This is a genomic window from Bacteroides sp. 51 (assembly GCF_010500965.1).
Classification (GTDB): Bacteria; Bacteroidota; Bacteroidia; order Bacteroidales; family Bacteroidaceae; genus Bacteroides.
This window is the reverse complement of sequence record NZ_QVMI01000016.1, coordinates 115,343-159,604: the sequence shown is the minus strand read 5'-3', so window position 1 is coordinate 159,604 and position 44,262 is coordinate 115,343. Positions and strand designations below refer to the sequence as shown.

The 44,262-nt window shown below is 42.1% G+C and carries 37 protein-coding genes; 18 read left to right on the top strand and 19 right to left on the bottom strand.

Features of this window, described 5'->3' with window-relative positions; genetic code table 11:
- The first annotated feature begins 212 nt into the window (after positions 1-212).
- Positions 213-878, top strand: coding sequence for a hypothetical protein (locus D0T87_RS13410; RefSeq protein WP_163175648.1), 666 nt, complete (start codon positions 213-215; stop codon positions 876-878).
- A 92-nt stretch (positions 879-970) separates the two neighbouring features.
- On the opposite strand, the gene D0T87_RS13405 is transcribed toward D0T87_RS13410, so the two are convergent.
- The 4 genes from D0T87_RS13405 to D0T87_RS13390 all read right to left on the bottom strand — a co-directional run bounded on the left by D0T87_RS13405 (position 971) and on the right by D0T87_RS13390 (position 4,579).
- A complete protein-coding gene (locus tag D0T87_RS13405; protein WP_163175647.1) occupies positions 971-1,501 on the bottom strand; it encodes a threonine/serine exporter family protein in 531 nt (176 codons plus the stop codon).
- Between the two features lies 1 nt (position 1,502).
- Positions 1,503-2,276 (bottom strand): threonine/serine exporter ThrE family protein, encoded by a 774-nt coding sequence (locus D0T87_RS13400; RefSeq protein WP_163175646.1) that lies wholly within the window; start codon positions 2,274-2,276, stop codon positions 1,503-1,505.
- Positions 2,277-2,375: 99 nt separating this feature from the next.
- A complete protein-coding gene (locus D0T87_RS13395; RefSeq protein WP_163175645.1) occupies positions 2,376-3,152 on the bottom strand; it encodes a nucleotidyltransferase family protein in 777 nt (258 codons plus the stop codon).
- On the bottom strand, positions 3,149-4,579 hold the full coding sequence (locus tag D0T87_RS13390) for an RNase adapter RapZ (protein ID WP_163175644.1): 1,431 nt from the start codon (positions 4,577-4,579) through the stop codon (positions 3,149-3,151). The genes D0T87_RS13395 and D0T87_RS13390 overlap by 4 nt, the downstream gene beginning before the upstream one ends.
- 211 nt (positions 4,580-4,790) lie before the next feature.
- On the opposite strand from D0T87_RS13390, the gene D0T87_RS13385 reads away from it, so the two are divergent.
- Both D0T87_RS13385 and D0T87_RS13380 read left to right on the top strand, forming a co-directional pair.
- Positions 4,791-5,507: a M64 family metallopeptidase gene (locus D0T87_RS13385; RefSeq protein ID WP_163175643.1), complete on the top strand. Its 717-nt coding sequence runs from the start codon at positions 4,791-4,793 to the stop codon at positions 5,505-5,507.
- A gap of 898 nt (positions 5,508-6,405) precedes the next feature.
- Entirely contained in the window at positions 6,406-6,891 is a 486-nt protein-coding gene (locus D0T87_RS13380; RefSeq protein ID WP_163175642.1) for an HU family DNA-binding protein, read from the top strand.
- Between the two features lie 152 nt (positions 6,892-7,043).
- Here the strand turns inward: D0T87_RS13380 and D0T87_RS13375 are convergent, their stop codons facing one another.
- The 7 genes from D0T87_RS13375 to D0T87_RS13345 form a co-directional block, all read right to left on the bottom strand.
- Positions 7,044-7,367, bottom strand: coding sequence for a DUF2149 domain-containing protein (locus tag D0T87_RS13375; protein WP_163175641.1), 324 nt, complete (start codon positions 7,365-7,367; stop codon positions 7,044-7,046).
- Positions 7,364-7,966 (bottom strand): MotA/TolQ/ExbB proton channel family protein, encoded by a 603-nt coding sequence (locus tag D0T87_RS13370; RefSeq protein WP_163175640.1) that lies wholly within the window; start codon positions 7,964-7,966, stop codon positions 7,364-7,366. The genes D0T87_RS13375 and D0T87_RS13370 overlap by 4 nt, the downstream gene beginning before the upstream one ends.
- An 84-nt stretch (positions 7,967-8,050) precedes the next feature.
- Complete coding sequence (locus D0T87_RS13365; protein WP_163175639.1) at positions 8,051-8,770, bottom strand: hypothetical protein; 720 nt, start codon at positions 8,768-8,770, stop codon at positions 8,051-8,053.
- Between the two features lie 5 nt (positions 8,771-8,775).
- Positions 8,776-13,086, bottom strand: coding sequence for a cobaltochelatase subunit CobN (locus D0T87_RS13360; RefSeq protein ID WP_163175638.1), 4,311 nt, complete (start codon positions 13,084-13,086; stop codon positions 8,776-8,778).
- A gap of 15 nt (positions 13,087-13,101) precedes the next feature.
- Complete coding sequence (locus tag D0T87_RS13355; protein WP_163175637.1) at positions 13,102-15,303, bottom strand: TonB-dependent receptor; 2,202 nt, start codon at positions 15,301-15,303, stop codon at positions 13,102-13,104.
- A 2-nt stretch (positions 15,304-15,305) separates the two neighbouring features.
- Positions 15,306-16,016 carry an HmuY family protein gene (locus tag D0T87_RS13350; RefSeq protein ID WP_163175636.1) on the bottom strand — a complete coding sequence of 237 codons (711 nt, stop codon included), beginning with the start codon at positions 16,014-16,016 and terminating at the stop codon, positions 15,306-15,308.
- Positions 16,016-17,218 (bottom strand): calycin-like domain-containing protein, encoded by a 1,203-nt coding sequence (locus D0T87_RS13345; protein ID WP_163175635.1) that lies wholly within the window; start codon positions 17,216-17,218, stop codon positions 16,016-16,018. Before D0T87_RS13345 ends, D0T87_RS13350 begins: the two co-directional genes overlap by 1 nt.
- 335 nt (positions 17,219-17,553) lie before the next feature.
- Between D0T87_RS13345 and zupT the strand changes: the two genes are divergently transcribed.
- The 7 genes from zupT to D0T87_RS13310 all read left to right on the top strand — a co-directional run bounded on the left by zupT (position 17,554) and on the right by D0T87_RS13310 (position 24,848).
- Entirely contained in the window at positions 17,554-18,357 is an 804-nt protein-coding gene (gene zupT, locus D0T87_RS13340; protein WP_163175634.1) for a zinc transporter ZupT, read from the top strand.
- 1,219 nt (positions 18,358-19,576) lie between these two features.
- Entirely contained in the window at positions 19,577-19,792 is a 216-nt protein-coding gene (locus D0T87_RS13335; protein WP_163175633.1) for a ferredoxin family protein, read from the top strand.
- Positions 19,793-19,804: 12 nt separating this feature from the next.
- Entirely contained in the window at positions 19,805-20,191 is a 387-nt protein-coding gene (locus tag D0T87_RS13330; RefSeq protein ID WP_163175632.1) for a hypothetical protein, read from the top strand.
- Positions 20,184-20,729 (top strand): RNA polymerase sigma factor, encoded by a 546-nt coding sequence (locus D0T87_RS13325; RefSeq protein ID WP_163175631.1) that lies wholly within the window; start codon positions 20,184-20,186, stop codon positions 20,727-20,729. Before D0T87_RS13330 ends, D0T87_RS13325 begins: the two co-directional genes overlap by 8 nt.
- A gap of 97 nt (positions 20,730-20,826) precedes the next feature.
- Positions 20,827-21,171, top strand: a complete 345-nt coding sequence (locus tag D0T87_RS13320) for a hypothetical protein (RefSeq protein ID WP_163175630.1) — start codon at positions 20,827-20,829, stop codon at positions 21,169-21,171.
- Between the two features lie 182 nt (positions 21,172-21,353).
- Complete coding sequence (locus D0T87_RS13315) at positions 21,354-23,660, top strand: TonB-dependent receptor (RefSeq protein WP_163175629.1); 2,307 nt, start codon at positions 21,354-21,356, stop codon at positions 23,658-23,660.
- Between the two features lie 195 nt (positions 23,661-23,855).
- The gene (locus D0T87_RS13310) at positions 23,856-24,848 is read left to right on the top strand and encodes a methionine synthase (RefSeq protein ID WP_163175628.1); all 993 of its coding nucleotides are present in this window, start codon (positions 23,856-23,858) and stop codon (positions 24,846-24,848) included.
- A gap of 5 nt (positions 24,849-24,853) precedes the next feature.
- Here the strand turns inward: D0T87_RS13310 and ccsA are convergent, their stop codons facing one another.
- The 6 genes from ccsA to fldA form a co-directional block, all read right to left on the bottom strand.
- Complete coding sequence (gene ccsA / locus D0T87_RS13305) at positions 24,854-27,109, bottom strand: cytochrome c biogenesis protein CcsA (protein WP_163175627.1); 2,256 nt, start codon at positions 27,107-27,109, stop codon at positions 24,854-24,856.
- Positions 27,110-27,224: 115 nt separating this feature from the next.
- Positions 27,225-28,805, bottom strand: a complete 1,581-nt coding sequence (locus D0T87_RS13300; protein WP_163175626.1) for a di-heme oxidoredictase family protein — start codon at positions 28,803-28,805, stop codon at positions 27,225-27,227.
- Between the two features lie 18 nt (positions 28,806-28,823).
- Positions 28,824-29,951, bottom strand: a complete 1,128-nt coding sequence (locus D0T87_RS13295) for an imelysin family protein (protein ID WP_163175625.1) — start codon at positions 29,949-29,951, stop codon at positions 28,824-28,826.
- Positions 29,952-29,983: 32 nt separating this feature from the next.
- Entirely contained in the window at positions 29,984-31,288 is a 1,305-nt protein-coding gene (locus D0T87_RS13290; protein ID WP_163175624.1) for a hypothetical protein, read from the bottom strand.
- Positions 31,289-31,489: 201 nt separating this feature from the next.
- Positions 31,490-31,903: a DUF2023 family protein gene (locus D0T87_RS13285; protein WP_163175623.1), complete on the bottom strand. Its 414-nt coding sequence runs from the start codon at positions 31,901-31,903 to the stop codon at positions 31,490-31,492.
- A 7-nt stretch (positions 31,904-31,910) separates the two neighbouring features.
- Entirely contained in the window at positions 31,911-32,417 is a 507-nt protein-coding gene (gene fldA / locus D0T87_RS13280) for a flavodoxin FldA (protein WP_163175622.1), read from the bottom strand.
- 203 nt (positions 32,418-32,620) lie between these two features.
- Between fldA and D0T87_RS13275 the strand changes: the two genes are divergently transcribed.
- The 4 genes from D0T87_RS13275 to D0T87_RS13260 all read left to right on the top strand — a co-directional run bounded on the left by D0T87_RS13275 (position 32,621) and on the right by D0T87_RS13260 (position 38,790).
- Entirely contained in the window at positions 32,621-33,325 is a 705-nt protein-coding gene (locus D0T87_RS13275; protein ID WP_163175621.1) for a hemerythrin domain-containing protein, read from the top strand.
- The gene (locus D0T87_RS13270; RefSeq protein WP_163175620.1) at positions 33,315-33,923 is read left to right on the top strand and encodes a LuxR C-terminal-related transcriptional regulator; all 609 of its coding nucleotides are present in this window, start codon (positions 33,315-33,317) and stop codon (positions 33,921-33,923) included. Before D0T87_RS13275 ends, D0T87_RS13270 begins: the two co-directional genes overlap by 11 nt.
- Positions 33,924-34,100: 177 nt before the next feature.
- The gene (locus tag D0T87_RS13265; protein ID WP_163175619.1) at positions 34,101-36,896 is read left to right on the top strand and encodes a TonB-dependent receptor; all 2,796 of its coding nucleotides are present in this window, start codon (positions 34,101-34,103) and stop codon (positions 36,894-36,896) included.
- 19 nt (positions 36,897-36,915) lie between these two features.
- Complete coding sequence (locus D0T87_RS13260; protein WP_163175618.1) at positions 36,916-38,790, top strand: choice-of-anchor J domain-containing protein; 1,875 nt, start codon at positions 36,916-36,918, stop codon at positions 38,788-38,790.
- An 819-nt stretch (positions 38,791-39,609) separates the two neighbouring features.
- Here the strand turns inward: D0T87_RS13260 and D0T87_RS13255 are convergent.
- Positions 39,610-39,876, bottom strand: coding sequence for a hypothetical protein (locus tag D0T87_RS13255; protein WP_163175617.1), 267 nt, complete (start codon positions 39,874-39,876; stop codon positions 39,610-39,612).
- Between the two features lie 27 nt (positions 39,877-39,903).
- Positions 39,904-40,146, bottom strand: a complete 243-nt coding sequence (locus D0T87_RS13250; RefSeq protein WP_163175616.1) for a GlsB/YeaQ/YmgE family stress response membrane protein — start codon at positions 40,144-40,146, stop codon at positions 39,904-39,906.
- A gap of 599 nt (positions 40,147-40,745) precedes the next feature.
- Between D0T87_RS13250 and D0T87_RS13245 the strand changes: the two genes are divergently transcribed.
- The 4 genes from D0T87_RS13245 (at position 40,746) to D0T87_RS13230 (ending at position 44,209) form a co-directional block, all read left to right on the top strand.
- Positions 40,746-41,285: a Pvc16 family protein gene (locus D0T87_RS13245; protein WP_163175615.1), complete on the top strand. Its 540-nt coding sequence runs from the start codon at positions 40,746-40,748 to the stop codon at positions 41,283-41,285.
- A gap of 31 nt (positions 41,286-41,316) precedes the next feature.
- Positions 41,317-42,063: a hypothetical protein gene (locus D0T87_RS13240; RefSeq protein ID WP_163175614.1), complete on the top strand. Its 747-nt coding sequence runs from the start codon at positions 41,317-41,319 to the stop codon at positions 42,061-42,063.
- Between the two features lie 46 nt (positions 42,064-42,109).
- Entirely contained in the window at positions 42,110-43,600 is a 1,491-nt protein-coding gene (locus tag D0T87_RS13235; protein ID WP_163175613.1) for a phage tail sheath C-terminal domain-containing protein, read from the top strand.
- Positions 43,601-43,756: 156 nt separating this feature from the next.
- Positions 43,757-44,209 (top strand): phage tail protein, encoded by a 453-nt coding sequence (locus D0T87_RS13230; protein ID WP_163175612.1) that lies wholly within the window; start codon positions 43,757-43,759, stop codon positions 44,207-44,209.
- Positions 44,210-44,262 lie beyond the last annotated feature (53 nt).

Below are 44,262 nucleotides of genomic sequence, written 5' to 3'. Positions count from 1 at the left end.
AAGTTAAGGAACCGCCACGTGCCGAACGGCATGCGTGGTGGTGTGAGAGGTCGGAAAATGAAATAGGAGGAAACTATTTCATTTTCCTCCTACTCGATTATAGTAATTAGTGCTTGGTGAAATTTTGCATAATTTATATATTTACCGCCTGAATAGGCTAACGATGACAAGAAAGTCCTGAATAATAATAACCGAAGAATAATATTTTTACTATGAAACTAACTTTTGTATTATTGGCGTCTTTTCTTTTATGTTCTTGTTTGAATAAAGACAGTAAAGCAACTATGGAGAATAGTCAACTGATTCATGCCGTTGGAGGAGGTACGACTAAACTGATATCAAAGACTGATTCGATAAGTGATTTGCCGGAGATGAATAATGTGTCTGGTGATTTTATTGACATCTTTCAGATTAAAGAGAATTACAGGGGCTTTTCTACCTCTAGTATTCTTAATAGAGAAAGGAGTTGGTTGTACGATAAGCCCATTGATGATGGATATTATGGTGCTTATTGTTTGATTAAGAGGTTTGATGATGGTAAGGTATCTCCTTTGATTGATCGTTTGGTTGTATTTAATTATGAAACGCCATGGATGTATGATAATCTATCTGATCGTTTTATAGAAATAACGGTGCATCATCCCGGGATTAAAATATTTAAGGAGATTGGAGTAGGGGCTGATGTGAGTATTCTCAATAAATACTTAAGTAACTTCTATCAGAAGAATGATGAATTGGTTATTTATGTAAAGGAAGATGTGAATTTAGTTGGATTATTTAAAGTAAAGAATAATAAAATCAGTTGGTATAGAATAGGTTACTATAGTACAGATATCGTTTCAAATATTGAAAGTTATATACCGTTACTCCTTGAATAGTGAGTATATAACTCCACCCCCTGCCCCAATGTCATTAAGTTAATGCTTAACTTAATGACATTGGGGGCAAGGGGATGTTCTAAAAAGTTTTCTTAACTCTTATGTGATTTACCTACCAATTTCCGCAACAACCGTGTTGCGCTGAACGACTGTTTCGGGAAGAGGAATACCGGAATTGCTGCACCTACCACCAGTGCAAACAATACAAAGATTGTTGTGCTTCCGTTGTGCCAGAATTGTACGATATAATCCAGTGAAGCTGCTTCGTCTGTGGTTTGCATGAACTTGGTTAGTGCCAGGATGCTTCTGTATGCAAACATTCCGGGAATCATTGGCAGCAATGATGGGAAGGAGAATACTTCAGCAGGGCAATGAATAATTCTGGCAAAAGGAATGGCCAGTAGGCCGATGGACAAAGCAGCGAAGAAAGAAGCCGTGGCAATATCCATATGGATCAGTGTGCTGTTCATCAGGAAGTAGCGAAGTCCGTGACCGACTGCTGCGAATAGAGGGCAGATAATCAAGGCTTTGCGTGGGGGATTGGAGATAATAGCAAATCCAATGGCTGCTATTGCTGCAAAAAGTCCGTCGAGGAATATGGCGCTTAGAAATTCTGTATTCATTTTATAGGGTGCTGATTCCGGTTAGTAATAAAGTCATAGATATCCCGATAACAATACAGATAATCAATAAACATGCATTGATGAAGCGAGAAGTTCCGGCCAATACGTGTCCATCGATAATGTCCATGATGGAGTTGATTAAAGGTACGCCTGGTATCAGGTAGAGCACGCTTGTACCGAGGGCTACGCTGGGTGTTGTTCCCCAATGAAATAGATATCCGGTACTTGCAATCATGGATGCAACAAAAGAGGATACGATAAATACGGCCAGATGATTCCAATGACGTTCCATGAGTTCCTGACGAACGAAAAATCCGATTAATGTAGCTACAAATACAATGCCCATTGAGGTTAGATCACCCTGGAATAACCGGCAGAAAGCAGCATTAGCGAAAGCTACGAGGATGAGGACCAGCCAACGGCTTTCCCGGGGGCGGCTGGTGATTTCGTTGTAACGTTTTTTGAGCTCGTCCAATGAGAGGCATTCATCGTGTGCTTCCCAGCTTAGGGTACTGAGGCTGGAGTTCATGGCGAAGTTCAATCCCATGGACTTGATTTTGTTTACGGTACTGTAGGAATGGGTGTTACTACTATCCCTCAGTGTCATGATGATTGTTTTCTGGAAGATGGTCATGTCGCAATCAAAGCCAAATGTGCGGGCAATACGTGAGGTGTTTTTGACAATGCGCGAGGTTTGCACGCCTACTGCCATTAGGGTGGTAGAGTAGTCGGAAAGGAATTTGGAGACTTCCTTTAACTCCTGATGAATATCCATTGTTATTTGTGGTTTTTAAAAGCGAGTGCAAAGTTATGGGTTCTGCGGATAATAACAAAAGGAATGGGAAAGAGTTTTCGGGCGGTTCGCGAACCGCCCCTACGGTGTATTTTGTTTTAACCATTCTTCCGCCTTCACCAGTGCTTCGGGTTTGCCGATATCCAGCAGTTGAAGGTTATCCATGGGGTAGGCTTGGATATTCGCTTTCGCACAAATGGCGAGATAGAAATTGATGATGGAGAATTTTCCTTCCCATTTATCCATCCATTCGAATATTTCCGGAGAGATGACGTGGATACCGCTAAAAGCATATCCATTGTACATGGAAGGGCGAAAGTTGGGGCTGGGAGATTTGACCTCACCCGTTTCGCGATTCTGCCAGCCATGCAACCGGTTTTCTTTATCAAAGAGCAAATAGCGCGAGGTTTCCCGCTGGCTGACTAATAAAGTGGCTACAGATCCACATAGGTAGCGAGGCGCTGCACCCAGGTTTCCATGCGGGCGAAGGTGATATTCATAGAGTTGCTTCAAGTCGACATTCGACAGGATATCGGCATTATGCACCAGAAACGGTTCGTCTCCGTCGAGGAACTGCCGGGCATGTTTGATTCCTCCTCCGGTATCCAGCAATTGATCCCGTTCGTCGGATATATGGATGTTCAGACCGAAATTGTTATTGCTTTGCAGATAGTCGATGATTTGTTGCCCGTGGTGATGGATGTTAATGACAAGTTCGTTAAAGCCCGAAGCTTTCAGTTTCAGGATGACATGTTCCAGCATGGGCTTTCCGCCGATGGGAATCAGGGCTTTGGGGGTCGTGTCTGTCAACGGTCGGAGGCGCGACCCCAGTCCGGCGGCAAATATCAGGGCTTTCATAGGGTTGGTTCAAATACGTGTTCGATGTTCTGTTCGCGGTGAATGAGGTCGACTTTGACACCGAACTTCCGGTTGAGGTATTCTGCCATGTGTTGTGCCGAATATACGGAACGGTGTTGCCCGCCGGTGCAGCCGAAACAGATCATCAGATTGGTGAATCCGCGGTCCAGATAGCGCTGTACGGAGGCATCGACAATCTTATAGACGGATTCGAGGAAGGCGGTGATTTCTCCTTCTTCTTCGAGGAAGGTAATGACGGGCTCGTCCAATCCGGTGAAATGGTTGTATCTTTCGTATTTTCCGGGGTTGTTGATGGCCCGGCAGTCGAATACGAATCCGCCGCCGTTGCCGGAGGTGTCGTTGGGTATTCCTTTTTTATAGGCAAAACTCATGACTTTTACCTCCAGGGTGCGTTTTTTGATCTCTTCGGAGAATTGTTTCAGCCCTACGAGTTGGTGTAGGATATCGCATAGGTAGGGGTATTCGGGGTATCCTTCGCGCAGTAATTCTTTTAGGTTCTTGATGGCGAAGGGGATGCTTTGAATGAAATGTGGTTTCTTCTCAAAGTATCCGCGGAAGCCGTAAGCGCCGAGTACTTGCAGGGTGCGGAAGAGGACGAAATGACGTAGCCGCCGGCAGAACTCTTCTTTATCGACGGTGGTGTAGTGGGAGAGGGCGTCCATGTAAACATCCAGCATTTCATTTCGCAATCCTTCCGGGAAGTTTGCTTTGGCCTGCCACAGGAAAGAGGCGATGTCGTAGTAGATCGGGCCCTTCCGTCCGCCCTGAAAATCAATGAACCAGGGCTTGCCGTCTTTGATCATGACGTTGCGCGACTGGAAGTCGCGATACAGAAACGTGTTGGTCTGGTCTTGCAGCAGGATGTCGCACATCTTTTTGAAATCATCTTCAAGGATGTTTTCCTGAAAGTCCAGTCCGGTAGATTTCAGGAAGCAGTACTTGAAATAGTTCAGATCCCAAAGAATGGAGCGTTCGTTGAATGTGGGTTGCGGATAGCATTGCTCGAAGTCAAAATCCTCGGCTCCCCGGAACTGGATCATGGGCAACAGGGAGATGGTTTGGCGCAATAGCGAACGCTCTTCGTCGCTGAACACGCAGGTTTTCCGCCCTTTTTCTATCTTATCGAAGAGCAGGGCATCGCCCAGGTCTTCTTGCAGATAGTATAGGGAATCTTCGGAGGTAGCGTAGACCTCGGGAACGGGAATGCCTTTTTCGCGGAAGTGTGCTGCCATGTAGAGGAAGGCTTTGTTCTCTTCTTGCGAAGTTCCGCTTACGCCTACTAAGTTCATCGCTCCCGATAGCCTGAAATACCGGCGGTTAGAACCGGATGAGGGTAACTCGATAATGTTTTCTGCGGGTGTACCGGCCACCTGCGTATAGAGTTTCTGTAATGCTGTGATGATCATTTTCGTTTTCAATTTACTCGCTAAGATAAGGGTTTCTAATTTAGCTGGCAATGATTGGCGGGAACTTCTTTTAATTCCCGATATCTGTCATTGTTATGTTTTTCAATGCATGCCTATAATTTAGTTAATGGAATAAAATGTATTTTATGAAGAAAAAGCTATCTTTGAGCAATAAGGCCAATAAGCAATTACTGGTTCGCATTGATTCTATTTGTATTCAACAAAAAATACAGTATTCGATAGCAGGCTGGAGGGTAGCGGTAGTACCCACATTTCATGCAACTACATAGCTGTGTATGATTATGCAAAGAAAGTTCCCGGTATAACCGATGTCGAATTGGCCGGAACCACAGTCATTCTGTTGATAAATCTTGATGTATATGCTGGGACTGCTATGATGTCTTCACTGGGTGATGCAATTGCTATGTGTCCCCTAGGTGATACGTTGGAGGAGGTCGTTCATCACGAAGCTGGTGGACACGCTTTTGCTAAGTTAATGGATGAATATATTAACTACTACGATGAATCGCTTCCTATTAAGGACAGTGATCAACTTACAAACTTTCGGAATCTTAGTGGCGGCATATGGAAATGGGGTGCCAATATAGATATAACTGGCAAAGTATACAACGTGCATTGGATGCATTATTTTGGGAAGTCCGGCTATGATACGGTAAGTTACCATGAAGGTGGTTATTTATATAGATATGGCGTATGGCGCGCAGAACCTAATAGTTGTATGAACGATAATGTTCCTTATTTCAATGCTCCTTCGCGCGAGGCCATTGTCCGCCGGATTATGGAAGTGAGTGGAGGAACCTTTGATATCAACACCTTCTATACAAATGACAAGACTATGCCGGCGTCAGGAACGCGGGGAGAAATCGTTCGTCCGCCGTTGGGAGAGCCGGTAATGGTGGTGAAGTAGTAACAAAATGATCGTTTTTTTCTTGATTTTGCTTACACGCGTGTTTTTTGAAATTCATCAATGAGATGATAAAAACAGGTTTAAAGCATGCTTTTGTGGCATATTATTGATGATTGGAATCACTTCAGCGCAATAATCTCTATAGTTGAGCCGCGTACTGCCGACAGCACGCGGCTCAACTATAGATAGCACGCGGCTCAAGTGTCGACATCCGAGCGCTTGACTGTCGACAGCACGCGGCTCAACTGTAGAGAGGGCTTTCATTTTATAGATTTTCGTGTTCTGGTTGAGTGATTTGTGGAGACTTGTTGGATTGTTCGTTTGAATTGTATTTTCTCTTATTCTGCATTATTTTGTTATTTCCTACATCATATCATGTCTTTTTGTTCAATCTGGGCCGATTTATTTGTTCATTCTGATATTCTTAAATTCGATTCTTTTGCCGTTTTTCCTTTCCCTTCTGAGGTAGGTCTTGATTTTGCGATTTTAGAGGCAATAGAATATCAAATTGTTATTTTGACAATCTGTTATCTTTCTCTCCTCATTTTAATTAGCACCAAAGGATTAATAACTATAATTGGGTGAAAAATTCAAGTAGCTATATACTACTTTATACTATAGCCCCAGGATAATATGCCACAACGAGGAACTCTGAAAGAGTGATATATGAACACTAAAATTTATTTGCTACTCATCTCTTTGATTTGTAGTCACATAACACTATTTAACTATGAATATGTAGTCAATTGTGCTTAATTTGCAGTATTTGCTATTGTGTATGTGTGGTATATACAGTATATTTGCATTGTCGTAAGAATATGGAACATGGCCATTTAATTAATTAAGTTCTATGTTATACGATTATTTAATTTATTTACTAACAAAAAAAAGTATTAATATGACATTGTTTTATAAAGCTCGTCAGAGCACATTAGAATCAAAAGATGGGAAGAAAAAATGGTATCCTATCTTAGTAAAAACCGGAAAAGCCGTTTCATTATTAGAGATGGCCACGGAAGTAGCAGAAAAGTCATCCCTTACACCGGGTGACACGCTGAGTGTTTCACAAAACCTGATGATGGTCATGTCCCGTCACCTGATGAATAGCCGCTCCGTTCGGCTCGATGGGTTGGGTACGTTTACCGTGATCGGTAAGGCCAAAGGAACCGGAGTAGACACGGAAGAAGAAGTCAGTTCATTGCAATTCAATGGTTTGCGCGTACGCTTCACCCCCGAATATACCCGTAATAATACACAAGGAACTACACGTGCCATGTTCTCTAAAGTAGAATATGCAAAGTGGGGTGATTCTAAATCCACCAAAGGTAATAGTTCCGACAATGGTGGTGATGATGATGAAGAAGTGATAGACCCAGGATTTTAGGCACCGAGGTGCTGCACCCAGGTTAGCTAATACTTGTGGTTTATACGAGTTAAAAATGAAAGGCGCTTCCATGTTTTGGAGCGCCTTTGTTATAATTTGTATGGAAGCCCGGCCGCCCCGCCTCGGGGCACCTGGGTGCAGCGCCTCGCTGCCTATTCGGGTACGTAAATAATCTCTCCGTTCTCGAGTTCGTAGGCGATACCTACCTTTTTGCCTCGTTTTCCGGTTTGTTCCTGATTCTCGGAAGGGGTATATTTGTTAATCTTGTTACCTTCCTTCGTGATGATTTCCATGTTCTCTTTCCCCGGATTCTTCACCATCGTATAATCTTCCTGAGAGAAGACCTCGGTCATGTTATATCTCGTAACCAGCGCAACCATAAGTGCAACGGCAAATACCATCGCTACGTCAAAAAGGTTGGATACAACGCTGATTGGATCAGCATCTTCGTCCTTTCTTAGCAATCTCCGTCTCATTTTGCACTACGTTTTTCGTTTAACAATTCGGTCACAAACTCCAGGTTGGTTAAGTCTTGCAGATACCAGCGCTGTTTTATCTGTTGCGTGATAAAACCGATAGCACTACTGAACAGTCCGACAACCGTAGTGGCAAAAGCCACCTGCATGTTATAAGCCATCGAACCGATATCTCCCGTAGAGAGTCCAACCAGCGCAGGTCCCATAGGGATAAGCGTTCCCATCAATCCGAGGATAGGACCCATCTTGGTCAGTATTTTAGGTAGGGAAAGGTCCTTATCCGCTGCAATCTCGAAATCGGCCAGCAACCGTTGTACATGTGCCGGACTATCGGCTGCGTGGAGTATTTCGCGCATATATTTAACTACAAGTGAATTGGACTTTTCGGGTAGTTTGCCTGCCAGTTCATTTACATTTTCAGTGGTTAGCCCTGCCATATCAGTACGGAGCAGCTTCTCCGTTTTCCGGATAGAAAGGTATTGACCAAAGAATCCACCAATCAAAATGATGGAACGGAGGAAGAGGATGATTAACAGTACGATGACAGGAACCAGTAGTCCTGTCGAAATCCAAAATAGAATATCAGAAATAGCGTTCATATTTGAGTTTATAAGTTTATTGATATAACAGCCTCACCCCAGCCCTCTCCAAAGGAGAGGGAGATGGCTGCGCAGCCTCGTGCGCTAGCTGTAACTTTCATTCTCCCTCTCCTTTGGAGAGGGCCGGGGTGAGGCTTTTTTATGATAAATAAACAGTCCCACGAATGCTCCGGCCAATAAGATCAGAATCAGGCCAAGCAACGCATACCAGTCTACAGAGTTTGTACCCTCTACGGCTGTGCGCCCGTTAACCGTGGCAACGATGCCCAGTATAGATACCAGCGCATTGCTCAGGAACAAGAGCTCCAGCCGCAAGTCCGTTTCGGGTAATAACCATTTCAGCAACCAGCGCCCTATGGGGATTAGAATAAATACCGCCAGTGCATAAAGCCACGCTATCCGGCTGAATGAAACACCCGGGAAAGCAAAGATCAGGTAAACCAATCCGCTGAACAAGACAGGGTAAATCAACACCCCCGGTATCCAGCGCAGAAAGCGATAAGCCCAGAGCGTTTTCTTTTTAACCGGATAAGCATTGTGCACATGCACCGCCAACATACAATAAGCCATTTGCAGGCAGACTTCCAGCGTCAACAGAACAGACGTGTCGAGCATCAGTTGCGGATTGTCCAGCCAACTGGTGATCTGCGTCTTCGATTGCTCAATAGCAACCGGCCACATCGTCCCCGCAAAAATGGCAGCAACGGCGGCGGAAATTCCCACTGCCGTTATCTTCCAGAATGTTTGTTTCAATAAGAAGTTGAACACCGTCAACATCATCAAAACGAATACGACTGTATACATATGCTTTATGCTTGTTTCTTGCGTCTATACCGTATAAACAGGATGGCTCCGATCAGGACCGCAAAGATAACGATTCCTACCGTAATATTACTCAACGTATTGGTCTGTTCCTGAGCCTGGGCGTTTAATTCGTCTTTCTTCATCACCACCCCTTTATTATCATTTGCAACAGCCTCGCGAATCTCAGCAATATTCTTCTTATACTCGCTTGCCGACTGCTGGTCGGTTTTGGATGCAATAAAGTCGCGCAGTTTCGCATTGTCGCACACAAAGCCCGAACACGACGGACGGTATTTGTTTACAAGTTCCGTATGCAATTTACTGATATCTGCAACCTGCTGTTCGCTCGCCTTCCACATGCCTTTGCGTACGGTTTCCAACATCACAGCAGTCATTTCTTCCAAAGCCGCAGGATTCTGGGTTTCGAAGAACTCCTGTACATTCAGGTTATGTTTGTCTTTTACATAAACCTCATAAATCTCATCCCACAGCTCTTTGTCGATCACCGATGGCTTCATCACGTTCCAACCGTACGTATTGCGGATCGTTTCGGCAAACTCACCGGCCGATGAGGCTTCACCCTTCATCTTTTCCTTAATATATGTAGGGTTGAAGATCGTTGTGCGCGATTCCACGCCGATGGCTTCTTTCAACTCCTGCATCCGCATATTATTCCGGTTGCGGTAGTCGCTCAGATAAGCATCCGGGTCTTTACCCGTTACGTTGCGTACGGCAAGGTTCAAACCTCCCATAAACTCGTAAACATGGTCAAGGCTAAGCGCTCCCCAAGTATTGCTCTGGCGAGGTTGAATCACTACATCGGTGCGGGTCAGTGCAGCTTCGAAGGCAAACTTGCGAACAGTTTCCCAGTTCTTCTCGCTTCCGTAGAAAGCACCCATATTATTGAGGTAAACGTTAGCAATCTCTGTTTCCTCTTCCCAACGGTCGCCCGATTCTACCATGCCCTGAATGCCTGTGCCATATCCACCGTTTACACCTCCGAACACGCGGAAAGTCGATATTTCGCGGGCATCTTTGGGCGAAAGTCCCTTCTCGGTCAATACACGTTCCGCTTCAACAACGCTGGCGGCTACCATGTTTTCGTATTCACCGTCTTTGGCAGCGGCAGCCATTTCCACGGCACGGTTGATAAGGAAGAGGCGCGAAGCGGCGATATCGCGCAACTGTCCCGAAGTCTGTACTACTACGTCAATACGCGGACGTCCCAGCTCGGCCGATGGAATCAATTTCAAATCGCTCACCCTGCCGAATGTATCGCGGATAGGTTCAACTCCCAACATATATAATACCTGTGCGATGGTTGCTCCGCCGGTTTCGATAAACTCGCCCGACCAAAGCGTGTAACTTACTTTCCGTGGATATTCACCATCGTGGCGTTCACGATACATGTCGATGGTGCTTTGCGCCAACTTCACTCCCTTTTCCCAAGCCGATTCCGATGGAGTAGCTTCGGCGTTGATAGAGTAGAGGTTGCGTCCTGTCGGAATGGTATTCGGATTAGCAATCGGATCACCACCTGGCGAAGGGGGAGTGTATCCACCGTTCATGGCGTTGATAGCGCTATTTAATTCTGCTTCCGGACTATGCAACAGGGCTGCTTTATAGTTTCCGATGTTTTTAATGGTTTGCTCCACTTCGAGTACGGCAAGGGCGAAGTTTACTTCTTCTTTGCTGTATTCTTTTTTGCTTTGCCCCATGTTTTTCATTGCTTCCGCCATTGCTGCAGGCATTTCTTTTGGCATGCCTTCGGGTTTATCTTTCGCCATACCCTGCATCATTTTCTTGGCTTCATCAGGATTGCCTCTCATCTTCTCGTGAATCTTGGCAACCTCGGTACTGTCCATACCTTCGGCCATTTTCCGCATCATGGCTCTCATAGAGTCGGAAATACCACCTTCTTCTTTTTTCTCGGCTTTCTTGCTTGCCGCAGGTTTGTCAGAGGAAGAAGCCGCCATCATCATCGCCATCATGCCTGTAGGCGCATTGCGGGCTTTATCTATTTCGCGAGCCTTTTGCAATTCCTCGATACTGATGTTTGCCGTTTTGCAGATCAGTTCATCGGTTGCCTGTGCAGGGTTCGCAATCAGTCTTTCAACCAATGTTCTGGCCGGGTTCAGGTATCTTTGCGTAAACAGTCCTTTATTCTTAACGACCTTTTCGTCTGCTCTTCCACGCAACTTATCAAGTGAAAGCAGGCTGTATGCGATAGGTTCCGTAGCCATAGCGTATACAGACGATGTGATGCGGGCAGACTCGTAAGGAACGCCCATCGTATAAAGCTGTCCGGTGATCTTCTCTGTTGCCAGTTCCTCTGCGAAGTTCTCGATTTTCAGGATATGATCTTCCGTATAAGGGGTGGTCAGGATACTATCCAATCCCAGTTCACGATGAATACCCATTTTAACAGCAATAGCCTTTACTTCAAGTGAAAGCTTATCGCTCGGCGTATTATTGTATATTTTTATCTTTTCCATCAGTTCGCGGTAGATACCTCTGACACTGCTTTCAAGGAAAGGAGGAGTGAGGTATGACTGCAAGCCGGCATAAGAACGTCTTTTGGCAATGACACCTTCGCCCACATTACCAATAGAATACACATAGAAGTGAGGTACGGCACCTACCAGGCGGTCGGGCCAGTCGAGACTGCTTAATCCTACTTGTTTCTTAGGCGTAAACTCCAAACTACCGTGCGTTCCGAAATGGATCAGTGCATCTGCCTTGAAGCCATGTTGCATCCAAAGATACGAAGCAATATACGTATGAGGAGGAGCAGCATTTGTTCCGTGCACTACCTCAAATGAATTGCTACCCGAACCGGCTGCATTCTGAGGAACCAGAACCACATTGCCGAATTGCAGGCGGGCTACACCCAGGCGACCGTCTTCCGTAGTCATATATGAACCGGGGAATTCGCCATTGGCGGCTAATACCTCCGCATACTTTTCGGGACGCAACGATTGTTTTACCCACGATTCGTAATCTTCTTTAGAAATCAATTCCGGCTTTCCGGTCTTCATAAATTCGTCGAAAGCGCCTTCGGCATATGCACCGAAAACAGCTCCCTGCGACATGATCATCTTTTCCAGTTCCTTGTGGTTTGAAGGCAGATTATCAACCTTATACCCTTCGGCTTTCATGCGTACAAGCAAGTTATATAAAGAAGGAGCCACTTCCATGCCACCCGCTGTCATCGCGTTTTGGCCGGGACCTTTGAAGTAGTAAATAGCTACTCGCTTTTCTTTATTTGGCTTATCTTTAAGTTCCAGATAGGCTTTTACGGTTTTGATAAACGTTTCCAAACGTTCGGGAACAGCGAAAGAGTGATGCAAACCTTCGTCGTCCTTGTATTGCGCGAATAGTGCAAATGAACGTATCGCTCCGTCTATCTCGGGTGTAACCACACTTTGCGAAAGGAATCCGCCGGACATACCCATCGGGTCGTTTTCCCAGTCTTCTACCAGACTGTTGATTGTGATCGGAGCAAACAACGGAATGTTTCTTTCCGTAAGGTATTCCACCATTTTGTCTCCCATACGTCCGTGAGGCAGGTTAATCACCGCATCGGGGCTGATTTCGCGGATAAAATCCTGTAACTTGCGGAAAGAGGAGATAGGGTAGACGTTGATACCGCTTTTCTCTAGTGCAGAGATCAGATCGGTAGGGTCGGCCATTTGTCCGGTAATAGCTATTTTCTTTCCGCCTTCGGTCCAGAGGTTATTATCTTTCAGATACTTTTCATATTCTTCTACCGTAAGGAAGTCCAGGTCATCATCTCCTTTAAGATCTGCATGATAAAGGACATCTGATGGACGTTTTACCGGCTCTTCCGGTTCATCAATAGAACTGATCTTTTTATCAATATTCTTACGGATGTAATTCAACAAACTACGGTTATTGCGTCGTCCGCCACCACCCAGGTATTCCCGGATATCTTTTTGTTGAATGCTATCCAGGTTGCAAATGTTATTTGCCGGATTGGTAGCCGCAGAAGTATAGATAGGAATACCTTTGTCGGCTGCCCGCTGGATTTGAGCACGTTGCTCTTCTACGATACGCAGGCCCATCCCGTTAAGGAAGATCATGTCGTAATTATCAAGTTGGTCCAGGTCGTCTACTGATACTTCTTTGATCTGGATAAAAGAGTTATCATTGGCCTTGGCAATACTTCCCAAACTAATGGTCTGGAAGTTAATGAATGCGATCTTTGTAGTGCTAAAATACTTGTTATAGCCCCAAACAGCGGCTATAACAAGTACAAATAGACAGATCAGCAAAATAATGCTTCTTTTCTTCATGTCTCTATGTAGTGTTTATAATTTGAACATATCTGCGATATTGATGTTGACCGTTCCGATGTAGCTGATTCCTTTTTGTGGAACTTGCAGGGAACTGTCGGCAGCTTTATCTTTGTAATTGAACAGGTTGTCTACACCAAAATTCAGCCCGATGCCTCGCGGTAAAGTGACTCCGGTATTCAGCGTCCACAAGCTACGTGCGTCATACGTTTTTTTGTTGTACACATAATCGCCGTTTTCATCCTCTGTTCTGGAATAGGTGTCGAATTTGCAACTCCATTGACCGTTTAGAGAACAATTAAAGCCGATTTTACCAAACTTACGCGAGTATATGGCGTTGAAGGTAGCCGTGTGCGGACGTGCTGTTGAAGCATCATACCCATCTACTTTTGCATAATCGTTAGTGTATGCATACGAACCGGTCATTATCAACCCAAAGCCGAAGCGGTAACGTAAAATACTTTCTACAGCCATAGCTCTGGCATTTTCGGCATTAACGTACTGCATATCACTTGTTCCATCATTCAGAGGCATATTAACGATTTTATTCTTGAAGCGGCCGTATGTGAAAGTGGATGATGCATGGAATCCTCCTTTGTTAAACTCTACCGATGCAGAATATTGGTTGCTGGTTTCCGGCTTCAAATCCGGATTTCCGTGAATCATGAACATGCCCAATCCTCCCATATCATATTCCTGATAAAGTTCTTTCAAAGACGGAGAACGGAAGCCTCGTGCATATCCGGCACGGAGAGTCAGGAAGTCGAAAGCATGCCACATGGCAGATATTTTCGGGGTGACGTGCCAGTGGTATTTCTCATGATAATCGGCACGTATACCGGCTACAATGTTCAGTTCGTCGGCAATGTTCCAATCTTCTTGCGCAAAGAGTGCATATGCCTGGTTTCTGACATGCGAACTATCTTTCATCATATAGTGTTTCAGGTATTCTATATCTCCTTCAAAGCCAGCACTGATGGTGTGGTCGCCGAATTTACCCGAATAGTCCAGACGTGGGGTTTGCTTGATGTTACGGTAATTGGTGTAAGTGGAGTCTAACCGGAAATAGTGGTTGTCTTTCTTATAATTATCGTAAATGTATCCTACGGTAATCTGCTGACCGGCTGCCGGAAGATATTTTATTTTTCCGCTGAAGGTATAATCCACATAGTATTCCTGAAAAAGCCTTCCGGTACGTATATCCCGCTGATTGCGGTAATAGGTACCTTTGAGGTCCACACTCAACTTCTCGTTGCAGGTATAGCCCAGCTTCTGTGTAAAGTCCCAGATGTTGTAACCATAAACGGTGGTAGAAGCACCCTCATCACCTATACTGTATGTATCTCTTGTGCGGTAGGTCAAACTGGAATAAGAAGTCAGTCGGTCTTTCTTCAATCCGAGAGAACCGGTATATTTCTGCCCGTTACTACCTGCATAACGCGCGTTTATATTGGCAGTGATAGGGCGGTTGGCGGTTTTGGTAATAATGTTGATTACCCCACCCAATGCGTTGGAACCGTAGATGGTAGATTGTGCTCCTTTGATGACCTCGATGCGTTCGATGTCGTCTACATTGAAACGGGTAAAATCCACATTGTGGTCGGCACCTTCGCCGCTGACGCGTTCGCCATCTATCAGGAACAGCATATATTCGCCACCCATACCCTGATAAGTGATTTGGGGTTGTTGGCTCATGGAGTTATATCCAATCTGCAAGCCTGGTAGTTCGTATTGCAACAGTGTTTCTATGGTCATTGGGTTAAGGGCCTGAATCTCTTTCTGAGAGATGATGCGGGTAATGACTGGCGCTTCTTTCAACGGTTTTTCGATGAACGAACCGGTAATAACCACATCGTTCAATACATTGGTGGAAGGTCTTAATTTTACCTGCGTTGTTACCGGATTCTGAAGGGCGGTAACGGTCGTTGTCTGCGGATCGTAACCCATGAAGGATACTTGCAAGTTATAATCTTTCGTTTCGTCCAAACGGATGATAAACTCTCCGTTCGAGTTGGTGCCGGCACCGAAGGTAGTGCCTACCAGGCGCACTGTTGCTCCCGGCATAGGTTGATCGTATTCGTCTACAACCACCCCTTTTATGGCGTAACGGTAACGGCGTGCATTGTTGTCATTATCGCCTTCACCGCCATTTGCAAAAACGGTGGTCGTTAGGGCCACCGTGAGCAAAAGGCTGAATAAACTTATAATGTTTTTCATTTTTATTTTGCTGAATGATAATTGTAATAAAACGACATGTAATGATCTACGCCTCTTACTGTATGCTTAGTATCTGTGACCTGGAGGGTAGACCAACTTCCATCTCCCCATTTCAGAACAAGAACTTCTCTTTTTGTTTCGTAAATCGTGGGGGGCATTGTCCCGGTTGCTGTCCTTTTTATTCCATCGCACAGTACTCTGTTGATGGTGGGGTTATGCGAATAACCTACGCCTATCTTTTCATCCATCATACCGGACATATCTATAGTAAGCAGATACTTGTTACCCTCTTTTTTCGATTCCGTTTCATAAGGAACCACTTCGTCGGGTGCGTAAGTGCCTTCCGGCAACTCGGTGACAGTCATTATATCTGTTTTCCCGGTGTTGAAGACGGATGCGCCGTTTGTTTTAAATTCATAGCGATGTACGGCGATATGCCATTCAATACCAATCGTTGCTTCTTCTTTTGCGGGACGGATATCTTCTTTTGCTGAGTATATCAGTTCACCGGTATCGGAATGCGTTTCTGTTTCTCCGGTTATCAGGTTGATGTATGTCCATGACTCGTAATCGGAGATACCTACATTCCACAACATGTCATAAGATCCGGGTTCCGGTTCGTCTTCGTCGAGGAAGTGATTTTCATAACTACAAGCAGTCGCACAAAGGGCGACTGCAAGCATGGTTATATGTTTGAAGAATGTATTTTTCATTACTTACTTTCAAATGTCATATCTAAAAACATTGGCATAGCGCCAGGTTTAAGTTTGAATAAAAAGTTAGCCTTCCCGTCTTTAATTGTACCAGACAATGTACCGGTAACGTCAATTTTACCGCTGGCTGTAGCACTAGTGGTATTAACGGTTCCGGCCAGTGTATATGTATCCTCCTTAATTGTAAGTTCTATATCTTTCATTACAATGTCTTCTGTAAAAGCCATTGCTCCATCACCACCAAACTTAGCTAGGGTTACTTCTACCTTTCCATCTTCCTGAGCTTTGATCGTTACTTTGCTATCATCGAAACTTCCTTGAGATGCACCCATTACAGACATATCTAAAGTTCCATTATAGGCTCCTGCAATAAGCATTGCAGCAGGGGCATCGCCTAAATTGGTAGTAACTATAACTGTACCCATACCTCCTAGCGCGATAGTCATAACGAAAGAAGCAGTTGATTTGTCTGCGCTGATTGTTCCTTCGATTGTAAATTTATATTCAGTTCCACGTATAACTGTATTTCCCGAACCGCTTACGATATAAGAACCGTCTTTCTTTGATACTTCAAGATCAGTAGCAGTTCCTTCGCCCCATTGTCCACTATAAGTGAAATCAACCTTTCCATTTTCGGTATTTGCTTTCAAAGTAATACTTTCGTCATTATATGTCCCATATGCAGCACCTGTTGGAGAAGTTGCAGAAGAATAGCTACTGTATTTACCAGCTACAAGCAGGTTTTCAGGAGCATTGCCCAATTGGAAGGTGATTGTAGTTCCTCCCATTACAGTAGGAATAGTGAAAACAATTTTCACGTCCGACTTATCTGCGTTTATTGTACCTGCAAGTGTACAGTCATAACTGCCTGAAGTTCCATTCATAGCCATGGTAGAAACACCTGTACCGCTAATGGTATATCCGTTTGTAGTAGCAGTCACTATTGCTGCGGAAATAGTGGAAGTACCCAATGATGTACTTGAAGTATAGTTCACTGTTGCTGTTCCGTCTTCATTGGTAGTTATAGTGACAGTTTGATCTTCTACTGGCGATTGAGTTCCACTACGAGGGCTGTCCATTATTACATATCCTTTGTAAGCACCAGCCACTGATTGTGCGGGTGAAGGACCATCATCATCACTACTACATGCTACAATACACAATGCAACGACCATCATTGCCAGAAAATTCTTTATTTTCATCTGTTTATAAAGTTAAAAGATTAATAGTTTTAAGTAATCAGTGACTCCCTTCTATGGGTGGTCTACTAATTTTTCTGCAAAATTACCCCAGGTAGCCAGAGTGGGCAATACCTAAAAATGATGAAAATTAAATAACTTATCCTCAATAGTAGGTATTGAATGGTATGTCGTAAGGCAACAAATAGTCACAAGAAGGGATGTTCTACCCGTTTTTAGGTATTGTCTTCAATCTATAAAGCATATATCTTTGCCGGATTGTTTTTTGTTTGCTTGAAAACTATTCATTAACATTGTTGTTGTTAATTAGAGTAATAAAATGTTTTTTTTAAGAATATATGGACCAGAATGTCTTAATAGCTTTAGTATTAACCCTCTTAGCCGGTCTGGCAACAGGTATCGGTAGCTTGATTGCTTTTTTTGCAAAGAGTACTAATAAGAAGTTCCTTTCTTTTTCTTTGGGTCTGTCGGCAGGAGTGATGATCTACGTGTCTTTCGTTGAAATATTTGCGCAAGCGCAAGATTTGCTAACCATTGAGATGGGAACTACCAAAGGCATGTCTTTGACTGTAGTTTGTTTCTTTCTGGGCATATTATTAATAGGTATTATCGACCGTTTAGTTCCTTCTTTTGAAAATCCGCACGAAGTGCGTTCGGTAGAAAGCATGGACCAGTCGCCCAAACGCGATCCCAAACTCATGAAAATGGGGGTAATGACAGCTTTGGCCATCGGTATACATAATTTCCCGGAAGGAATCGCAACTTTTACCTCAGCTGTTGAGAACCCTGCTCTTGGTGTGGCTATTGCAGCCGCTATTGCTATTCATAATATTCCGGAAGGGATTGCGGTTTCTGTACCCATCTACCATGCTACAGGTGATAAGAAGAAGGCTTTTCGTTTGTCTATGCTTTCTGGATTGGCAGAGCCTGTAGGTGCTATCATTGCTTATCTTGTCCTGATGCCTTTCATGTCGCCTACTTTATTGGGTTGTGTACTTGCGTCCGTAGCAGGTATCATGGTATTTATCTCTCTGGATGAATTATTGCCGGCAGCACGCGAGTATGGTGAACATCATATTTCTATCTATGGGTTGATAGCTGGAATGGCTATTATGGCTTTCAGTTTAATTCTGTTAAACTAGTGACTCTGTTCTCTGTTTCTACTCTGCATTAAGTTATTGTAATAAAGCATTGACTTATTGAATTATTGCATTGAGTTAAGTTGTTTTAGTGTAATAGATGAAAGACACTCGTTTTTCTGGGTCAAGCAGAAAAAAGGTTGAATTGCAAAATTAACCTGGTTGTTAATCCGCGAAGTCACAAATGTGTGCAAAATCAGATCAAAAGGATAGCATTTGCCCCATTCTGATTACATGCAAACTTTTCAGAAACCTCCAATGAGATGTTAAAATCAGGTTTTAGGCTTGCTTATGCAGTGTATTATTGATATTTGGAAGCACGCCAGCGCAATAATTTCTACACTTGAGCCGCGTACTGCCGACAGCACGCGGCTCAAGTATCAACAGCCAAGCGCTCAAATATCAACAGTCAAGCGCTCAAGTATCGACAGCACGCGGCTCAAGTGTTCAGCGTGTTTCATTTTATAGATTTTTATTCTCTGGTTGGTCTGTTTCAAGCGAAACGATTGAAATGTGCATTTGCTGTATTTATTTTTGCTTATCCGACTATTTGTGGTGTATTTTGATGTACTTGTAGCATTTTGGTGGTGCGTTTTACGAATTTAAATCTTATTGATTTTCACAAACATGATTCTTTTGCCATTTTCCCTTCCCTTTCTTCCCCAAGCCCGGAATTTGCAATTACTGCTCCATTCTATTATCAAAATGTCATTTCTGTCATTTTGTCTATACTTTGCCATTTCCAACAAAACCCTACTATAAAAAGGAAGTAAACGAAACTATCTCAAGCATTCATCCCTTGAATCCCTTAATTAAAAAGAAAAACTTACCAAGATCTTTTTATAATACTCTCTTCATCTAAAATGCACATAAATAAACCATTCTTTAATGGGACTTGTTTATAAATCGAATATTTCATCTATCAGTCCCGTGAATTTATTCGAGTAGTAAAATTGGAAATACATAACAGCAATATAAACTAAACCTGCTTCTCCAATAAGTATTGGTGTGACAATCTATTTAGCTCTACGACATCCCACTGATATACCCTAGGTATCCCACTGACATGGTTCTGGCGAGATCCTATCCCCCCCAAAAAACTTCTTATCCTTTAAAATATCCGTTTCACTTATTCGTCTACCTAAATAGAGGCACTATTCAGAACCATCCGCAAGGAAACCTGGGTGCAGCGCCTCGCTGCTAATTAGAAAAATAGATTAATATGTTCCATCGGAGAAGAGAAGTGATATCTTTGTCTATTAATGAAGACAAATGTATAGGATGTGAAAGTTGTGTGGCAAGATGCAGACGTAAAGTCTTTGATATGCGATATAGTGTTGAATGCTATGCCTGGGTAAAATACCCGGCAGATTGTGTTGGCTGTGGAAAATGTCTGCGTGTTTGCCCCACCGGAGCGATTGAATTAGTCACAACTTAAAAAAATACAGATATGAGAAGAAGACCTGGAAAATTTTGGCACGGATTAATTTTTATTGCCGCCATAGCAGCCATTGCCGCTATAACCATGTTATTATGGAATGCATTGATACCTTCCATTATTGGATGGAGCGTGATTAATTATTGGCAGGCAGCCGGATTATTGATCCTTTGTCGTTTGCTTTTCGGCGGAATGTTTGGCGGATTGAGACATCATGGAATGCATCATCATCGCGGTGGTGGAATGCATGGGCGACCTTTCCCCGGACACTTGCATGAAAAGATGAAAGGAATGTCTTTTGAAGAAAAGCGCGAATACATTCGTAAGCGTATGGACGAAAGCTTTGACGAAAGATGCGAACACTTCCGCAAACATATGGACGAAAAGAAAGATGAGTGAAGTTGCTGTTATTTTCAAACAATACCAGAAGCAACTACGTTCGTTCATCGGGAAAAGGGTTCTCTCCAAGGAAGATGGTGAGGACATACTGCAAGATGTATTTTATCAGCTATCCAAGGTAGACCTTGAAGAGAACCCCATTCAGAAGATTTCTTCCTGGCTTTATGCTGTGGCACGCAATCTGATCATCGACCGCAGCAGAAAGCAAAAGGAAGAGGAGATGCCTTACCGGAAGAAATCGGAGGATGATGGTTCTTTCATAGAAGAACTAACTGTTATGATTCTTGATGAAGACGCCTCTCCCGAGATAGATTACGTCAAGGCATTGGTCTGGGAAGAACTGGAGATTGCCCTGGCCGAACTCCCCGAAGAACAACGAGTCGTTTTTGAACTGACAGAACTGCAAGGCTTTTCCTTTAAGGAAATATCAGAGTCGACCGGAGTGACGGTGAACACCCTGATATCCCGCAAACGATATGCGGTTCTGCATCTGCGCAAACGTCTGTCCACCTTGTATAATGAACTGCTGAACGAATAGCGGCAATGTGCCGCTGCGAAGTTTTAAAAAAAGCGCTGTGTAACTCAATAGACTTTGTAGCGAAATAACTACCTTTGTACTCCGAATATATAGGAGGATGAAACAATTGTATTTGAAAATGTTGAAATGCCTGCTCCCGATACTATTCATATCGTATCTGGCAGGTATTACTTTTTTCACCCACTCGCATGTTGTGAATGGGGTTACAATTGTCCACTCGCACCCGTTTAATAAAGATACAGACCACAACCATACGACAACCGAACTTCAGTTGATTCATTTGTTGTCGCATGTAGTAACCGCAGGTACTGTTATCCTGCCTTTATTACTACTGGTTTATTCCCGGATTCTACGTACATTATTAAATAAACCTGAATCGTCCGGTTACACTTCATCCCCTCGCGGGATACTTTCGCTTCGTGCTCCCCCTTCTCATTGCTGAAAGCAGCGAGGCGCTGCACCCAATTTCTTTAGTATCTAAGGCAGGTACATCATTTAGAGTGAAACTACTTGATTATGACAGTTCTCTCCGCCCTTGGGGAATCTGTTGTAAAATCTATATAGATACCTTTATTTCCTATTATATAATTAAAACTCGGTCGCGGCACCTTGCCGCTTACAGCAATGAAAAAATATATCATGTTACTGCTTAGCCTATGCTATGCTTTCATGCCATCTATGGCAAACGAACCCGAAATGCCCATATTAAGTAAATCTGATGCCAATATCATTGGTCATGTACTAGACAAAAATACCAAAGAACACCTTTCTTATATAACCATATCGCTGAAGGGAACCACCATTGGAACCGTAACCGATGCTACCGGACACTACTTCCTGAAAAACCTGCCCGAAGGAACCTTTACACTCGAAGTCAGCTCCGTAGGATACAAAACCGTGCGCAGAGAAGTTACCTTAAGAAAAGGGAAAACCTTAGAAGAAGATTTTGAAATAGAAGAAGATGCGGTAGCACTCGATGGAGTCGTTGTATCTGCCAACCGGAGCGAAACCACTCGGCGCACCGCCCCAACATTGGTCAATGTAGTAGAATTGAAGATGTTTGAAATGACCAATTCAACCAATCTATCGCAGGGGCTGAACTTCCAACCCGGAGTCCGTGTAGAAACAAACTGCCAGAACTGCGGATTCCAACAAGTGCGTATTAACGGACTTGACGGACCATACACACAAATCCTGTTAGACTCCCGTCCTATATTCAGCGCCTTATCAGGCGTATATGGTTTGGAGCAGATTCCGGCAAGTATGATCGAGCGCGTAGAAGTCATGCGTGGCGGAGGTTCGGCCTTATTCGGTTCATCGGCTATTGCGGGAACAATTAACATCATCACCAAAGAACCGATACGAAATACCGGGCAACTATCGCATACCACCTCATTTGTTGGTGGAAGCAACAAACTAGACAATAATACCTCACTGAATGTATCTCTGGTAACCGACGACCACAAAGCCGGAATGTATATCTTCGGACAAAACCGGCATCGCGACGGATACGATCATGATGATGACGGATACACCGAACTACCCAAACTGAAGAATCAAACCGTTGGTTTCCGCTCCTTCCTGAAAACAGGAACCTACAGCAAACTAACATTCGAATATCACCATATGGAGGAATTTCGTCGCGGTGGAGATATGCTGAGCCGACCACCCCACGAAGCTAATATCGCCGAGCAACTCGAACATTCCATTGACGGTGGCGGGCTTAAATTCGATTTATTCTCGCCCGACGAGAAACACCGGCTTGCCGTTTTTACTTCCGGACAAAACACCAGCCGCGATAGTTATTATGGAGCCGGACAAGATCCCGATGCTTACGGTAAAACCAAAGATTTCACCTTCATGGGTGGTGCACAGTACGTATATAACTTCGACAAATTAGTATTTATGCCTTCTTCTCTCACCACAGGTATAGAATACAACAGAGATGACTTGAAAGATAATATGTGGGGATACAACCGTTATACCCGCCAGATTGTAAACATCGGTAGCGCCTTTTTACAGAACGAATGGAAAGACGAGAAATGGGGGATACTCATTGGCGCCCGGTTGGACAAACACAATATGATTAATCATGCCATTATCAGTCCGAGAGCCAACCTGCGTTTCAATCCGAAAGAAAATATAAACCTGAGGTTAAGCTACTCTTCGGGATTCCGTGCCCCACAGGCTTTCGATGAAGATTTACATATAGAGTCAGTTGGTGGAACAGTCTCCATGATCGAGCGTGATCCGAACCTGAAAGAAGAAAAATCGCACAGTTTTAGTGCTTCTGCCGATATCTATCAACGTTTTGGAGCTTTTCAGACCAACTTCCTTATAGAAGGATTTTATACCCGACTCTCCGATGTGTTTGTATTGAATAAAATCGGCGAGAATATAGAAGGAATCATCATAAAAGAGCGAACCAATGGTTCAGGGGCTAAAGTTATGGGACTCACACTGGAAGGGAAACTGGCATATCTTTCTTCATTCCAATTACAAGCCGGCGTGACTCTTCAGAGAAGCCGCTATGACGAACCGGAAGCATGGAGTGAAGAGGCCGCAGCAGAGAAAAAGATATTCCGTACACCAGATACATATGGCTATTTTACAGCGACGTATTCTCCAATTAAACCATTATCTGTTGCCTTATCCGGTACTTACACAGGTTCTATGTTGGTTCAACATCTTGCCGGGTATATCCCCAATGATATAGCTGTTAAAACTCCTAAATTTTTTGATATGGGTTTGAAGATAGCTTATGATATTAAGGTTTATAAATCAACCACCCTTCAACTTCATGCAGGCGTACAGAATATATTTGACGCTTATCAGGATGATTTTGACAAAGGGAAAAACCGCGATGCCGGTTATATCTATGGTCCGGCTTTACCAAGAACATATTATGCCGGCCTAAAAATAAGTTACTAATTTAGGAGTTAGAAGTCAGAAGCTAGAAGTCAGGCCGTATACAGAAGGATAAAAGTATACCTGACTACTAACTCCTAACTTCTTACTACTAAACTGTTAATAATGATTTCACGTGTTCCATAAAACGGATTTATTACTATATTTGTTGTTATGCCTTTTGGCAAAAAGTTAGTTTGGAATAAATACGAAACACCTATGGAAAACGTGAAACCTCCTTTTAAGGTGGATATTGCGGGGACATTCCTGTATCCGCAAACACTGAAAGAGGCACGTGAACAATGTCGGACAGGGAAGATGATTCCTGCCGAGTTGCGTGCCATTGAAGATGTTGAAATCAGAAACTTAGTTGAACGACTAAAAAGTGCCGGACTAAAAGTTGTAACCGACGGAAACTTCCGTACCTCTTCCTGGCCATTAGAGTTTATGTGTGCTTTAGATGGCATTGATCTGCATCCGGTAAAGAAAACCACGATTGAACTGACAAGTCGTATTTGCGTACATCGCCATCCCATTGTTGGTGATTTTATGTTCCTGACCGGAATTACCGGAGGCGATCTGATCGCTAAACAAATTTTGCCTGCTCCCTCATTATTACTTTCTCGTTTACAGAAGGATTCTCCTAATCAGCTCAAGCACTTCTACCCGGTAATAGATCATTTATACGAAGATATACACCGAGTCTATCATCGGATAATTAATGCACTTTACGATTCCGGTTGCCGGTATATTCAATTCCGTGATACGACACGTATTGTTACAGCGGAAGCTATACAACTTAATAATACGCTGTTTGAAGCCTTACCGCCAGATTTATCTGTAGCTTTTCATGCTCCCAGCGATATGCTTATTTCTACGGTAGGTGTCGATATGTTCTTTTTGGATTATGATGATGAATGCTGTAGCCGGTATAAATTGCTTTGGTTTATAAAAGAGAAAAAGGCTGCATTTGGATTCATTCCTTCTTATTATCCGGTAGATGATGACCTGGATGAATTACGGGCTAAAATAGATGAAGTCAGACGTTATATTCCTTTAGATCGCTTTTCGCTTTGTATTCCTAATGCAAACATGCTACCCTCAGAGAAGTTTGAAGTAGCACAGGCAAAGCAATGGCATACATTGGAAATGGCGATGAAGGTAAGCAGCGAGGGCAGCGAGGCGCTGCACCCAGGTTCTCCATGCGACTAAAAATGTTAAGCATAGCTATGCAAACCACCTAATATAAAATTCACCCCGAAATAAGTGATTAATACACTTAAGAAAGCGATTATTGTAAAAAAGTGGAAAAACATCGGTTTCCGGAAAATAGAGAGGGAACCGGTGTGTATGGCCAATGAATAGATGAGCATAGTGATCAATGCCCAGACTTCTTTGGGGTCCCATCCCCAATAGCGTCCCCACGAAACATTTGCCCAAACAGCTCCTACGAAGATACCGATGGCCAGACAGAACAAAGCCGGATATAACAAAAGTTGACTAAGCGTTTGTAGCTTCCCGACTTGCTGCATCCGTTGTGGATTGCCGGAAAAATAGATGAACACGGCAGTCAAGCCATTCAGCATCATAAAAGCAAACAGGGCATACGATAGCATAATGACCACTACATGCAGGCTCAGCAGAGGGGAAGTTAAAACTGGTATCAGGAGTGTAATCTGAGGATTGGCTTCGCCCAACATGGATACCAATAGCGTAAATCCGCATATCAGAAAGCCAAAAGGTAGGAACATCACTCGTTTTCGCAGAACGAAAGCCAGAATCAAAGCGCACCAGGACATAAACTGCATGGTTTCGTATCCATTGGACAGTGGTAGGTGAGTGCTTATAAACCATCGTAAGGAGATGTTGACCGTAAGGTAGGCGAATACAATAAGAAGTAGAACGATCAGTGAGGTAGAAACCTGTGACCGGACTTTTTTTCCGGTTGCCATGCAAATGCAATAGTAAATAAAGCCTAGAATACCGATAGCTATACATCCCATAGCAAGCGGACGGGTGTATGTCAGCTGGTTGTAGAACTTTTCCGCCTCGAAACGGCTATCTGATGGGAGAACCGAAGAGGCTTCTTTTCGTTGGTATTCCTTTATCTTTTGTAATGTGTTCAGAATACCATCGTAATCTTTCTTAACGACCATCTCGTGGATATAGTCTTGTGTTTTCTTTATGAACAACCACTTTTTATCGTCCATATCCATGGGTAGATTATCGCCTTGTGAATGCCATGTAACCTCTATCGCATCGGCACATGCATTTTTGGCGGGGAATATTTTCAGCATCTGTCCGGAGTAGAGAAACCGGATGATGTTGTATTTCTCGTCGGCTTCTTCGATGCCTCGTCTGGCAGCATTACTTCCGCTGTGGCGGATTTGATTGATAGCGTCATTCAGTTTATATTCGTTGAGCGGGTTCATGAAATCGTCGAGGGTAGCATATGCTCCATTAATCTCCAATAAAGTGCGGGCGTTGGAGTTCTTTATTTTGATCATGGGCTGTGATTTCCAATTAGAATAGTAGAAGATCCAACCCGTAAAAACCTGTTCCGACGTCAGTCCGCGATAGGTTGGTTTACCGTATAGTTTGGTTGTAAAGTCTTTGGCTACAGTTTGTAGTGGGCAGATGCGGTTGTTATATAACACATACAAGTCACCAAAGGCACTTGCTACTTCCTGTGGAAGTACTTTGGGATCTTGATTTGTAGTCGTTGCATTTGCCTGGTTAGGGCAGCACAGGATAAGTAATAGAATAGCAGTGGCAGCGGTGGTGCGCGATGATGCTTTCTTGAGTAAAAAACGATATTTTGTATTTGAAACCAGAAAGAAAAGGAGGATAGATAATAATAGAGTGATGTATCCGGTATACGTAATGGCGATTCCCCAGGGATCATATGACACAGCCAGGGTGGTACCTTTCTCATCTTCATCATAGCCCGACTGATAGAAACGGTATCCTTTGTAAGAGAAGATTTTGTTCATGGCTACCTCGCCTTGTCCGGTTTCGTTGTTTTCTCCGGTTATGGTTACTGTACTCACGTAATCCATAGGAGAGGGGGTGCCGGTGTAATATTCAATCTTGAAACTTTCGAGCTTGATGCTGAAAGGTAGGGGGAGTTCCCTATCACTGTCACTGCAAACGAAAGTGGTTACACTTTCGTTTTCGCGTAAATGCAACAAACCTTGCTTGCCGTGTATGTAGGTGGTAAGTGCTCCTATCAGGATGATAAAAAAAGAGATGTGAAGCAGAAATGTAATCTTTTGTTGGAACAATCTTAACTTGATGATATATATCAAAGCAGACAGGGAAACCGCACCCCATAATATAACAAAACCGGATGAACGGTAGATGGTATCTACTGCAAATTCGGTTCCATATAGTTTTTCAATAATGGTAGCACTTATCAGAACAATGATGATACATCCCAGGAGTGAGAATGTCAACAGCTTTAGTCGTTTCATTCGTTGAATAGTAAAGAAAGGTTTATACTTGTAGGGGCGGTTCGCGAACCGCCCACAGGAAACACCTAATCATAGACGAGCGGTTCGTAAACCGCCCCTACAAGTAAATCAATTATTAAATAGCGTCAATAAACTCTACAATAGCATCGCGTTCGGCTTTGCTTAGTTTTCTGAACTCTTCTATAGATTTACGTGCATCGCTCTGTGCATTTCCATGCCACATAATGGCTTCCATCACCGTGCGGGCACGACAATCGTGTAAACGGTCGCTGGCACCTGTTACAAGTTCACTTAAACCTCTTCCCCAAAGTGGTGTTGTACGACACCATCCTGTGCGGATATCATTCTCCATGAACAGGCGATGCTGTACCATATCAGTATATGGCCATATCTTCTGATTAGGATAGCGAGGCAAGCGACTATCATTTTCTGCAAAGAATCCACTTGGATCATGTATTACATCATCTCCGGTAGTCCATGTCGGACGGTGGCAATAGGTACATCCAATCTTGTTGAACAACTTTTTACCTTTATCAACTGTCGGATCGTCAAGATTACGTGCAGCAGGCACGGCAAGGCCGCGATGCCATATCATAAAACTCTCATAATCCTTATCGGTCATTTCAACATCAAGATCCTGAGCCATCAAGTAATTGTAGATGTCTTTTTCTACATCTCCAGTTTTGTTTTGTGCCGGGAAATGTTTGTAGAAATCAGCCTGAACTTCCGTGTCCTTAGATGCAACTTTTGCATAAGTCGCTGTCATATAATGGTAACGACGATTTGAACGAGTTACATTCGTAATGTTCCATATTGCGTTTGCTCCTGCGGCGTCTTGAAGCGGACCTCTGCTAAGTGCATACGTGAACTTTAAAGGATGAGTCGTATTACCATACGTCTTTGTCCAGTTGCCATTGGCGAATATTGCAGGGTTTAGTGATACGCCAGCTTGCTCCTGCTTTACATATTCAGCTTTCAGATCTTCCGCATCAATAGCATCAAGCAAACCTGTACCATATACTCCGATAGTCGATTCAAGTTTTACCCTGACCTTCGAATGAGGAACCAATGTCGTAGTACCGTTTTTGGTAACCTCGAGCGGAACATAATATGCGTCCTCAGGAATAGTGACTTCCGGATAAATCAGACTGTAACTTTCACCGTCGGGGAATTTGTTTCCCCATTCGTCGGTGAAGTTTTTCCAGTCTATTTTTATCTTTGATTCGTCAATCGGCGCTTTGAATGGCAATACGGCCAATGTCTGCGGCATACCAGTCAGCGAGCTCAGATAGGTATCTGTATCGTCGGTAATAACGAGTAGATAACCGTTACCATTCTTGTTGGCACGATATTCTGTTTGTCGTTTGCCATGCCCATAGTTGGGATGGCAATACAAACAGCCGCGTCGAACCATTAATGGTCCCAGTCCCGTAAAGGCACCAGAGGGGTTTTGGTTATAATCGTTCTCAAAGAAATATTCACCAAGTTTGAAAGCCTGAGCCATTGACGCATCAACAGCCGGTGCGGGCTGTTCATATGCAAATGATGTTGAAGTAAAGGTTGTTCCGAGTTCTCCTCCGGAATACCATTCTGCATCATCAACTTCTACAGGTTCTGTTGATGATTTGTTGTCATCGTCATTACAGGAACATAAGATGACAGCAAAAAATGATAGAAAAAATAGTCTTTTACGCATACCACAAGTATTTCTTTATTATTTTAATGCATCCTTGGCATTTTCCAGAATGCCATCAAGATCATTACAAGCATCAATAGCTTCTTTTACTTTAGCATCTCTAAAGTTATTTACGAAAGGCTTGGGCATTGCATTGATTTTAGCCAGACAATTTTCCAGTGCTGCTTGTAGCTCATCTGCAACCTTCGAATCTACGCTCTTGATGTATGCAAATATAGACAATGCTTTGGGTGAGGTAGCGCCCATTTCGCCATACAAGGCATATTGAACACCTGTAATGTTGTCATAAAAGTCTTGAATAGAATTGTGCGCATGAGGTGATTCGATGTAATCGGTGTTTTCGCCTGTATATGGAGCGCCAATTTTTGAGTTGCCCACTTCATCTACGATTGTTCTGCATCCGTCGATGATCTGTTCGCTTGCCGATGCTACGGTTTTCCATGTGCTTCCTGCAAATCCTGCCAGTTCCATTTGTTCGCCGAAGTTATCTTCCGGTTCCATTTCAGCATCTTCAATAATTGCTTGTTTTTCGGCTGTAACATTATCCATACCTGCCCATGCAGCTTCGAGGCGGCAACAACTTAAAGCCAGGTCTTGAGCTACTGCAACAGCATATTTTAATTCTTTTGCAGGTATTCCTGCTACCGGACGATTTTGCCCTTCGCGGAAAATAATGTATTCCAGTCCATGATATCCCACTAAACCATTGTCTAGGTTTGCGATGGTTTTCTCAATATTGGTCATCATAGCATCATTATTTAAGAGGTTGTTTAAATCGGTTTTATCAAGTGGCCAGGTATCAATGTGTGGGTCGATGTTGTATTTGCTGGCAGCGCCGAAAAGAAAGGCTTCACTCCATTCCCAATATTTGCGCGACGATTTCCATAGTGTACACGCTTTACTCATATTTTCGGCTGTAGGATCTTTTTCAAGGTCTTCAATGGCCTCCTGTAGCTTAATAGTCTCCGTGGCCAGAGTCTTGTAAATCGCAATCACATTGTTGTTTACATAAGCAACGTTTATTTTTTGTAGTTCCTTTTCTTGTTCGGTTAATTCGACATCATTGTCGTCATCGCTACAAGAAATAAAGCCTAAAGAGGCAATGATGGCGGCCATCATTAAAACTGATTTATAGAACTTTTTCATAAAAGTTTTTAAGTTAGTGTGAATAATATAGTTTATTTAGTGAAAAATCCTGCATAAGCGATGCCCAGTGATACAGAGGGCTCGTTGTTGTACTGACTTTTATAGAAGCGTTTTGAGAACTCGGCTTTGACTACCACTTCTTTCAACGGATAGTAGTTCACTCCAAGTGCCATGCGTTGTTTGCCGCACCAACCGTGATCGAGTACATTCTTTTCTACTTTAGCCATAGAGTCGTAGTATTCATAGCGTCCAAAGAGATATAACTTCTGGTCGTCTTGATTCATTTTGGGAACATGGGTGAAAATATCGTAACCTAATTCTATCCCTGCTGCAACTGCATCGGAGGCAACTGCCATTTTGGGAGAAGGGGAGGCGTTGGACATACTTTTGTTGAACTGCGTAATTTCTTCCGAATCATTCAGGTGTGCCCAATCAAAGTTCCCTCTGACAATGAAATTGCGTGAGTTGTAATGGAAGTCGAATGAGCCAATCATTACTTCACCCTTGCAATCTTTGTATTTGGTGTTTTTGGTGAGTGAATTATCGAAGCTATATCCGAAGTATCCGCTTACGGCCAGTCGGAGGTTCCTTATTGAATAGTTGTCCAGCCGGAATGCTCCGGCATACGTATTGGCAATTTTAAACTCGTAAGGGCTACCAGAACCACCGTTAATGAAATTTTCGGAATCAAAGCGATCGGCATCTAATCCTGCCAGGAACTGTACTTCGTATCGCCAGTTTTTGGTACGCCCCCAAAAGCTTATACCTGTTTCATGCCATGTACAGGGTAGGATAGTACTTTCCCCCTCCGGGCGATAGTTGGTGAAGAATTCTGTTGGCAAGTGATACTGGTTGGTCATTCCTACAGGAACAATGATGTGTCCTGCGCGAATATTGAATGCCCTGGAGAAGCTTTTTTGAATCCAGAACTGTTCAAGGACAACCTCTCCACCGCGTTCTGTCTCAGTTTCATATTCGCCGGCTTCTTCTGCTTCAATTTCTACTGCGCTTCCTGTTCCGCCATGTTCAAACTCAATTTCGCTACCGAAACTCCATCCTTTTCCAAAGTCATAACCAAGGCTGATTACTACATGTGGAAGGTCGAAGCGTCCGTGACTCTTTTCATCTTTGTACTTTTCGGCATTTGAATAGCGTTGCCATTGATCACTGTAATAGTTGCGGGTGAGTACCACTTCGCCATACCCACCTATGGATAGGCGGTTAAGTACGTCCTTTTTATCTTCTTTTTTTGTTGACTCATCACAATGCTCCTGGGCCGAAACACTACTAAAGGCTACCAGAGAGCAAAGGATGAGCACATTTTTTAATCTTTTCATTTTTTTTATAATTTTGACGATGCAAAGTTATAAGGAGAGAACAGAGGGGACAATACCTATAAATGGTTAAAATGCTCTTAAAAAATCAGTATCTCTTGCTATTTGTGTGTTTATTTATTCAGTTTTTAGTTAATATGGTATATGAAACGGGATTACTTCCGTTTTTGAAAGTAACCCCGCCCGAACTTATGCAAAGAAAACTTAAGCTCCTTTTCTTTGATTTACGTTAACCGTTGATTCTGTAAGAAGAGGAACCTGGGTGCAGCACCTTGCTGCTTTTTTTTGGCAATAGCGCTTGCATTGTTGTTGGATGTCATATCCCAGCATAGCGCCTAATATAAAATCTTCTTCCGGTGTGATATGATTCAGTGGACGTGTAATGATGTGGCATATTACTTCTATGCACTCAGGTTTGCCAAAATAAAGATTGATTTTATTTGTACCTACTTCTTGTATTTGAAAACTAATACCCTGATTCTTTAAACGTCTTACAGCAAAATCCTGGTAATCCTTGCTCATAGTGTATAACACCATGTTGCGTATTCCCTTTTTGAATTCATAAATATGGTTCAGAAAGATGCGCAACTCGCCCGGAACGACTTTATTTATTGCCATTATCTTTTCAATTTATTTCTTTTTTGATACCTTCTACCCAGCTGTCAATACGGGCATCGGTTTTTCCGTCTTCGTTTCCTTCATCTAATGGAAGACCAACGAATTTACCATTAACTACTGCAATAGAAGATCCGAATTCATAATCAGAAGTAGCAACGGCGCCGCAGAAAGTACATCCGGTGCTTTTTAATTCTTCATATAGAATACCGATAGCATCGCAGAATGTATCACTGTATGATTCACAGTCGCCGCAACCGAACAAGCCTACGAACTTGTGCGAAAGATCTACTTTCTTCACGATCTTGATAGCATCGTACCAATCATCCTGCAATTCTCCGTCACCCCAGGTAGAGCTTCCCATAAGCAATACATCATAACCTTCAACGATTGCTTCAGTAATAGATGATGCATCGTGGATGTCAGCACTTGCTACGTCCAGTTTTTCTGCGATTCTACGTGCTACATCTTCGGTTGTTCCGGTGGTGGAACCATAAAATACTCCAATCTTATTCATACTTTAATTTTGTTTTAATTGTTAGTGGTGCAAAGATACCTTCTAATAGAATATATTGAAATCCCTATTTGTGGTGATATTAGGTGTGTTGTACCATTATAAATAGTGAACTATAAATGGGTAGGCGAATACCTACTTATGGTTATTGTGAGAAACCGAAATATTGTGTTATTTTGCATTCTATTATTATAATAAGGTATAAAATGGCTGAAAATCAAAAATATAAACCAACTGATAAGATGATTGATCTTATTAGTGATAATTATAACCTCTTGCAGGTTATGAGTCGATTTGGGCTTTCTCTTGGTTTTGGTGACAAGACGGTCAGAGAGGTTTGCGAGATGAATAAGGTAGATTGCCCGACTTTTCTGGCAGTCGTTAACTTTATGGCCGAAGGGTATTCCCGAATGGATGAAGGAGGACGTGAAATATCAATTCCTGCGTTGGTAGATTATCTGCGTCAGGCACATATTTATTTCCTGGACTTTTGTTTGCCGGGCATTCGTCGTAAGTTGATTTATGCGATTGATTGTTCTGAAGATGATGTTTCTTTCCTGATTCTAAAGTTCTTTGATGAATATATGAAGGAAGTAAGGAAGCATATGGAATATGAAGAAAAAACAGTATTTAAGTATGTAGATGATCTACTGGCTGGTAAGCGTCCGAAGAACTATCAGATCAGTACATTCTCCAAACATCATGATAGTATCAGTGAAAGGCTGACGGAGTTGAAGAATATACTCATAAAGTATTGTCCGGACAAAGCGAACAAGAGCATGTTGAATGCTGCGCTGTTTGATATATACGCTTGTGAGGAGGGATTGGACTCGCATTGCAAAGTAGAAGATTACCTTTTTGTTCCCGCAATTCTCAAACTCGAAAAGAGACTGATAGAAAATGAAAAATAACGAAATAATACGCATTGGCGTAGCCGAAGCTTCGGTTATTATCCGTAGCGGAGTGAGCTATGCTTTGAAACGCCTTCCTAATCTTAAAATCTTGCCAATTGAATTGGCTTCACCCGATGCTTTGGGTGATTGTTTACGTACGCAACCTCCACATATTCTATTTGTAAATCCAACATTTGGTGATTTCTTTGATGTGAATCGCTTTAAGAGTGATCCATTAGGAAAAGGAGTACGTATTGTGGCTCTGATCAGTTCGTTTATAGACTCTACTCTTTTAAGTAAGTATGATGATTCTATTTCTATATTTGACGATTTGGATGTGATTTCGGAAAAGATTAGTCGTTTGCAGAATATAGAGCCGGAGGAAGAGGAGGATAGTTCCGAATCGTTAAGCCTGCGTGAAAAAGAAATCGTGATTTGTGTAGTGAAAGGAATGACAAATAAAGAAATTGCCGAGAAACTATTCTTATCTATTCATACTGTTATTACCCATCGCCGGAATATAAGCCGTAAATTGCAGATACATAGTGCCTCTGGTTTAACCATTTATGCTATTGTGAATAAGTTGGTAGAGCTGAGCGATGTGAAGGGGTTATGAATTAGTATTTTATGTTTATGTTTTGCAGGAAGCTGATTTTCTGCGAAGTAAGTGACAAATAGTTTTTAAAGCTAAAAAGTATTTCAGTAAAAATGAATTGCTTTTTAGCTTTTATTGATATATTTGTATCGCTAATTGTAAAAAACGATAATTTTTATTAAAAACAAAACAAAAATTATGGGAAAAAATCTAATTCATTTTCTGCTATTTACCTTGTTTACAGTATTTTCTGTCACTACAGCTCATGCACAGGTTACTGTGAAAGGTCAGGTTGTAGATGCGGATAATAGTGAACCAATGATTGGTGCTGCGGTTACAGTGGTTGGCGCACCTCAGGGAGTTGTTACCGATATGGATGGTAATTTTACATTGAATGTAGCTGCTAACGCAACAATCTCTATTACGTATCTTGGATATAAAGATGTAAAGAAGAAAGTTACTTTGAGAAATTCATCAGACCGTTCAGTAAACTTAGGTGTTATTATGTTAGAGTCGGATGCATTTGCATTGGACGATGTAACCATTACGTCTTCCATTGCTGTGGCGCGTAAAACTCCGGTAGCGGTTTCTACTATTACTCCGGTATTTATTGAAGAAAAATTGGGAACACAGGAGTTTCCGGAAATATTGAAGTCCACGCCAGGTATATATGCCATTAAAGGCGGTGGGGGATTCGGAGATTCAGATGTTAGAGTACGTGGATTTAAATCTGAAAATGTGGCCATGATGATAAATGGTGTACCCATGAATGATATGGAATGGGGAGGCGTTTATTGGTCTAATTGGTCGCTTTCTGATGTTACTCGTAGTTTCCAGGTTCAACGTGGTCTGGGAGCTTCTAAAGTTTCTGCACCATCTGTAGGTGGTTCTATTAATATTATTACGAATTCAATAGAGGCACAAAAGGGCGGATCCGTATCTTATGCAATGGGCAATGATGGGTACAATAAAATATCGTTTAATGTATCTACAGGTTTGTCTGAAAAAGGTTGGGCTATGTCCCTTCTGGGAAGCAAAACCTGGGGAGATGGATATATACAGGGAGCTGATTTTGAAAGTTATGTATGGTTTTTAAATATAGCTAAACGTATTAATGATAATCATCAGTTATCCTTAACAGCTTTCGGTGCACCTCAATGGCATAATCAGCGAAACAAATACGATGGTTTGACGATAGAAGGTTGGCAAACGGTAGCCAATGATTATATGAATGGAGAAAGTCCCTATAGGTATAACGCTAGCTATGGTTTTGGTCCTAATGGTGAAAGAAAAATGTCTGCGCGTAATGTTTATAACAAACCACAAATCTCATTAAACCATTTATGGCAAATCAATGATAAATCCAGTTTAAGTACTGCATTGTATGTTTCAATCGGACGTGGATATGGCTATGCCGGACAAGGAAGAACATCTGCTGATCGTAATAATTGGTATGGTAGTAATAAAGGTAGCTTGAATATGACATTTCGTAAATCTGACGGAACATTTGCTTATGATGAAATTTATGAATTAAACCAGGCAAGTGAATCAGGATCTGTTATGGCTATGTCTAAGTCGGTGAATTCTCACAACTGGTATGGATTGCTTTCAACCTACACTACAAAATTCGGTGAATATATTGATTTTTATGGTGGTGTAGACTTCCGTTATTATAAAGGGATACATACAAATGAGCTGATAGACCTTTATGGAGGCGAATACTATATTGACTCTGATTCAAGAAAAAACGTTTTGGCTTCTAATAATTCGGCGGCGGTAGCAGGTAATAGTTTTGTAAATCAGAAATTGAAAGTAGGTGATGTTGTATATCGCGACTATGATGGATATGTGGTTTCTGAAGGCGTTTTTGCACAAGGAGAATATAACAGAGATAAAATCAGCGCTTTTGTATCGGGAGCTGTTTCAAATACCAGCTACTGGCGTTATGACCGTTTCTATTATGACAAAGATCATGCAAAATCAGACACAGAGAATTTCATCGGCTGGAACTTGAAAGGTGGGTTAAACTATAATTTAACCGAAACGCATAATATATTTGCAAATGTAGGTTACATTAGCCGTGCTCCTTTTGCTTCTGGTGGTGTATTCCTAAACAATCAGGTAAGTAATGCTGTAAACCCGGATGCGGTAAATGAAAAAGTTTTCTCTTTTGAATTAGGTTATGGGTATCATTCACGCTTCTTTACTGCAAATGTAAATGCGTATTTTACCAAATGGATTGATAAGACAATGAGTCGTTCGACAGATATTAATAATTTCTATGAAGGTCTTATAAGTGAACCATATGATGCAAGCAAACTCTCATCCACAAGAGCGGTTATTAATATGCAAGGTGTTAATGCATTGCATAAAGGTATTGAGTTGGATTTTGTTGCTAAGCCACTTCACTGGCTGGAAATTACAGGTATGTTCTCTATTGGCGACTGGCGATGGGATAGCAATGCTTCCGGTAATTTCATGGTTAATGGTCAAATCGTAAATAATGCGAAGATAAAAGATGATGAGAATAAAGATAAATTAATCGTTGTAAATGCCGTACAAAATGGTTTGGAACCGGGAACAATGGAACTCGACCTTAAGGATGTAAAAGTAGGCGGCTCTGCACAAACTACAGCCGCATTAGGTGCGAATGCAAGTATTAGTAAAGCGATTCGTGTAGGTTTAGATTGGAATTTCTTTGGGCGTAATTATTCGGACTTCTCGTTTAGTTCCAGTGATTTGACCATAGGTGGACTGAAAGTATACGAATCTCCCTGGCGCATACCTTCGGCAAATACTTTCGATTTGTTTGCAAGCTATCGGTTTAAAATGGGAAATATGAAAGCTGTTATTTCGGGTAACGTGAATAATTTGTTTGATCAGGAATATATTTCTGACGCTACTGATGGCGGTAACCATGATTGGAAAACAGCTTATAATGTTTTCTATGGATTTGGCCGTACATTTAATGTGAGACTTAAACTTAGCTTCTAACCCTAACAATTAATAAAAAATGAAAAAGAGTCTATTCATATCAATTTCAGCTTTATTGTTGCTTTTTGGTTGTGATTATAATGATAAATATTTTGATGGACTGGATGAGATGAGCCAGCCCAAAGATGTATTTTCCAAACAATACACTTTACTTGAGGGTGACTATAAAACGATAGCTGATAATAAAGCAAATATTGCTATGGCTGCGGCCGAAGGTGTCAGCACGCAACTGAAAAATCTGGCTACAGATAAGTACTTTACAGGAGCGCTTGATCCTAAAAAATATATCCCTGCTTTTTTGTTGGGTAAATATATTGCGGCAGATGACGGATCGGTTGTTAAAGTGGCTTATGATTATAGAGGTGATATAAAAGATTATATGCCTGATCTGAATGCTACAACGATATATAAACTGTCAGCCTCTGATTATCAATTAGCTTGGGGTGCGGATAGTAAGTTGAACTTTTTCACTCCTTCCAAACCTGCGGCTGATTATCTTGTGGCAATTTTAAACGATAATATGAAGGATGCGGTAGAAGGTGACATCGTTGCTGCTTCTTACAATGTTTCTGAAAAAGAACCTGCGGATGTAACTTATGCTTTTAATGAAGATTTTGAGGCCGGAACAGCAAATACAAATATTGAATCGGAAAACTGGTTGAATATTACAGTAAAAGGAAAATTTAAATGGCAAACAAAATCTTATAACGGTAAATATGCTCAACAGAGTGCCAATGCACATTCTGATGGAGTTTTAGATTCATATCTGATCTCTAAAGAAATTACCGTAGAAAGCGGAATGTCTTTAACGTTTGATGCAGCTTACGCCTATCATAATGAAATCGGAGGACGAGTTTCTGTACTTATTACTACAGACCTTTCCGATGCCACGCCAGAAGGGATAGCAGCTGCTAAATGGGATGACGTGACTGATGAATTTAAAGTTCCTACTGCAACCAGCGGTTCTATTGATGCGTCGAATGCTGGTAGTACAAGCTTATCAAGTTATGTAGGCAAAAAAATACGTGTAGCATTCCGTTACCAGGGTGACAGTACAACTGGTGCAACTTCAACATATCGTTTGGATAATGTTATTATAAGCACGCCAGGTAAAAATACCTATTCCACAGTGAATACGCTATATACATACAATGGTGCTGGCTGGGCTCTTTATGCTGAGAGCAATGTAATCATGCTGGGTCAGGCTGATATTGTGGAAATGGGTGGTAGATATGATGATTTTAGTAGCTCATTGAATCCAGATAATTATTTGCCGACTTTCCTGAAACGTAAATATCCTTACGCGTTAGAGGGAGATGTAAAGATTGTAGTTTATAAATACTTCAGTTCAAGTGTTACTACTATCAGAGCAGATAAGTATGAATACAAAAATGGCCAATTTGTGAGAGAAGCTGCCATGAGTCAATTTGCTTATGCAGACGGAACATGGAAATTTGACCCAAGTACGGTTATTACTTTGTCTACTTCTAAAAGTGATACGGAAACAGCTCTCTTCTATCAGACTATTACTGACTGGGTAAAAGAAAATCATCCTAGTTATGTGACTTCTTATGGTAATAATGATTATTATTACGGTGGTTCTGCTTATAATAATAACTTTGACTTCCGTGTGTCTGCATGGAAACCATATTATGCAAATGAGACTGAAGAACAGTTACAAACATTAATGTTTGAACGTCTGCCAGAGTCATTCCCGCATGCATTGAAAGTATTGTATGCTGATGCCGATGCAGTTGCAGGAGTAGAAGTCGTTTATACTATAAATTTCTCGATTTACAATGGTACAACAACAGATCCATATACAATTAAGTATCTTGTTACAGGAAAAGCTCAGTTTGAATATATTAAAGATTCAGTGAAGAAGGTGGAATAATCCAATATATGGCATAGAGAAAAAGGCTACTCTGCATTTTGCAAGGGTAGCCTTTTTTCTTTGTCAAAATGACAATTTGATATTCTACTATGCCCTAAATCGTAAATTCCGGACGTGCGGCAGAAGGAAAAAGAAAACGATAAAAGAACCGTGTTGATGAAAAATAAAAAGACGTATTTATGTAGAGTTTGTAAGTGAAGTGGTGCTAAATTTGCGAATCGCATGACAAAGAGAAGCGAAAAATATAAATAATATAGCAAATGTGTGTTTCAATTCTTTCGTTTAAAATCAATCAACCAGAGAATGAAAAACTATAAAATGAAATACGCTGAACAGTTGAGCCGCGCACTGTCGGCAGTCAAGCGCTCGGATGTCGAAACTTGAGCCGCGCGCTCTCGAAACTTGAGCCGCGTGCTGTCGATAATACGCGGCTCAAATGTATAGATTATTGCGCTGAAGTAACTCCAATCATTAATAATATGATAGAAAAGCATGCTTGAAACCTGGTTTTAATATTTTATTGAACGATTTTAAGAAATGTGCATGTAAGCAAAGTCTGAAAAATGGTATCTTTTTGAGTGTGATTTTGAATAATCGAATGCATATTGATCATTCGATCCGGTTTTAGGATTGCCCCGAAACAACACCCACACCGACTTTTAATATTGATCCGATTTAGTAATTTCTAGCAAAAAAGAAGCCGGAGTACCCTTTTTAAGAGCATCCCGGCTTGGCTATATATAGAATAGGGCTGCAAGAGCCCCGGCATTTTAAACTTAGGGAGCAATGACGCGTTGCCTTAGTCGTCCTGCTTCGAGACTATTTCTTCTGTACCTTATTGTTAGTGGCAGCAGTTAGTTTAGATTTCTCTCTGCCGATAAGATGTTCTGCACGGTCTTTGAGGTACTCTGCTTCATTCTGTGCCAGATCGGCTATATCTTTAGCCTTTTTCTTGGCCTGAGCCGCCAGTTGGTTTGCTCGATCAATGATGGGGTCGAATTTATGTTCTTCTTGTGCTTTACGGATGCAATATCCTGCTGCGATACCAGCTGCGCCTGCTACGACGCCTATCAATAACTTTTTCATAATTTGGTTTATTTAAATTGTTAATAACTATGCTCTTCGGAAAAGTGATACAATCCATAAGAGTAAGACGGCGCCAATAACCGACATAACCAATGTTCCAAGAACGCCACCTGTTGTAATACCAAGCAGACCATAAACCCATCCGCCAAGTACACTACCTACCAAACCAACCAAGAGGTTGATAAGAAATCCAAAACCACTTCCTTTCATTAACCATCCGGCAATGGCTCCTGCCAGTACACCGATGATGATTGACCATATAATTCCCATAATGTTAAGGTTTAAATTAAAAAATATTCAAAATCAGACTGCTGCTTTTACGATACATCCTGTTTATCCCGGCTGATTTTAATAATGAAACACTTGTCGATTTATTTTGTTCTGTGTTTTAACAGAAATCTATATAGAAAAACGCTTTTTTTCTTTTCAAAGACTGTCTGGCAGGTATAAAAACTTTTTTCTAAGAGATGTTTTTCTTATTATGACCTGAGTATCTTCTTTACCGATTATGCACATTAACCGTTGTTTTAGATAATATTTACCTTTAAATGACCGATTTAATTGTTTCTTGTTTATATACGGAAATGTAATGATCTTATTGAGTAAGCAGATGTGTGTTGATATAATGATGTAAATTGATTGGTATTTAGAATTAATCTACTTTCATGCTTTTATTATAATTCAAATGTGTATTATGGAATATCACAATATATAATTTGTATCATTTGTTTTATCTTCATTTAAACATAAGCAAATGAGGATATTAATACTATAAGAGAAAAATATTAATATTTTATTTACATTAATATTTGGATTTTAAGATTCATTTATTTTTCTTTGTAATAAAGCAAAACTAATACTATGAACCAATGATTGACCGTATACTAAATACATATTCCCTGCAAATGGAACAATACCTTGGTTCATTTTTTCATCAACCCGAAGGATTAGTGGAGGTAGCCCCCATTGGATTCCAGGGTGAAGAAGAACCAGCAAAACTGGTAATATCTTTGCTCGGCATGGAACGGGAAAACGTACAGGGCATGAGTACAGCAGTGAAAATGGGAACAGGAAAAACTTATGGACTTTCTTTACCACCCATATACATGAACTTACATGTTGTTATTGCAGCCATATTTCCCCCTAAAAGGTATCGCGAATCACTATCTATATTGACCCAGGCCATAGCCTTTGTACAGGCCAACCCTTATTTCATCGTTCAACCCGAAGGCCGGTTTACCGTGGAGTTGATGAATACATCATGGCAGGATTTGAGTAATATATGGTCCGGAATAGGTGGACATTATTACCCCTCGGTGGTTTGCAAAATACGAAGGCTGACGTTCAGTGCAAATGAAATGAGTCGGACGGTTAGCGATTTCAGAAGCACGGATACATCCGTAGAATAAGAGACAAATAAACAACATACAACTCTATGATATGGAGAAATTCTCTGTAATCTGGCGTATAAAAATTGCGCATAGCTATTATCATGGTGGAGCATGCCGATATTTTGAATTGAAGCCCACTCCGCAAACGGCCGTCCTGCTGCGTAAGCGGGGAGTCCTCTTTAGAAAAATGGATGTAGATGGCTGGGCAATCATAGCAGTTGAAGACATCCGCCTGGATGAAAAAGATGTATTTGATTTTGAGTTGTACTGTGGAGATCAGAAGTTCCATTACGTCACAGATAATGCAACAATGAAAGCAGAGTGCCCGCAGATAGAGATGAGTGGTACGGAAGGCATTACCTATATTTTCCCCGTCGAAGGATGTCCAATGATAAAAGCATCGCCAGGAGTAATCGCACGAATTTCTTTGAAATTCCAAGCCCAACAAATTCATGCAGAACGTTATAATGAATTGCACTTTCAGGCTCCTGAGCGTTATTTGGAATATATCTTTTTGTTTCGTAACGAACAGATAGATAAGAAATTACTGGTAGAGGATATGGAACGGAAGATGGAGTTCTTACCGGAAGAAAAGATAGAGTATATGGGGCATCAGGGAGTTCGCTTTCAATCGGCAGAGAAATACCCCCTCCTCGAGTCGCCCAACCTGAAACTGCAATTACTGGAACTCTTTGGTACGAACCGGAGAGTAATTATAAGAAGGCTCTCCTATCCGGAAATCGGCATGTTTATTGATGCACCACCCGGCATGCTTCGCGCGGTGGCTTACGTTTAAATCTTTTAATTAACCTCAATATTAATTCTAAAATCTACAATTGCTTATGGCAACAATGAAAACTCCGGGTGTGTACATCGTGGAAAAAAGCGCTTTCCCCAATTCCGCGGTGGAAGTGGCTACTGCTGTGCCCGCTTTTATCGGTTATACCGAAAAAGCCCTGAACGGAAATGAGTCGCTGTTGAATAAACCTTTCCGGTTGACCTCGATGGCAGAGTTTCACTCTTTCTTTGGTGGTGCTCCCATCCCCCAATTTGGCATAACGGATGCTGAAGAGGGACAACAGGCAATTATTGCCGGTGACAAGAAGGTCGTAGTGGGACAGACCAATGTGAAGTTTACACTTTACTATCAGATGCTGATGTTTTTTGCTAACGGCGGCGGACCATGCTATATTGTTTCCGTAGGTGATTATACGGCAGATAGTATCAGTCCGGATGCATTGAAAGCAGGCGTAGAAACCTTGCTGAAAGAACAGGAACCCACTATGGTATTGGCGCCGGAATCGGTGAACATCCCCGATGTGGATTTGTGCTATAGCGTACAGACGGCCATATTGAGCCATTGTGGATATAAGATGCGCAATCGTGTAGCTATCCTCGATGTTTTTGATGGTTATAAAGATCGCAGGGATGGCGGTGATGTAGTGAATACATTCCGCGAAAAGATTGGTGCGGAGTTCCTGGACTTCGGAGTAGTTTATTATCCCTGGTTGAATACATCTATTGTCCAGGATCGGGATTTATCGTATCTGAACTTTGACAAGGAAGCGCTGAAGGCTCTGTTGGAAGAAGATCTGAAGCTCTATGATGAAACGAAACAGGCGCTTGTGAAGGAAGAAATCGAAAAGATTACCGATGAATCACTGGATGAAGTTGGAAAGAGTACACTTCACAAAACATTGGCTGTAATATGTCCAACATATGTGGCGTTGCTCAAAGAGGCGAAACGACTATTGAACCAGTTACCTCCATCGGCCGCTATGGCGGGTATCTATACAATGGTAGATAATACGAAAGGCGTATGGAAGGCACCGGCAAATGTATCGGTGAACTCTGTCATTTCTCCGGCAGTGAACATCACATCCGATGATCAGGAAGACTTGAACGTACCCCTATCGGGGAAAGCTGTAAATGCAATCCGCTCGTTTGTAGGCGAAGGTATCAAAGTGTGGGGTGCCCGTACACTAGACGGAAACTCTCTCGACTGGCGATATATAAACGTACGCCGCACCATGATCATGCTGGAAGAATCTGTGAAGAACGCTACACGGGCATATGTCTTTGATCCGAACGTAGCAGGTACATGGGTCAATATCAAAAGCATGATACAAAACTTCCTGAATGGTGTATGGAAACGCGGCGGTCTGGCAGGATCTACCCCAGATGACGCATTCAGCGTACATGTAGGATTGGGAGAGACGATGACGCCGGAAGATATACTCGAAGGTATCTTACGCATAACCGTTCTTGTAGCCATCACAAGACCTGCCGAGTTCATCGAAATCACCTTCCAACAACAAATGCAGAAGTCGTGAGGCACGACGGCCAGTGGCGGCCAGCCGCGCTGCGCAATAGGAGTGTTGTAAGGTTTAGCTAGTATTGGATATTGGTTTACAGAATAATAAGAACTCTGTGAAACTCTGTGGTGAACTTAAATAAATTCAAGATTATAAATTCAAAATTTAAATATTATGGCTGGAGAAGCACAAGATAATGTATGGCCTTTGCCCGCGTTTTATTTTAAAGTAGAAGTCGAGGACTTAGGTGAGATGTCTTTTAAAGAAGTCTCAGGGTTGGATCTCGAAGCACAGGTTATTGAATACAGGCATGGGAATAGCCCTGCTTTTTCAACAATCAAGATGCCGGGACTAAAGAAGTCAAGTAATGTTAGCCTGAAAAAGGGTGTGTTTAAATCGGATAATAAATTCTTTGACTGGTTCAATGAAATCAAATTGAACACTATCAAAAGAAGAGCGGTTACGATCAGCTTGCTGGACGAAGAAGGTAACCCTACAATGGTTTGGAAACTAGCCAATGCATGGCCAACCAAAATAACAGGGGTAAGCCTGAAATCCGACGGTAATGATCCGGCTGTTGAACAACTCGACCTTGCACATGAAGGGGTAACAATAGAGAACGGATAAGAATTTACGATTAGACGATTTACAATTTACGATTGGAATAACTAAGTTATGTT

Excerpts from the sequence above, each read along its gene's own strand:
- D0T87_RS13260 (WP_163175618.1), top strand. The coding sequence starts at position 36,916 with ATGAAAAAGAGTCTATTCATATCAATTTCAGCTTTATTGTTGCTTTTT.
- D0T87_RS13300 (WP_163175626.1), bottom strand. The coding sequence starts at position 28,805 with ATGCGTAAAAGACTATTTTTTCTATCATTTTTTGCTGTCATCTTATGT.
- D0T87_RS13270 (WP_163175620.1), top strand. The coding sequence starts at position 33,315 with ATGAAAAATAACGAAATAATACGCATTGGCGTAGCCGAAGCTTCGGTT.
- D0T87_RS13370 (WP_163175640.1), bottom strand. The coding sequence starts at position 7,966 with ATGAACGCTATTTCTGATATTCTATTTTGGATTTCGACAGGACTACTG.
- ccsA (WP_163175627.1), bottom strand. The coding sequence starts at position 27,109 with ATGAAACGACTAAAGCTGTTGACATTCTCACTCCTGGGATGTATCATC.
- D0T87_RS13325 (WP_163175631.1), top strand. The coding sequence starts at position 20,184 with ATGAGTGAAGTTGCTGTTATTTTCAAACAATACCAGAAGCAACTACGT.
- D0T87_RS13320 (WP_163175630.1), top strand. The coding sequence starts at position 20,827 with ATGAAACAATTGTATTTGAAAATGTTGAAATGCCTGCTCCCGATACTA.
- D0T87_RS13405 (WP_163175647.1), bottom strand. The coding sequence starts at position 1,501 with ATGAATACAGAATTTCTAAGCGCCATATTCCTCGACGGACTTTTTGCA.
- D0T87_RS13245 (WP_163175615.1), top strand. The coding sequence starts at position 40,746 with ATGATTGACCGTATACTAAATACATATTCCCTGCAAATGGAACAATAC.
- D0T87_RS13235 (WP_163175613.1), top strand. The coding sequence starts at position 42,110 with ATGGCAACAATGAAAACTCCGGGTGTGTACATCGTGGAAAAAAGCGCT.
- D0T87_RS13395 (WP_163175645.1), bottom strand. The coding sequence starts at position 3,152 with ATGAAAGCCCTGATATTTGCCGCCGGACTGGGGTCGCGCCTCCGACCG.
- zupT (WP_163175634.1), top strand. The coding sequence starts at position 17,554 with ATGGACCAGAATGTCTTAATAGCTTTAGTATTAACCCTCTTAGCCGGT.
- D0T87_RS13400 (WP_163175646.1), bottom strand. The coding sequence starts at position 2,276 with ATGGATATTCATCAGGAGTTAAAGGAAGTCTCCAAATTCCTTTCCGAC.
- fldA (WP_163175622.1), bottom strand. The coding sequence starts at position 32,417 with ATGAATAAGATTGGAGTATTTTATGGTTCCACCACCGGAACAACCGAA.
- D0T87_RS13295 (WP_163175625.1), bottom strand. The coding sequence starts at position 29,951 with ATGAAAAAGTTCTATAAATCAGTTTTAATGATGGCCGCCATCATTGCC.
- D0T87_RS13365 (WP_163175639.1), bottom strand. The coding sequence starts at position 8,770 with ATGTATACAGTCGTATTCGTTTTGATGATGTTGACGGTGTTCAACTTC.
- D0T87_RS13275 (WP_163175621.1), top strand. The coding sequence starts at position 32,621 with ATGGCTGAAAATCAAAAATATAAACCAACTGATAAGATGATTGATCTT.
- D0T87_RS13410 (WP_163175648.1), top strand. The coding sequence starts at position 213 with ATGAAACTAACTTTTGTATTATTGGCGTCTTTTCTTTTATGTTCTTGT.
- D0T87_RS13355 (WP_163175637.1), bottom strand. The coding sequence starts at position 15,303 with ATGAAAAACATTATAAGTTTATTCAGCCTTTTGCTCACGGTGGCCCTA.
- D0T87_RS13335 (WP_163175633.1), top strand. The coding sequence starts at position 19,577 with ATGTTCCATCGGAGAAGAGAAGTGATATCTTTGTCTATTAATGAAGAC.
- D0T87_RS13310 (WP_163175628.1), top strand. The coding sequence starts at position 23,856 with ATGGAAAACGTGAAACCTCCTTTTAAGGTGGATATTGCGGGGACATTC.
- D0T87_RS13230 (WP_163175612.1), top strand. The coding sequence starts at position 43,757 with ATGGCTGGAGAAGCACAAGATAATGTATGGCCTTTGCCCGCGTTTTAT.
- D0T87_RS13265 (WP_163175619.1), top strand. The coding sequence starts at position 34,101 with ATGGGAAAAAATCTAATTCATTTTCTGCTATTTACCTTGTTTACAGTA.
- D0T87_RS13350 (WP_163175636.1), bottom strand. The coding sequence starts at position 16,016 with ATGAAAAATACATTCTTCAAACATATAACCATGCTTGCAGTCGCCCTT.
- D0T87_RS13330 (WP_163175632.1), top strand. The coding sequence starts at position 19,805 with ATGAGAAGAAGACCTGGAAAATTTTGGCACGGATTAATTTTTATTGCC.
- D0T87_RS13380 (WP_163175642.1), top strand. The coding sequence starts at position 6,406 with ATGACATTGTTTTATAAAGCTCGTCAGAGCACATTAGAATCAAAAGAT.
- D0T87_RS13285 (WP_163175623.1), bottom strand. The coding sequence starts at position 31,903 with ATGGCAATAAATAAAGTCGTTCCGGGCGAGTTGCGCATCTTTCTGAAC.
- D0T87_RS13315 (WP_163175629.1), top strand. The coding sequence starts at position 21,354 with ATGAAAAAATATATCATGTTACTGCTTAGCCTATGCTATGCTTTCATG.
- D0T87_RS13290 (WP_163175624.1), bottom strand. The coding sequence starts at position 31,288 with ATGAAAAGATTAAAAAATGTGCTCATCCTTTGCTCTCTGGTAGCCTTT.
- D0T87_RS13390 (WP_163175644.1), bottom strand. The coding sequence starts at position 4,579 with ATGATCATCACAGCATTACAGAAACTCTATACGCAGGTGGCCGGTACA.
- D0T87_RS13240 (WP_163175614.1), top strand. The coding sequence starts at position 41,317 with ATGGAGAAATTCTCTGTAATCTGGCGTATAAAAATTGCGCATAGCTAT.
- D0T87_RS13375 (WP_163175641.1), bottom strand. The coding sequence starts at position 7,367 with ATGAGACGGAGATTGCTAAGAAAGGACGAAGATGCTGATCCAATCAGC.
- D0T87_RS13345 (WP_163175635.1), bottom strand. The coding sequence starts at position 17,218 with ATGAAAATAAAGAATTTTCTGGCAATGATGGTCGTTGCATTGTGTATT.
- D0T87_RS13255 (WP_163175617.1), bottom strand. The coding sequence starts at position 39,876 with ATGAAAAAGTTATTGATAGGCGTCGTAGCAGGCGCAGCTGGTATCGCA.
- D0T87_RS13360 (WP_163175638.1), bottom strand. The coding sequence starts at position 13,086 with ATGAAGAAAAGAAGCATTATTTTGCTGATCTGTCTATTTGTACTTGTT.
- D0T87_RS13250 (WP_163175616.1), bottom strand. The coding sequence starts at position 40,146 with ATGGGAATTATATGGTCAATCATCATCGGTGTACTGGCAGGAGCCATT.